We start from the raw sequence: 56,105 nt of genomic DNA on the forward strand, positions 1-56,105 counted from the left end.
CGCGCGCGCCATGCCGCTGGCGGCGCGATCGGCCGCGGCCAGCCGGTCCAGGTCGGCGGGGGTGCCGGTGGCGACCGGCAGGCCCGGCGCGGCGTCCAGGGCGATGCCCTGATGCTGGGCGATGCGGCCGGTGGCGCGAAAGCCCAGCCTTTCGTAAAGCGGCAGCCCCGCCGCCGTGGCGACCAGGCGCATCTCGCGCTCTCCGGCCAGGGCGATCACCGCCTGCATCAGCGCCCGGCCCAGGCCGCGGCCGCGCATCGAGGCATCCACGATGATCATGTTCAGCGTCGCCACCGCGCCGAAGGCCGAGCACAGCGCCGTGCCGACGACCCGATCCCCGTCCAGCGCCACGACGCCCCGCGAGACGGACAGGTTCAGCGCCCAGTCCTCGGGCCGGTGCGGCCAGCCGGCCTGCCGGGACAGCGCCAGGGCCTGCGGCAGATGCGCGGCGGTGAAGCCGGCCAGCGCGGGGGGGATGGTGGTGGCGGTGCTCATGCGGTCATCCTTGTTCGCGCCCATCCTGCCACGCGCCGAAAGGCAGGATCACCGATCTGGCGCGGCCGGACGGCATGTCCTGCGGATCGCATCCGCGCCGCCGCAGAAAATGCCGTCAGGGACATAGCGCCTGCCCCAGCCGGCGGATCATGGCGCAGGCAGCCTGCAATTCGCCCCGTTCCAGGTATTCCTCGGGGCGGTGGGCGCGGGCGATGTCGCCGGGGCCGCAGATGATGGCGGGAATGCCGGCCTGCTGGAAAAGCCCGGCCTCGGTGCCGTAGCTGACGGCGCCCAGCGGCGCCGTGCCCGTCAGCCCGGCCACCAGCCGCGCCAGCGGATGCTCGCCCTCGAGCGCCAGCGCCGGATAGGAGGACAGCCAGTCCACCGCCAGCCCCGCCGCCTCGGCCGCCGCGACCACCGGCTCCAGGATCGCCCCGGGATCGGCGCCGTGGATCGCCCGGGCCTCGATCTGCGCCTCGGCCCGGTCGGGGATGATGTTGACTGCCTGCCCGCCGGCCACGGTGCCGATCTGCAGGCTGGACCAGGGCGGTGCGAAACGCGCGTCCTGCGGCCCCGACCGCAGCGCCTCGGCCTGTAGGGCGGCTGCGTTCAGCGCCGGCAGCAGCGCATGGATCGCGTTCGCCCCCAGGTCGGGGCGCGCGCTGTGGCCCGCCACGCCCGAGGCCAGCAGCCGCAGCGCCGCCTTGCCCTTGTGGGCCAGCACCGGCGCCATGCCCGAGGGCTCGCCGATGATCGCCCCCAGCGGCGGCGCGCACAGATCCGGCAGCGCCGCCAGCAGATGCGGCACGCCGCGGCAGCCCGCCTCCTCGTCATAGGACAGCGCGATGTGGATGGGCACCGACAGCGGCATCGCCGCCAGTTCCGGCGCCACGGCCAGCGCCGCGGCGACGAAGCCCTTCATGTCGCAGGCGCCGCGCCCGACCAGCCGCTCGCCTTCGCGCCGCAGCGCGAAGGGATCGGCCCGCCAGCCCGGCTCGGCCGCCGGCACCACGTCCAGGTGGCCCGACAGCACATAGCCCGGGCGCGCCGCCTCGCCGATGGTGGCGAAAAGGTTCCAGTGGTCGCCCTCGGGCCCGGGGATCAGCGCAGAGGCGATGCCGTGCCCGTGCAGCCAGCCCCGCACGAAGCCGATGACGTCGCCGTTCGGGCCGCCCACGACGCTGGGAAACCCGACCAGCCGCTCCAGAAGATCAATCGGCGAAGACATAGATCTTGCGCACCGTCTCGACGGTCTTCCAGATGCCCCTGAAGCCCGGCTTCATCAGGAAGCTGTCGCCGGCGACGAAGCGGCGCGTCTCGCCGCCCTCCTCGGTCAGCTCGACCACCCCGGACAGGATATGGCAGAATTCCAGCGCCTCGCCCTTGGCCGAGCGCGTGGTGCCGGGGGTGGCTTCCCAGATGCCGGTGCGGATCCTCGTCCAGTTGCCCAGCGGCACCTCGTCCAGCGCCCAGGTCCGGAAGGCGGGGGCGCCCTCGACCAGCTTCTCGGGGGCGGCACCGTCCTCGCGCGGGGGGAAGGCGGGGGCGGTGTCGATGGGGGTCAGCAATGCCATGGGATCTCCTTTCCTTGCTCGCCGCCAGCTTCGCCCGATCCGCGCGGGGCAAGGCACCGTTGTCACGGCGGGGGCGGCATCGCCTGCCGTCCGCCGCGGGAAATTCGCAATGTCCTGCCGTCCACGGCGGCTCTGCCGCATGCGCTGTGGCGGGAGCGGGCCGAAGATGGCCCGGACGGACCAACAGGAGGCCAGCATGGCGCATCGCCCCAAATTCATCACCTTCGACTGCCACGGCACGATGATCCTCTTCGACATGGCCGGCGCCGCCCGCGACCATTACGGCGCGCAGCTGGGCGGGCGGATCGACGGCTTCATCGCCGATTTCGCCGCCTATCGCCTGGACGAGGTGCTGGGCGCCTGGAAACCCTATGCCGAGGTGGTCCACAACGCGCTGGAGCGGACCTGCAGGCGCAACGGCATCGCCTTCGATCCGGCCGTGGCCGCGGCCATCTACGACCGCGTGCCAGGCTGGGGGCCGCATCCCGACGTGCCGGCCGGGCTGCAGCGCATCGCCGGCCATATCCCGCTGGTGGCGCTGACCAATTCCATGAACGCGCAGATCCCGCACAACATCGCCCGGCTGGGCGCGCCCATCGACCATGTCTTCACCGCCGAAAGCGCCGGCGCCTACAAGCCGCAGATGCGCGCCTTCGAATACATGTTCGACCAGCTGGGCTGCGGCCCCGAGGACGTGCTGCATGTCTCCTCGAGCTTCCGCTACGACCTGATGACCGCGCATGACCTGGGGATTCGCAACAAGGTCTGGGTGAACCGCGGCCACGAGCCGGCCAATCCCTATTACGGCTATACCGAGGTCAAGGACATCTCGGGCCTGGCCGAGGTGCTGGGGCTGTGACCAAATACGCATCCTATTGGCTGGACGGCGTGGCGCCCTTTGCCCACGGACAGCAGGGCCCGGTCGAGGGGCGCTTCGACGTGGCGGTGATCGGCGGCGGCTTCACCGGACTGAACGCCGCCCGCAGCCTGGCCAGTGCCGGGGCCAGGGTGGCGCTGCTCGAGGCCGGGACGGTCGGCTCGGGCGCCTCGGGCCGCAACGGCGGGCATCTGAACAATGGCATCGCCCATGGCTATGCCGAGGCCAAGGCGCATCTGGGCACGCACCGTGCCCATGCGCTCTATCGCGCCTATGACCGTTCGATCGACATGATCGAGCAGATCGTGGCCGAGGAAGGCATCGCCTGCGACTTCCGCCGCTCGGGCAAGCTGAAGCTGGCCTCCAAGCCCAGCCATGTCGCGGGCTTGCGCGCGAATTTCGACCTGATCCATGCCGAGGTCGATCCCGACACCCGCTGGCTGGACCGGCAGGACCTGGCGGCCGAGATCGGCTCGGACGGCTTCCACGGCGCGATGCTCTACGAGAAATCGGCGATGATGCACATGGGGCGCTATGCCCAGGGGCTGGCCGCGGCGGCGCATCGCCACGGCGCGGCGATCTGGGAAGCGGCGCCGGTCACCGCGCGCAGCAAGCTGACCGGCGGCTGGCTGCTGCAGACCCCGCGCGGGGCGCTGGCGGCCGGGCGGGTCATCGCCGCGACCGGCGCCTATGGCAGCACGCCGCCGCTGCGGCATTTCCGGCGCCGCATCGTCCCGGTCGGCTCCTTCATCATCGCCACCCGCCCGCTGACCGAAGCGGAAATCGCCGCCACCCTGCCCGGCGACCGCACCTGCGTCACCTCGCTGAACATCGGCAACTATTTCCGGCTGTCGCCCGACCGGCGGCTGATCTTCGGCGGCCGGGCGCGGTTCTCGGCCCGCTCGGATCAGGGCTCGGACGCGAAATCGGGGGCGATCCTGCGCCGTTCGATGGCGGCGATCTTTCCGCATCTGGCGGATGTGCGGATCGACTATTGCTGGGGCGGGCTGGTGGACATGACCAGGGACCGCTTCCCCCGCGCCGGCGAGGCGGACGGCATGATCTATGGCATGGGCTATTCCGGCCATGGCGCGCAGATGTCCACGCTGATCGGCCAGGCGCTGGCCGACATGGCCATGGGGCGGCCCGACAGCAACCCGCTGGCCGGCATGGACTGGCCCGCGATCCCCGCGCATGCCGGCAAACCCTGGTTCCTGCCGCTGGTCGGGCTGTGGTTCGGGCTGAAGGACCGGCTGTCCTGAAGCCCCCTAGCCCAGCGAATGCGCGGCCAGGCCGTAGATCACCGGCCCTTGCGCCGCCCGGCGCTGCCGCCCGAGGCGCATTTCGGTGACGGTGTCGAAGGGTGCCAGCCCGGCCTCGGCCAGGAAGGCCAGGAAGGCCGGGCTGCCCGCCGGCGTGTCGAGCCGGGTGAAGGTTCCGGCATTGGCCGCGATCAGCGGCGCCGCCAGGGCCATGGCCATGCCGTCGTCCTCCGCCACCACCGGACCGATCACCACCCCCTTGCCGAAATCGCGCTGCAGGGCAAAGCCGCGCAGCGCGCCGTCGTGCAGCGCCACCATGCCGGTCGAAAGCGGCAGCAGCGCATCCAGGATCCGCGCCCGCGCCGCACCATAGGCCGCCGCATCCAGCGCCCGCAGCGCCGGCTCGTCCCCGGGCTGCAGGGCGCGGATCCGCAGGCCCGGCACAGGCGCGGCCGCGACCGGGCGGGCGATGCCCTGCTGCTGGTGGATGGTGGCGACCGGCAGGAACCCCGCCGCCGCGTAAAGCCGATAGCCCGAGCGCGTGGCGCTGAGCCGCAGGTCGCGGCCGGCGCAATCGGCCAGCACCCGCTGCAGCAGCCATTTCCCGGCCCCGCGCGCCTGCAGCCGCGGCGCCGTCACCATCATCCCCAGCATGGCGAAATCCTCGCCGACCGGGAAATACATGGCCGAGCCGACCGGGCGGCCGATCTGGTCGGTGGCCAGATAGCCCCGGCCCAGCGACAGGAACAGGTCGAGGTCGCGCGGCCGATGCGGCCACAGCACCCCCACCGTCAGCTCGTGCAGCAATTGCCGCTGCGCCAGGCCCAGCGGCTCGGCGCTGGTCTCGTAGGCGTCGATCCGCAGATGCGGCGCAAGGCTGCGCCCGCCGGTCGCCGGGGCCCCGTCGGCCGGCGCGCTCGCCTTGTTGTCCTCCATGTCGCCTCCCCGCTCCGCCCGCCGTTCCCGGGCAGTATGCCCCGGGGCCGCCGCGATTTGATGCCGTATCGGGCCGGGATGGACGAATATCGTGCCGCGAAACGGCCCCATCCGGCGCGGTTCGGCCTGGGCCGGCACCGCCTCGGGGTCCCGGGCCAGGTCCAGCCGGTTCAGGGCATAGCGCGCCGCCAGATCCTGCATGACGCGGGGGCGCAGGGGATGGACGACCAGAAGGTCGGGCTTGCTCGCAGGCTTCATGCGTCCTCCAGCGGCGGACGCCTGCGCCAGATTAACATCCGGTTAATCGCACCACCAAACCGGCATTTGCCGTTACGGGGATTCTCTGCGACCCTTGCCGCATCAGGGAAAGGGTGCGGGATGAAGACCTCGATTGCCACCGTGTCGATCTCGGGCAGCTTTACCGAAAAGCTCGCCGCGATCCAGCAGGCCGGATTCGACGGGATCGAGATCTTCGAGCAGGATTTCCTCGCCTCGGACTTCACCCCGGCCGAGGTCGGCCGCATGGTCCGCGACCACGGGCTGGAGATCACCCTGTTCCAGCCCTTCCGCGATTTCGAGGGCTTGCCCGAGCCCCTGCGCTCGCGCGCCTTCGCCCGGGCGCAGCGCAAGTTCGACCTGATGGCCGAGCTGGGCACCGACCTGGTGCTCGTCTGCTCCTCGACCCATCCCGAGGCGCTTGGCGGCATCGACCGCGCCGCGGCCGATTTCCGCGAACTGGGCGAGATCGCGGCGCAGCGCGGCATCCGCATCGGCTACGAGGCGCTGTGCTGGGGCCGGCACGTCAACGACCACCGCGACGCCTGGGAGATCGTGCGCCGCGCCGATCACCCGAATGTCGGCCTGATCCTCGACAGCTTCCACACGCTGGGCCGCAAGCTCGACCCGGACAGCATCCGCCGCATTCCCGGCGACCGCATCTTCTTCGTGCAGCTGGCCGACGCGCCGCTGATCGGGATGGACCTGCTCTATTGGTCGCGGCATTTCCGCAACATGCCGGGCGAGGGCGACCTGGACGTCACCGGCTTCACCCGCGCGGTCATGGCCACCGGCTATGACGGGCCGCTGAGCCTGGAAATCTTCAACGACCAGTTCCGCGCCGGTCTGCCGCGCCTGGTGGCCCGCGACGGCCATCGCAGCCTGGTGGCGCTCATGGACCGCGTGCGCCGGGCCGAGCCTTCGCTCTCCGTCGATCTGCCCGCCTTTCCCGCCCCCGCCCCGGTCGAGCGGGTCGAGTTCGTCGAATTCGCCACCTCGGCCCAGGATGCCGGGCCGCTGGAGGCGCTGCTGGCCGCGGCCGGCTTCGTGCAGGCCGGGCGGCACCGCAGCAAGCAGGTGACACTGTGGCGGCAGGGCGGCGTCAACCTGCTGGTCAATGCCGAGCCCGAGGGCTTCGCCCACAGCGCCTGGGTCACGCATGGCACCGGCGTCTCCGAGGTGGCGCTGATGGTCCCCGACGCCCGCGCCGCCTACGACCGCGCCCTGGCGCTGGGGGCCGAGCCGCATGTCGCCCCCCATGCCGCGCAGGAGCTGGAGATCCCCGGCATCCGCGGCGCCGGCAGCAACGTGATCCGACTCCTGGACCGGAAAGGCGATCTGGGCCGGATCTGGCAGGTGGATTTCGCCCTTGACGACCCCGCGCCGCCGGGCGCCGGGCTGGCCGGCATCGACCACCTGGCCCAGACCATGGCCCATGACGAGATGCTCAGCTGGTCGCTGTTCTATACCACCCTGTTCACGGCCGAAAAGGCGCCGATGGTCGATGTGGTCGATCCCGACGGGCTGGTGCGCAGCCAGGCCATCCAGGCCGGCGGGCTGCGCATCACCCTGAACGGTGCCGAGGCGCGGCGCACCCTGGCCGGGCAGTTCCTGCAAGAGACCTTCGGCGCCTCGGTCCAGCACATCGCCTTTGCGACGGACGATATCTTCGCCACCGCCACGGCGATGGCGGCGCGCGGCTTTCCCTTCCTGCGCATCGGCGCCAATTACTACGACGATGTCGAGGCGCGCTTCGGCCTCGACCCCGCCTTCACCGCCCGGTTGCGCGCCCATCACATCATGTATGACGAGGATGCCGGCGGGCAGTTCCTGCAGTTCTATTCGACCGCCCTGCCCGGCGGCCTGTTCCTGGAGATCGTGCAGCGCCACGGCGATTATGCCGGCTATGGCGCGCCGAACGCCCCGTTCCGCATCGCCGCGCAAAAGCGCAGCATGCGGCCCAGGGGCATGCCGAAAGCCTAGCCGCCCAGTTCCGCCAGCGTCCGGCGGATGCCCTCCTCGATCGGCGTCACGGGATGGGCGCCCAGCCAGTCCGGCACCGGGTCCGAGGCCAGTTCCGCCGGAATGCGCAGCGGCGGGCCGTCGATGGTGATGCCGTCCCAGCCGCTCTGCCGGGCAAGCTCGGCGGTGAAGTCTGCCATCCCGCGCGTGTCGCCAGCCATGGTCAGCACCGTCGCGCCCTGCATCGGCCGCAGCATCGCCGCGGCCAGCAGCCGCGCAACGTCATCCACATGCACGAAGCCCACCCGGCCCGAGAAGCGGATCACCGCCGGCTCGCGCCGGACCGAAGCCGCAAGCGCGATGGACGGCCCGGCTGCGATGCCGCTGCTGATCCCCGGCCCGTAGACGATATAGGGCCGCAGCCCCAGGCTGGGCAGGCCGTGATCGGCGGCATGGACCCGCGCCAGCCCCTCGACCGCCAGCTTGGTCACGCCATAGACGGTCATCGGCCGCGGCACCGTGGCGCTGTCCGGGCCGAACACCCCGGCGGTGCTGAGCCAGGCGACCGGCACCCGCAGCCGGCGCGCCAGTTCGAAGACATGCGCCGAGCCCAGCACATTGACCCGCACCGCCCGCGCCGGATCGGCGGCGCAATCCACCGTCATCAGCCCGGCCAGATGCACGATGCCGTCGCAGCCCTCGCCCGCGCGGGCCAGTGAATCGGCATCGGTGACGTCGCCGGCCGCCGCCTCGCAGCCCACCGGCAGCGCGGTGCGGCGGATCGCGGCTTCGAGGTCGAAGAGCCGCGGGACGATGCCCTGCGCCGCCAGCGCCGCCGCCACCCGCAGGCCGATGAAGCCGGTGCCCCCGGTCAGAAGAACGCGGCGCGGCCGCCCTGTATCCTGTGTCATGCTGGTTTCCTCCTGTCCCGCATCATATTGAATGATATTCAATTGTAAAAGTATCTTCCAATTAATTCCTGATTATGGCAGGTTCCACGCGCATCGGGCGAGGAGGAGGGATCGCGCATGACCGCCATGGCTTTCGATCAGGAGGTGGACCTGCTGGTGATCGGCGCCGGCGCCGGCGGCATGACCGCGGCGCTGAGCGGCGCGATTGCCGGCCTGTCGGTGCTGCTTTGCGAAAAGACCGGCATGGTCGGCGGCACCACCGCCACCTCGGGCGGCACCACCTGGGTGCCGGGCACCGAGCTGAGCCACCGGGCCGGGGTGCCCGACAGCACCGAGGATGCCGCCGCCTTCCTCGACCATGTCGTCGGCGACCGTGGCGGCGAGGCGCGGCGCGCCGCCTTCCTGGCCGCGGGCGCCGAGGCCATCGCCGATCTTGAACGTAATTCAGAAGTCTGCTTCGTCGCCGCCGCCGCGCATCCCGACTATCTGGACGGTCCCGGTTCGGCCTATGGCGGCCGGGCGCTGGCGCCGGTGGAGTTCGACGGCCGGCTGCTCGGGGCCGATTTCGACCGGGTGCGGCCGCCGCGCGACGTGTTCATGGGCCTGGGCGGCATGATGGTCGGGCGCGGCGAACTGGGGGCGCTGCTGAACCCCCTCGCCAGTGCCGGCAACCTGGCGACCGCGCTGAAGATCCTGCTGCGCTACGCCCGCGACCGGCTGGGCCATCGGCGCGGCACCCGGCTGCTGATGGGCAATGCGCTGGTGGCGCGGCTGTTTTTCAGCCTGCGCCGGCGCGCGGTGCCGATCTGGTTCGACAGCCCGCTGGTGGACCTCATCCGCGACGGGCGGGCGGTGATCGGCGCGGTGATCGAGACCCCGCAGGGCCGGCGCCGCATCCGAGCGCGGCGCGGCCTGGTGCTGGCGACCGGCGGCATCGGCTGGAACCGCGCCCTGCGCGCCCGGCTGTTCCCGCCGCAGATCGCCGACCTTTCGCAGGCGCCCGAGGGCAATACGGGCGACGGCATCGCCCTGGCGGTCGAGCGCGCCGGCGCGGCGCTGGACGACGGCTGCGACAGCGCCGGGCTGTGGATGCCCTGCTCGCTGCTCGGCCGCCCGGACGGCTCGCAGGCAATCTGGCCGCATATCATCCTCGACCGCGCCAAGCCGGGGCTGATCGCCGTCGGCCGCGACGGCCGCCGCTTCGTGAACGAGGCCGGCAGCTATCACGATTTCTGCATGGGCATGATCCGCGCCGGCCTGTCCGAGGCCTGGCTGGTGGCCGATTCCGCCTTCATCCGCCGCTACGGGCTGGGGCTGGTGCTGCCGGGCGGGCGCGGACTGCGCCGCCTGCTGCGCCAGGGTTATCTGAAACGCGCCGACAGCCTTCCTGCGCTGGCCGCGGCCATCGGCGTCGATCCGCAGGGGCTGGCCGAAAGCGTCGCGGCCAACAACCGCTTCGCGGAAACCGGCTCTGACGCCGATTTCGGCCGCGGCTCGACGGTGGTGAACCGCTTCAACGGCGATCCCGGGGTCCAGCCCAACCCCTGCCTGGGCCCGATCCGGCAGGCGCCCTTCCATGCGCTGCGGGTGGTGCCGGTCGATCTGGCCGGCAGCGGCGGGCTCGACTGCAATGCCGAGGGGCAGGTGCTGGACGGCGAGGGCCGGCCGATCCCGGGGCTTTACGCCTGCGGCAACGACGCCGCCTCGATCTTCCGGGGCACCTATCCCGGGCCCGGCACCACCATCGGCCCGGCCATGGTCTTCGGCTGGACAATCGCCCGGCAGCTGGCGGCGGCCGGCTGAACCGCCCGGGCACCGCCACAGGGACGCGAAATCAAGCCTTTGTCCGGATTCCGCGCCCCGCCCCACCCCATTCCGCCCGGCGCATATTAACATCAGGTTAACCCAACGCGAAAAACGGTCTTTGACGTTATGGCCGGCTTTTGCGACCTTTTGCCACAGACCGCGCATCCGAGGAACCTGCGCGATCCGCTTCAGGGAGGACACCCATGACCGCTTCACCGGCCATCGCGCCCAAGGGCAGGCATCAATCCGGCAAGGCTGCGGCCAGCGGCTGGATCGGCTCTGCGCTGGAATATTACGACTTCTTCATCTATGCCACCGCCGCCTCGCTGGTGTTTCCGCAGATCTTCTTTCCGTCGGAAAACCCGCGCGTCGCCATCGTCGCCTCGCTGGCGACCTATGGCGTGGGCTATGTCGCCCGGCCGATCGGCGCCTTCGTGCTGGGCCATTGGGGCGACACCCATGGCCGCAAGAACGTGCTGATCCTGTGCATGTTCCTGATGGGCATCTCGACCCTGCTGGTCGGGCTTCTGCCGACCTATCAGCAGGTCGGCATGCTGGCCCCGATCCTGCTGGTGATCCTGCGGCTGATCCAGGGCTTTGCCGTGGCGGGCGAGATCTCGGGCGCCAGCTCGATGATCATGGAACACGCGCCCTTCGGCCGGCGCGGCTTCTTCGCCAGCTTCACCCTGCAAGGCGTGCAGGCCGGCCAGATCCTGGCCGCCGCCGTCTTCCTGCCGCTGGCGCATTTCATGCCGGACGCGGCCTTCAACAGCTGGGGCTGGCGCATCCCGTTCCTGCTGAGCTTCGTCGTCATCATCGCCGGCTGGATCATCCGCCGCGAGGTCGAGGAAACCCCCGCCTTCCGCCAGGAGGAGGCCAGCCACGCCACCCCGCGCTCGCCCGTGGTCGAGGCGATCCGCACCACCTGGCCGGACATGATCCGGGTCATCTGCATGTCGCTGATGAACACCATCCCGGTCGTCGCCACCGTCTTCGGCGCCGCCTATGCCGTGCAGGCCGCCTATGGCATCGGCTTCCACAAGGACGTCTATCTGTGGATCCCGGTGATGGGCAACATCATCGCCTGCCTGGTGATCCCGCTGGTCGGCAACCTGTCCGACCGCATCGGCCGCCGCCCGCCGATCATCGTCGGCGCGCTGGGATCGGGCCTTCTGGCCTTCGGCTATCTCTACGCCATCTCGATCCATTCGGTGCCGCTGGCGATCCTGATGTCGCTGCTGATGTGGGGCGTGGTCTATCAGGGCTACAACGCGGTGTTCCCCAGCTTCTACCCCGAGCTGTTCCCGACCCGCACCCGCGTCTCCTCGATGGCGATCTCGCAGAACATTGGCACCACGATCACCGCGCTCCTGCCGGCGCTCTTTGCCACCGTCGCGCCTCCGGGCTCGACCAATGTGCCGATGCTGGTGGGCTCGATCGCCTTCGCCATCTGCTGCATCGCCGCCGCCGCGGCCTGGTCGGCGCGCGAGACCTACCGGATCCGCATCGAGGATCTGGGAAAGCCGGATGCCACGCCGGTGCCCAGGGCGGAATACGACCACCTGCGGGCCGAGGCCGTGGCCAGCCGCTGACCCCCGCCCGAAGGCCCCGGTCCCCCGGGGCCTTCGTTCCTGAAAGGCCATCAAGAAAGGCCCCAAAGAAAGGCAAGGCATGATGATCCGCGGAACCACCCGACTGATCGCGCATCTGGGCTATCCGACCACGACCTTCAAGTCGCCGATGATCTACAACCCCTGGTTCCAGCGCCGCGGCATCGACGCGGTGGTGGTGCCGATGGGCTGCAAGCCCGAGGATTATCCCGCCTTCCTGCGCCTGCTGTTCCGGCTGTCGAACATCCACGGCGCGCTGATCACCATGCCGCACAAGGTCAGCACGCTGGCGCTGGCCGACCGCGTCTCGGTGACCGCCCGCATTGCCGGGGCGGCGAACGGGCTGCGGCTGGCCGCGGACGGCGCGCTCGAGGCCGACATGTTCGACGGCGAGGGCTTCGTGCGCGGCGTGCTGGCCAAGGGCCAGGAGTTGCAGGGCCGCGCGGCGCTGGTGGTGGGCTGCGGCGGCGTCGGCTCGGCCATCGCCGCCTCGCTGGCGAAAGCCGGCGTGGCGCGGCTGGCGCTTTACGACCCTGCAGAGGCCAATGCCCAGGCGCTGGCCGGCCGCATCGCCGCCGCCTATCCCGGCATCGCACTTCAGACCGGCTCGAACGACCCGGCGGGCTTCGACCTGGTGGTGAACGCCTCGCCGCTCGGCATGAACCAGGGCGACCCGCTGCCCATCGACCCCGAACGCATCGACCCCGCCACCTTCGTCGGCGAGGTGGTGCTGAAAGCCGAGATCACGCCCTTCCTTGCCGCCGCCCGCGCCCGCGGCTGCCGCTACCAGGTCGGCACCGACATGCTGTTCGAGCAGATCCCGGCCTATCTGGAGTTCTTCGGCTTCCCCAAGCCCAGCGTCGCCGAGCTGCGCGAAACCGCCGCCATCAGCTATTGACCCCCGCCCGCGCCGGGGCGCGCAACCGCCGCATTGCGCTGCCCGGCCAGGCAGGCCACCCTTGCCGCAGCGCAACCAGCGGAGGGCGGCATGACGCCAGAGCGGATCGAGGCGCGGGCGCCCTGGCATGCCCGCACGGCCGAGGAAACCTGCACGGCGCTGGCGACCGGCCCGGACGGGCTGAGCCATGCCGAGGCCGACCGCCGCCTTGGCCGCCACGGCCCGAACGCCCTGCCCGCCGCCGCCCGCACCCATCCGGCGCTGCGCTTCCTGGCGCAGTTCAGGAATGCGCTGATCGGCTTCCTGCTCTCGGCGGCGCTGGCGGCCATGATGCTGGGCCATGTCGTCGACGGCGCGGTAATCGTCGGCGTGGTGCTGATCAACGCCATCGTCGGCTTCATCCAGGAGGGCAAGGCCGAACGCGCCCTCGACGCGATCCGCGACATGATCGCCCCGCAGGCCACCGTCCTGCGCGCGGGCGAGCGGCGCCGCCTCGACAGCCGCCGGATCGTGCCCGGCGACCTGGTGCTGGTCGAGGCCGGCGACAAGGTGCCCGCCGACCTGCGGCTGCTGCGCGCCCGCGGCCTCAGCGCCGACGAGGCGATCCTGACCGGCGAATCGGTCCCGGCGGACAAGGCCGAGCCCCCGGTCGCGCCCGATGCCGCGCTTGGCGACCGCGCCCCGATCCTCTATTCCGGCACGCTGGTCACCACCGGCCAGGGCATCGGCATCGCGGTGGCCACCGGCGCGCAGACCGAGATCGGCCGCATTTCCGGCATGATCGCCGCCGTGCAGCCCCTGACCACGCCGCTCCTGCGCCAGATCGACGCCTTCGGCACCCGCATCACCTGGTTCTCCATCGCCGGCGCGGCGCTCATCTTCGCCTTCGCCACCCTGCTGCGCGGCCATGGCTGGCTCGAGGCGCTGATGATGGTGGTGGCGCTGGCGGTCGGCGTGGTCCCCGAGGGGCTGCCGGCCGTCATCACCATCACGCTGGCCATCGGTGTCCGCCGCATGGCCGCCCGCAACGCCGTGGTCCGCCGCCTGCCGGCGGTCGAGACGCTGGGCGCCACCTCGGTGATCTGCTCGGACAAGACCGGCACGCTGACCCGCAACGAGATGACCGTGCGCCACCTGGTCACCGCCGCCGGCACCACCGCGGTCTCGGGCCCCGGCTACGCGCCCCAGGGCCGGCTCTCGGCCCCGGATGGCGCCGCGCCCGCCCCCGACCCCGCCCGCGAGGCGCTGGTCCGCGCCGGCCTGCTCTGCAACGATGCCCGGCTGGTGGAAAGCGGCGGGCAATGGACGGTGCTGGGCGACCCGATGGAGGGCGCGCTGCTTGCCGCCGCCGCCCGGGCCGGCCTGCACCCGGAAACCGAGCGCGGGCGCTGGACCCGCCTGGACGAGATCCCCTTCGACGCCCAGCACCGCTTCATGGCGACGCTGCACGAGGATCCGCAGGGCGGCCGGCGCATCTTCGTCAAGGGCGCGCCCGAGCGGCTGCTGGCCATGTGCGCGACCCAGGCAGGGGGCCAGGCGGCGGGCGGAACCACCCTGCCCCTCGAGCCCGGTCCCTGGCAGGCCCGCATCGAGGCCTGCGCCGCGGATGGCGAGCGCGTGCTGGGCTTCGCCACCCGCGCCGCCGACCCCGAAACCGCGAGGCTGGACTTCCCGGCCGTCGAATCCGGCCTGACCTTCCTCGGCCTCGCCGGCTTCATCGACCCGCCGCGGGACGAGGCCGTGGCCGCGGTGGCCGATTGCCGCGCGGCCGGCATCGCCATCAAGATGATCACCGGCGACCACCAGGGCACCGCGGCGGCCATCGCCCGCCAGCTCGCTATCGCCGATGACCCGAAGGTGATCGAGGGCGCCGCGCTGGACGGCATGCCCGACGAGACCCTGCGCCGGGTGGTCGAGGAGGTCAGCGTCTTCGCCCGCGCCACGCCCGAGCACAAGCTGCGCATCGTCGGTGCGCTGCAGGCCAACGGCCATATCGTCGCCATGACCGGCGACGGGGTGAACGACGCGCCGGCGGTCAGGCAGGCCGACATCGGCATCGCCATGGGCCGCAAGGGCACCGAGGCCGCCAAGGAGGCGGCGCAGATGGTGCTGCTCGACGACAATTTCGCCTCGATCGTCGCCGCCGTGCACGAGGGGCGCACCGTCTACGACAACATCCGCAAGGTGATCGGCTGGACGCTGCCCACCAATGGCGGCGAGGTGCTCTGCGTGATCCTGGCGATCCTGCTGGGCGTCACCCTGCCGATGACGCCGGTGCAGATCCTGTGGATCAACATGATCCTGACCGTCACCCTGGGGCTGGTGCTGGCCTTCGAGCCGCCCGAGCCCGAGGTCATGCGCCGCCCGCCCCGGCCGCGCGACGCAGCCATCCTGTCGCGCTTCCTGCTCTGGCGCATCGGCTTCGTCTCGCTGCTGTTCACGCTCGGCGCCTTCGGAATATTCGAATATGCGCGAATACGCGGATATGACTTGCCGGCGGCCCGCACCATGGTGGTCAACGCGCTGGTGGCAATGGAGATCTTCTACCTGTTCAACGTGCGCTACCTGCACCGGACGTCCTTCAGCCTGGTCGGCGCCATGGGCACGCCGGCGGTCCTGGCCGCGGTCTCGGTCGTGGTGCTGGCGCAGCTGCTGTTCACCTACGCGCCCTTCATGCACAGACTGTTCGACAGCGCCCCGGTCGCCCTGCTCGACGGGCTGCTGATCGTGCTGGTCGGCGCGGCAACCATGGCGGTGCTGGAGATCGAGAAGGCCCTGACCCGCCGCCTGTCGCTCTGACGTCCCCGAGGCTCCGAGGCTCCGAGGCTCCGAGGCTCCGAGGCTCCGAGGCTCCGAGGCTCCGAGGCTCCGAGGCTCCGAGGCTCCGAGGCAGCTGCGCCGGATCAAGGCAACCCCAGAAACCGGACCCGGCCGGAGTACCCGGCCCCGCCGCTTACCGGCGCCCCGTCCCCATGCGCGCCCCTCGGGCCGCACCACCTCCGCCTCGGCACCCGGCCCTCCGACCCGCGCGCCTTCACCGCGGCGCAAATCCGCCGCGCCGCCCCGTCCGCACGGCCCGGCCCAAGGCGCGCAACCTCTGCACCGTCTCTGCGCCATCACCCCAGGGAGCCGCCCCGTTCAGCCAAAGCCCTGCCCTCTCCGTTGCCCTGATACCCACGCGACCGCGCCGTCCCGTCCCGAGGCGCACATTGCCCGCGTGCGCTCAGGCAACCGGCTCATTCCCCCCGGCGCAGGGCCTGCCTTCCCGGTTGCCCGATGCCCGGACACGCCATCCGCACCGCGAGACGCGCCCCCACCGGACCCGGCTTTCCGTTTCCCAAATACCCACGCCACCGCGCCATCCGCACCGCCCGGTCCCGAAATGCGCCGCGGCGACATCCCTGCCCAGGGGGAACCCCCACCGTAACCGGCACGCTCCCATCCCTTGCCCGAATACCCATCCGATCCCACCGCAACCCAACACCCGAACCCCGTCGGGCGGCGGTTTCCGCCCTGCCGGGAAGCGGCAAGGAATCCCGCCCCAACCGAGCCATATCCGCAGAATCTGATGGATTTGCGGATCACCTGGGTTCCGCTTTTCCGCCGCATCCGGGACCGCGCCGGTCCGCAAGCGGGCATGGCCCAACATGCCACGTCCCGGCGCGGCGATCAAGCCGGGCCGGGACGCGCGCGGGGTTTCGCGGCGAAACCGTCACTTTTCCAGCAGGGCGCGGATCTCCAGCATCAGGCTCTCCATCAGCGCGTCGTCCAGCAGGCTGCCCTCCAGCCGCAGGATGTGGCCCTTGCCGTCCCTGGCCCGGCGGATCAGGATGCCGCTGGTGGTGCGGATGGTCATGTCGTCGATCCAGCCATAGCCCTCCGGCCTGGAGCGCGGCCGCCCTCCCCGGCTCGGCTCGCGCGGCGCGCTCTCCAGCGCCTGCAGCAGCGGCTCGATCAGGGCCCATTCCTCCTCGGCATCGGCGGGAACCCGCACCGACAGCGCCTGGCGCAGCCGCGCCTCGGCGCCGTTGCGCAGCGCCGCCGACAGCCGCAGCCCGCGCCTTTCGGTCAGCGCCTCGGGAAAGCGCAGCATGTCGCCCAGTTCCTCGAAGATCAGCGCAAAGGACCGCACCTTGGAGCGCTTGGCCTTCGACCCGGTGGCGAACAGCTTGTTCACCGCGTCCTCGGTATTGGCGAAGGCGCCCTGGTTGGCGGCGATCACGGCGATGCGGCCGCGCTCGAAATGGCTCAGCTCCTCGCGGACCTCGTTCTCCTCGACCATGGCCACGAAGGCCTCGTCGGCCTGGGTGCGCGGCCGGATCAGGGCGCGGATGCGGCTGTGCTTCTCGGCCTGGGTCAGCTCGTACAGCGCCCGCACCGCCTGCAGGCGACGATAGCCCGAGAGCAGGCCGTAGCGCGGCCCCTGCCCCTCCGGCGCCTCCATCTCAAAGACCTCGATCGGCAGCCGCAGTCCATGCGCGGCGATCGACAGCCGCAGCTCCTGCATGTCCTCCTCGCTCATCACCATACGGTCGCGGATCATCGCGGCCTCGTCGATCTGCCCGATGGGCAGTTCGACGATCAGCAGCCCCTGCTTCTGCGCCGCATGCAGCCGGGCGGCGTCGGCCTCGGCCCGGGCACGGGCGGCGCGGCTCTCGGTGCTTTCGGCGCTGGTCAGGGCGGCGCTGTCGGCGGCGACCTGGGCAATGGGCGCGATGCCGCGGCCCAGGGCCGGACGCTCGAAGGTTTCGCTGCGAAACTGTTCCTCGATCCGGTCCAGATCGGCGCTGCTCGGGGTCTCCAGCCTTCTGCGCTTAGCCATGCGCCTGCTCCTTCACCTGCGCGGCCCGTTCGGCCTGTTCCATCTGCAGATCGCGCCACCAGGTGCCCAAGATCAGCTCCTTGACCTCGGCCCAGGTGCGGTCGAAGGTCTCGCGGCCGCGCACATAGGTCTCGCGGTTGAACTCGCGGTAATCGGCCTCGTAGATGCCGTTCACCTGCTCGCCGGCCTGGCCGACCATGGCGGTCAGCTCCTGGCGGTAGGTGGTCATGAAATCGCCGAAATAGGCCTGGATGACATTGGCAAGGTCGGTCTGCTGGCCGGCATCGAAGCGGGTGATGATCGCCCGCACCGCATCCCATTCGAAGCGCATCTCGGGCAGGCCGTCGCGGCGGCGGGCGGCGTTCTCGCCTTCCTCGACGCTGGCGAAGGTCGAATAGAGCATGTCGAAGAAGCGCCCGGTCGAATCGAATTCCAGGAACGAGGCGCCCAGCGGCACCAGCAGGATGTCGGCCGCCGCCAGGGCGTTGATGGTCAGGTAGCCAAGTGCCGGCGGGGTATCCAGGATGATGATGTCGTAGCTGTCGACGATGCGGTCGTTGACCAGCGCATTGCCGAGCGCGTCCCAGAGCGGCCAGCCGCGCAGGCCCATGCGCCAGACCGGCACCTGGAACTCGGCCCAGTAGAGGTTCAGCTGCGCGCCGAGCAGGTCGATGTTCGGCCAATGCGTCTTCTGGATCAGGTCCTGGGCGGTGATCTTCAGCGCCTCGGTCAGGGTCTCGTCGAAGGGCAGGGGGGCTTGGCCCGCCGCCGCGCGCACCCGGTTCTCGTCCTGGAGCGCCAGGGCATAGTCCTTGGCCAGCAGCGGGAAGGCCGTGGACCATTCGTCGGCCACCTTGCCACCCATGATCGAGGTCATGCTGCCCTGGCTGTCTAGGTCGATGACCAGCACCTTGTAGCCGTCCAGCGCCGCCGACATGGCCAGATGCGCGGCGGTCGAGGTCTTGCCGACCCCGCCCTTGAAATTCGCCACGGCGATGGTCTTGGCCGGCAGGCCCTGAGGCCGCCAGGGCCGGTATTCCCGGCCGGCCGCGCCCTCGGTCGCGAAATGGTCGCGCAGGCGCAGCACGTCGTCGAGGCTGAACCATTTCGAATTGCCCTCGCCCTGGCCCTGGGGCAGGTCGGGGTTCTTCAGCAGCACGCGGCGGAAATGCGCGGGCGCCACCGGGATCAGGTAGCGGCAGACCTCCCAGGTCGAGAAGCGGCGCAGCCGCTTCCTGCCGTCCGGGGCATAGCCGCGTTCGGCCAGGTCCTGGCGGCCCTTGGCGGCGAAGGCGGCGGCTTTCGCGAATCGGGCGGTGTCGATAGGCTCGGACAGGCGCTCGGCGGCCCGGGCCGGGTTGATGTTGAAATAGGGCGGAAGGGGGTCCTTGCCTGAGGACATGTCGCTACCTCTGCGATGTGCTGCTTCGATGGATGTTTTGGCGAAACTATTACACATCGCCGGGGGCAAGTGAATCACCCACCGGGGGTTCGCCGCGAAAATCCTGAAAAATCAGCAGAAAGCAGCAGCAGAAAGTTTGTGATTCCTTTCAGGTCTTTAGAATCTTTGCGTGATGAAAATCATCATATTTCAATTGGATAAAGGAAATCCGGGACCCGTTTACGGGTCCAAGGGCACCCGTCTGCGGGACGAAGGGCACCCGATTCCGGGATCGCGGGCACCGATTCGCGGGAACAGGGGTTTCCGGCTGCGGTATGGGCCCGGATATGCGGTTTTCGGCCCGGTTTCGCCCGGATATGCCATCTGCGCCTCCTGTAAACGGGTGCCTTTTCGGGCAGCGCGGCGCAAAGGAACCCGTCTACGGGACCGGGCGGCGGCGGCGATGGGGACCCGGATAGCTGTTGTCGGAAGGTACCTTATCCGTCATAATCTGCGGCAATGATAAGAAGGGCAGGGCGATGGATGACATTCCTCGGGACCAGCTTTCGGGCGCGCTGCGCCGGGGGGCGGTCAAGAAACACGTGGCGGCGATCCATGTCTCGGGCAAGCTGACGCTGTTGCAGCGCAAGCTGTCGAACGTGCTGCTGCTCAACGCCTATGACACGCTGACCAGCCGCACGCGCCACCAGATCGACGCGCGGACGCTGTGCCTGATGATCGGCTATAACAGCAACGACATGGACACGCTGAAGCAGTCGCTGCGCGGGCTGGCCGAGACGGTCGCCGAATGGGACATGCTGGACGAGAAGGGCCAGCAGGAATGGGGCGTGTCGAGCCTGCTGAGCTATGCCAAGCTGAAGGGCGGGATCTGCGAATACGCCTATTCCCCGGCCCTGGCGGAAAAGCTGCACGATCCCAAGGTCTTTGCGCTGATCAACCTGAACATCCAGCGCCGCTTTACCAGCGGCCATGCGCTGGCGCTTTACGAGAACTGCTACCGCTTCGTCAGGACCGGCTCGACCGGCTGGTGGCCGCTGGACCTGTTCCGGCGGCTGATGGGGGTGGACGGCAGCGCCTATTACGAGACCTTCAAGCACCTGAACGCCAAGGTCATCAAGCCGGCGGTGGACGAGGTGAACCGCACCAGCAACATCCTGCTGACCCCCGAGACCCGCAAGCAGGGCAGGGTGGTGACCGACATCCGCTTCCGCATCAAGGAGAACCCGCAGCTGGCGATCCTGGACATGGACGATGGCGAGGGGATGCGGCACGGCGCGGTCTATGCCCGGCTGCGCGACCTGGGCGTCAGCGACCGGCTGGCGCGGCAATGGCTTTCGGCGCATGGCGAGGAGCAGGTTCTGGAGAAGCTCGACTATGTCGAGACCCGCAAGAACGTCAAAAGCAAGCTGGGTTATCTGACCGCGGCGCTGGAGGGCAATTTCGGCCCGACACCCGAGCGGGCAGGGGAGGGGGGCGGCCCGAACCCGCGGGCCGAGCGGCTGCGCCGCATCCTCGATGCCGTCAAGGCGCGCACGCCCACCCAGCGCGATGCCGACAAGCGGCTGTTCCTGGCGCAGCTTTCCGATGCGCGCATGCGCGAGGATTTCGAGAAGCACGGCTGGATGTCGCCGCTGAACAGCACCCGCATCGCCGCCTTCTGGGAGGAGATGTCGCCCGGCCTGCTGGAGGGGCTGGAGGAATAGCCCCTGGCGCCCCCGCTACCGGGCCGATCGCGATGCTGCAAACGCAGCATTTATCATACCGATTATGGTATGAATAATGGCGTCAATGTAATTTTATCATCATGTCCCTGGCTTGCTATCGTGCCGGCACGGCCCATGCCGGCAAGGCGCGGGTGACGGGCGGCCATGCCGCCGGGGGGAGGAAGACATGACATTCGCAGCCACCGCCGCATCGGCGATCGTCTGTCCCTGTTCCGCCGGCCCCTGTCCCGTCGGCTGGGCCGGGCGGCCGCCGCCGCATCGTCCATGCCATGAACCGAAGGGTGTTCCATGTTCCTGTCGCAACTGAGACTGACCGATGGCAGCCGCGCCGTGGCGCTGCGCGACGGCGGCGGCGCCCATCTGGTGCCGGGGGCGGAAAGCAGCCGCGACCTGGCGCTGGCCGCCATTGCCGCCGGGCATGGGCTGGCCGAGGAGGCGCGGCGGCGCGGGCAGGGCGCGGCGGTCGATCTGGTCCAGGCCCTGGACGAGGGGCGGATGCTGCTGCCGGTCGATCATCCCGACCCGGCGCATCTGCACCTGACCGGGACGGGGCTGACGCATCTGGGCTCGGCCGCGACGCGGGATGCGATGCATGGCGACCCGGATGCGGGCGAGCTGACCGACAGCATGAAGATGTTCCGCATGGGGCTGGAGGGAGGCAAGCCGCGCCGGGGCGAGATCGGCGTGCAGCCGGAATGGTTCTACAAGGGCAACGGCCATGCCGCGGTGGCGCCGGGGGCGGCGCTGGCCTCGCCCGGCTTCGCGCTGGATGCCGGCGAGGAGCCCGAGATCGCCGGGCTTTATGTCATCGGCCCGGACGGGCGGCCGTTCCGCATGGGCTTCGCGCTGGGCAACGAGTTCTCGGACCATGTGACCGAGCGGGGCAACTACCTGTGGCTGGCGCATTCCAAGCTGCGCCCGGCCAGCTTCGGCCCCGAGATGCTGCTGGGCGCGTTGCCGCAGCATGTCGAGGGCACCAGCCGCATCCTGCGCGACGGCGCGGTGATCTGGGAGAAACCCTTCCTCTCGGGCGAGGCGAACATGAGCCACAGCATCGCCAACCTGGAATATCACCATTTCAAATACGGGCTGTTCCGCCAGCCGGGCGACGTGCATGTGCATTTCTTCGGCACGGCGACGCTGTCCTTTGCCGATGGCATCCATACCCGGCCGGGCGACTGCTTCGAGATCGAGGCGGCGGCGCTGGGCCTGCCGCTGCGCAATCCGCTGGAAGGTGCCGCCGGTGCCGGTTCCGCCATGGTCGAGGTGCTGTGATGGGCAAGACCTTCACCCCCGCCCCCTGGCCGCGCCCGCTGCGCTCGCAGCACTGGTATGGCGGCACCTCGCGCGACACGATCTATCACCGCGGCTGGATGAAGAATCAGGGCTATCCGCACGACCTGTTCGACGGCCGCCCGGTGATCGGCATCCTGAATACCTGGTCCGACCTGACGCCCTGCAACGGCCATCTGCGCGAACTGGCCGAGAAGGTGAAGGCCGGGGTCTGGGAGGCCGGCGGCTTTCCGGTCGAGGTGCCGGTGTTCTCGGCGTCCGAGAACACCTTCCGCCCGACGGCGATGATGTTTCGCAACCTCGCGGCGCTGGCCATCGAGGAAACCATCCGCGGCCAGCCGATGGACGGCGCGGTGCTGCTGGTCGGCTGCGACAAGACCACGCCCAGCCTGCTGATGGCGGCGGCCTCGACCGACATTCCGTCCATCGTCGTCACCGGCGGCCCGATGCTGAACGGCTATTTCCGCGGCGAGCGCGTCGGCTCGGGCACGCATCTGTGGAAATTCAGCGAAGCCGTGAAGGCCGGCGAGATGACGCAGGAGGAGTTCCTGGAGGCCGAGGCGAGCATGTCCCGCTCATCCGGCACCTGCAACACCATGGGCACGGCCTCGACCATGGCCTCGATGGCCGAGGCGCTGGGGATGGCGCTGTCGGGCAATGCCGCGATTCCGGCGGTGGATTCGCGCCGCCGCGTCATGGCGCAGCTGTCGGGCCGGCGCATCGTGCAGATGGTCAAGGACGACCTGAAACCCAGCGACATCCTGACCAAGGCGGCGTTCGAGAACGCGATCCGCACCAATGGCGCCATCGGCGGCTCGACCAACGCGGTGGTGCACCTGCTGGCGCTGGCCGGCCGGGTCGGGGTCGATGTGACGCTGGACGACTGGGACCGCTGCGGCCGTGACGTCAAGACCATCGTGAACCTGATGCCCTCGGGGAAATACCTGATGGAGGAGTTCTTCTATGCCGGCGGGTTGCCGGTGGTCATCAAGCGGCTGGGCGAGGCCGGGCAGCTGCACAAGGACGCGCTGACCGTCAGCGGCGCCACGATCTGGGACGAGGTCAAGGACGTGGTGAACTGGAACGAGGACGTGATCCTGCCCGCCGACCGGCCCCTGACCGACCAGGGCGGCATCGCGGTGCTGCGCGGCAACCTGGCGCCGAATGGCGCGGTGCTGAAGCCCTCGGCCGCCAGCCCGCATCTGATGGTGCATCGCGGCCGGGCGGTCGTCTTCGAGGATATCGACGACTACAAGGCCAGGATCGAGGACGAGGCGCTGGACATCGACGAGACCTGCGTCATGGTGCTGAAGAACTGCGGCCCCAAGGGCTATCCCGGCATGGCCGAGGTCGGCAACATGGGCCTGCCGCCCAAGGTGCTGAGGAAGGGCATCACCGACATGGTGCGGATTTCCGACGCGCGCATGTCGGGCACGGCTTACGGCACCGTGGTCCTGCATACCTCGCCCGAGGCGGCGGCGGGCGGGCCGCTGGCCGTGGTGCGCGACGGTGACATGATCGAACTGGACGTGCCGAACCGCCGGCTGCACCTGGACATTTCCGATGCGGAACTGGCGGCGCGGCTGGCGGCATGGCAGCCGCTGCCCGACCAGCCGGCGAGCGGTTACGCCTGGCTGCATCAGGCGCATGTCATGGGCGCGGATACCGGCGCGGACCTGGATTTCCTGCGCGGCTGCCGCGGCAACCCGGTCGGAAAGGACAGCCACTGATGAAACTCGCGCTCGTCGGCATTGGCAAGATCGCGCTGGACCAGCACGTTCCGGCGCTGGCCTCCAGCCCGGACTGGGAACTGGCCGCGACGGTCAGCCGCCATGGCCGCGCCCCGGGCATCGAGGCTTTCCCGCGCATCGAGGACATGCTCGACGCCCGCCCCGACATCGGCGCGGTCAGCCTGTGCCTGCCGCCCGTGCCCCGTTTCGAGGCGGCGCAGGCGGTGCTGCGCGCGGGGCGTCACCTGATGCTGGAAAAGCCGCCCGGCGCGACCTTGGCCGAGGTGCATATCCTGCGCGACCTGGCGCAGGCGCAGGGGGTGACGCTTTATGCCACCTGGCATTCGCGCATGGCCCATGCCGTTGCCGGTGCCAAGGCCTGGCTGGCGGATCGCGTGATCCACGAGGGCCGCATCACCTGGCGCGAGGACGTGCGCAAGTGGCATCCCGGCCAGGACTGGATCTTCGAGGCCGGCGGCATGGGCGTCTTCGACCCCGGCATCAACGCGCTGTCGATCCTGACCGAGATCCTGCCGATGCCGGTGCATCTGCGCGCCGCCGAGCTGGATTTCCCGGAAAACCGCCAGGCCCCCATCGCCGCGCGGCTGGCGCTGTCGGGCAACATCACCGCCGATTTCGACTTTCGCCAGCAGGGCCCGCAGACCTGGGACATGGAATTCGCGACCGACGCCGGCCGCCTCGCGTTGCGGCTGGGCGGCAATGTGCTGGAGATCGACGGAGTCGAGGCCGGCGGGCAGGCCAGCATCATGGGCGAATATCCGGCGCTTTACGCGCGCATGGCGGAACTGGTGCGCAGGGGCGCCTCCGAGGTGGACCTGTCGCCGATGGTGCTGGTGGCGGACGCCTTTACCCTCGGCAGCCGCAACACCGTGGACGTATTCGAATTCTGAAGGAAGACCGATGGACTGGACACCGCAAGGCAAGCATCTGATCGCGGGCGAATGGCTCGGGGGCGAGGCGACATTCCGCTCGGCCCCCGTGCATGGCCCGGCGCATGGTTTCGCCAGCGGCACGGTCGATCTGGTGGACCGCGCCTGCGCCGCGGCCGAGGAGGCGTTCTGGACCTATGGCTGGACCGCGCGCGCCGAACGCGCGGCTTTCCTCGACGCCATCGCTGACGAGATCGAGGCGCGGGCCGAGGCGATCACCGCCATCGGCACGCAGGAAACCGGCCTGCCCGAGGCCCGGCTGCAAGGCGAGCGTGGCCGCACCGTGGGCCAGTTGCGGCTGTTCGCGGATCATATCCGCAAGGGCGATTACCTGGATCGCCGCCACGACAAGGCGCTGCCGGACCGCCAACCGCCGCGTCCCGACCTGCGGCTGATCCAGCGCCCCATCGGGCCGGTGGCGGTCTTCGGCGCCTCGAACTTTCCGCTGGCGTTTTCGACGGCGGGCGGCGACACCGCCTCGGCCCTGGCGGCGGGCTGCCCGGTGGTGGTCAAGGGCCACCCCGCCCATCCCGGCACCGGCGAGATCGTGGCCGAGGCCATCCATGCCGCCATCCGCGCCACCGGCATGCCCCCCGGCAGTTTCAGCTTCATCCACGGCGACCGGCATGAGGTCGGCGCGGCGCTGGTGCAACACCCGCTGATCCGGGCGGTCGGCTTTACCGGCAGCCTGCGCGGCGGCCGGGCGCTTTACGACCTTTGCGCTGCGCGGCCCGAGCCGATCCCCTTCTTCGGCGAACTGGGCAGCATCAACCCCTGTTTCGTGCTGCCCCATGCGCTGGCGGCGCGCGGCCAGCAGATCGCGCGCGACTGGACCGCCAGCCTGACCATGGGCGCCGGGCAGTTCTGCACCAATCCGGGCCTGCTGGTGCTGCGCGCCGAGGATGCCGAAACCTTCACCGCCGCCGCCACCGACGCGCTGATGGACGCCCCGGAACAGGTCATGCTGACCGAGGGCATCGCCGCCGCCTATCGCGAAGGCGCGGCCCGCATCGCCGCCCATGCCGCGCCGGTGCTGGCCTGCGACAGCCGCGGCCGCAATGCGCGGCCCGGCATCTACCGGACCAGCGCGCGGGACTTCCTGCACAGCCATGCCCTGGGGGAAGAGGTGTTCGGCCCGCTTGGCCTTGTCGTCACCACCAGTTCGGAGGACGAGATGCTGGGCCTTGCCCGCGCGCTGGACGGCCAGCTGACCGCCACCTTGCAGATGGAGGCCGGCGACACCGCGCTGGCCCGCCGGCTGATGCCGGTCCTGGAACGCAAGGCCGGCCGGGTGCTGGCGAACGGCTGGCCCACCGGGGTCGAGGTCGCCGACGCCATGGTGCATGGCGGCCCCTACCCGGCATCGACGAATTTCGGCGCCACCAGCGTCGGCACCCTGGCGATCCGCCGCTTCCTGCGGCCGGTCTGTTTCCAGAACCTGCCCGACGCGCTGCTGCCGGAGGACTTGCGGGGCTGAGAGGACAGCCCCGTAGAAAACGGTCATTGAGGGAGGAAACCATGACCAGATTCCTGATGAGCACTGCCGCCGCGCTGGCGATCTCGGCCACGGCCGCACTGGCCGAGGGCGAAACCGTCGGCTTTTCCCAGATCGGCTCGGAATCCGGCTGGCGCGCGGCCGAGACCACGCTGACCAAGACCCAGGCCGAGGAACGCGGCCTGAAGCTGCAATTCTCGGACGCGCAGCAGAAGCAGGAAAACCAGATCGCCGCGATCCGCTCCTTCATTGCGCAGGGCGTGGACGCGATCCTGCTGGCCCCGGTCGTCGCCACCGGCTGGGATTCGGTGCTGCAAGAGGCCAAGGAGGCCGAGATTCCGGTCGTGCTGCTGGACCGGCAGGTGGACAGCTCGGACGATCTCTACCTGACCGCCGTCGGCTCGAACCTGGTGCATGAGGGCGAGGTCGCCGGCAAATGGCTGGTCGATACCGTCGGCGACAAGGAATGCCGTGTGGTCGAATTGCAGGGCACCACCGGATCCAGCCCCGCCATCGACCGCAAGAAGGGCTTCGAGAACGCGCTGGCCGGGCACGACAACCTGAAGATCGTGCGCAGCCAGACCGGCGATTTCACCCGCGCCCAGGGCAAGGAGGTGATGGAAAGCTTCCTGCAGGCCGAGAACGGCGGCAAGGACATCTGCGCGCTCTATGCCCATAACGACGACATGGCGGTCGGCGCGATCCAGGCCATCAAGGAGGCCGGGCTGAAGCCGGGCTCCGACATCCTGGTCGTGTCCATCGACGGCGTGCCGGACCTGTTCCAGGCCATGGCCAATGGCGAGGCCAATGCCACCGTCGAGCTGACGCCGAACATGGCCGGCCCCGCCTTCGACGCGCTGGAAGCCTATTGGAAGGACGGCACCCAACCGCCGAAATTCATCCAGACCGAGTCGAAGCTTTACACCCAGGCCGACGATCCGGCCGGCGAATACGAGCGCCGCAAGGGCTTGGGCTACTGACGAAAAAGCGGCCGGGCCGTCCATGCGGCGGCCCGCGCCGAGCCGAGGAGGGGCGCGATGCTGCTGACCATCCGGTCTTTGACCAAGACATTCCCGGGAACGAGGGCGCTCGACGCGGTGGATTTCGACCTGGCCGCCGGCGAGGTCCATGCGCTGCTGGGCGAGAACGGCGCCGGCAAGTCCACGCTGATCAAATGCCTGACCGGCGCCTATCGCCGCGACGGCGGCACCATCACCCTGGACGGCGCGACCATCGACCCGCAATCGACCGTCGAGGCGCAGGAGCAGGGCATCGGCACCGTCTATCAGGAGGTGAACCTGCTGCCCAACCTGACCGTGGCGCAGAACCTGATGTTCGGCCGCGAGCCGCGCCGCTGGGGGCTGGTCAACAGCCGCGCCCTGCGGGCCGAGGCGCGCGAGACGCTGCGGCCCTATGGCCTGGACATCGACGTGGACCGCGACCTGGGCAGCTATTCCGTTGCCATCCAGCAGATCGTCGCCATCGCCCGCGCCGTGGCGCTGTCGGGCAAGGTGCTGATCCTGGACGAGCCGACCGCCAGCCTGGATGCGGCCGAGGTGCGCATGGTCTTCGACGTGGTGCGGGGGCTGCGCGAACGCGGCCTGGGCATCGTCTTCGTGTCGCATTTCCTCGACCAGGTGTTCGACCTGACCGACCGCGTGACCGTGCTGCGAAACGGCCGCAAGATCGTCACCGAGCGCACGGCCGAGCTGGACCGGGTGAAGCTGATCGAGCACATGCTGGGCCGCGCGCTGGAGCATGAGGTGGCCGGGCAGGCCGCCCGGACCGCCGCCGCCCGCCCGCCCCTGCTGGAATTCCGCGGCTTCGGCCGGCGCGGCGTGGTCGAGCCTTTCGACCTGACCGTGGGGCAGGGCGAGGTGGTGGGGCTGGCGGGCCTGCTGGGCTCGGGCCGCACGGAAAGCGCCGAGATGATGTTCGGCGTGCGTCCCGCGCAATCGGGCGAGGCCAGCGACGCGCAGTCCCGGCTGGACCTGTCCAGCCCGCGCGCCGCCATCGCCGAAGGGTTCGGCTTCGTCCCGGAAGAGCGCAAGACCGACGGCATCGTCGCCGAACTGTCGATCCGCGAGAACATCATCCTGGGCCTGCAGGCCCGGCGCGGCTGGGCGCGGCCCATCCCGCGCAGCGAGCAAAACCGCATCGCCGATGATTACATCAAGCGGCTCGACATCCGCACCTCGGGCCGGGAAAAGCCCATCGGCGAGCTGTCCGGCGGCAACCAGCAAAAGGCCATCCTTGCCCGTTGGCTGGCGATGAACCCGCGCTTCCTGATCCTGGACGAGCCGACGCGCGGCATCGACGTCGGCGCCCATGCCGAGATCCTGCGCCTGATCCGCGAACTGACCCAGGCCGGCATGTCGATCCTGCTGGTCTCGAGCGAGATCGACGAGCTGGTCGCCAGCGCCGACCGGGTGATCGTGCTGCGCGACCGCCGCCATGTCGCGGAGCTGGACGGGCCGCGCGTGACCGGGGCCGAGATCATGCGCGCCATCGCCGGCGGGGAGGTGGCGGCATGACCCTGCTGAAACGCATTGCCCCGCAACTGGTCGCGCTGGCGCTGCTGGTGGCGCTGGTGACGGTGTTCTATCCGGATTTCCTGAAGATCGGCATCAGCGGCGACCGGCTGGTCGGGCCGATGATCGACGTCTTGAAGCGTGGCGCGCCGGTGGCGCTGCTGGCCACGGGCATGACGCTGGTCATCGCCACGCGCGGCATCGACCTGTCGGTCGGCACCACCATGGCGATCTGCGGCGCGGTCGCTGCCTCGGCCGTGGCCGGCGGCTGGGGGCTGGGTCCGGCGCTGCTGCTGGCGCTGGCCGCCGGTGCGCTCGCGGGGCTGTGGAACGGGCTGCTGGTCGCCGTGGTCGGCATCCAGCCCTTCGTCGCCACGCTGATCCTGATGACCATGGGGCGCGGCATCGCCCAGCTGATCACCGAGGGCCGCATCCTGACCTTCACCGACGCGGGCTTCGCCTTCTTCGGCTCGGGCAGTTTGCTGGGCCTGCCGGTGCCGGCCTGGCTGTGGCTGGCCTGCGGCCTGGGCATGGCGGCGCTGATGCGGCGCACCGCGCTTGGCCTGCTGGTCGAATCCATCGGCATCAACCGCCGCGCCAGCGCCCTGGCCGGGGTGAACGCCACGGTGCTGCTGATCGCGGTCTATGTCGTCTCGGGGCTTTGCGCGGCGTTGGCCGGGATCGTCGTCACCGCCGACATCCGCGGGGCGGACGCCAACAATGCCGGGCTGTGGCTGGAGCTGGACGCCATCCTGGCCGTGGTGATCGGCGGCAATTCCCTGCTGGGCGGGCGGTTCTCCATCATCGCCTCGCTGATCGGGGCGCTGATCATCCAGACCATCGACACCGGCATCCTGCTGGCCGGGTTCCCGTCCGAATACAACCTGGTCATCAAGGCCGTGCTGGTGCTGGTGATCCTGGTGCTGCAATCGCCGCGCATCGCCGGGGAATGGCGGCTGTGGCGCGACAGCCACCGCGCCAGCCGCGAGGCCGCGCTGCAACGAGGAGCCGCGAAATGAACACCCGCGCCCTGCCGCTTTACGCGACCGTCGTGATCTTCCTGCTGGCCTATCTGCTGTGCTGGCTGCAATTCCCGAACATCCTGTCCACGCGGGTGATCGGCAACCTGCTGACCGACAACGCCTATCTGGGCATCGTCGCGGTCGGCATGACGCTGGTGATCCTGTCGGGCGGCATCGACCTGTCGGTGGGCAGCGTCATCGCCTTTTCCGGCGTCTTCATCGCCGTGATCCTGCGCGAGACGCCGCTGCACCCGCTGGTCGTCTTCGCCCTGCTGCTGGCGCTGACCACGGCCTTCGGCGCGGCCATGGGCTTCCTGATCGACCGCCTGGCCATGCCCGCCTTCATCGTCACGCTGGCCGGCATGTTCCTGGCGCGCGGCGCGGCCTATATGCTGTCCATCGACTCGGTGCCGATCGCGCATCCCTTCTACAAGACCCTGCAATCAGCCTATTGGCTGATGCCGGGCAAGGGCCGGCTGACGCTGATCGCCGTCGTCATGCTGCTGACCGTGCTGGCGGGCATGGTCGTCGCCCACAAGACCCGCTTCGGCGCCTCCGTCTATGCGCTTGGCGGCGGCGAGGCGACGGCGCGGCTGATGGGCGTCCGGCAGGGCCGCACCACGATGCTGGTCTATGCCTTTTCCGGGCTGATGGCGGGTCTCTCGGGCATCGTGTTTTCCATCTACACCGGCTCGGGCTATTCGCTGGCGACGGTGGGGACGGAGCTGACCGCCATCGCGGCGGTGGTGATCGGCGGCACATTGCTGACCGGGGGCGCGGGCTACATGTTCGGCACGCTGGTCGGCGTGCTGACCATGGGGCTGATCCAGACCTACATCGTCTTCGACGGCACGCTGTCGAGCTGGTGGACCAAGATCGTCATCGGCGTGCTGCTGCTGGTGTTCATCCTGCTGCAGAAGGGGCTGCTGAGCCTGTCGCAGTCGCGGCTGGCCGCGGGGGGCTGAGGGCGCGGCGCGCAAGGGCGCGCGGTTTTCCGGGCCATGGCCCTTGCGCGCCGCGCCGGTTGCGGACATCAAGCGGGCCAGAGCAACCGGAAGCCGAAACCGCCCGCCATGCACGCGACCGCCGACCCGCGCCCTGCCGTCCAGCTGGAGGATCTCGGCTACGAGGTGGCGGGGCGGGTCATCCTGTCAGGGCTGACGCTGCGCAGCTCGGCGCGGCGCATCGGCGTGGTGGGGCGCAACGGCTCGGGCAAGAGCACGCTGGCGCGGCTGCTGGCCGGGCTGCTGGTGCCAAGCCGTGGCACGCTGCGGGTCGAGGGGATCGAGGTCCATGCCGACCGCAAGGCGGCGCTGGCCACCGTCGGCATCCTGTTCCAGAACCCCGAGCACCAGATCATCTTCCCCCGCGTGCAGGAGGAGATCGCCTTCGGCCTGCGCCAGCAGGGCCGGTCGAAATCCGAGGCCGCGGCCGAGGCGCTGCGCGTGCTGGCGCTGTTCGACAAGGCAGGCTGGAAGGATGCGCCGATCCAGTCGCTGTCGCAGGGCCAGAAGCATCTGGTCTGCATGATGGCGGTGCTGGCGATGCGCCCGCGGCTGCTGATCCTGGACGAGCCCTTCGCCGGCCTCGACATCCCGACGAAGATGCAGCTTGGCCGCTACCTGGACCGCTGCGCCACCCGGCTGCTGCATATTTCGCATGATCCGGCCGACCTGCGCGGCTATGATGAGGTGCATTGGCTGGACCGCGGGCGGCTGGTCGCCTCGGGGGCGGCCGATCTGGTCCTGCCGCGCTTTACCGCGGACATGATCCGTCAGGGTGGTCTGGATGATCTCTCTCAGCTCTCCGATTAGGACGCGCGCGCATCGCTGGCCGGCGGGGGCCAAGCTGGCGGCGCTGTGCCTGGCCTCGACGGCGCTGTTCGCGGTGGATGCGCTGTGGTTCCAGCTTGCCGCGCTGGGCCTGGCGCTGGCGCTATATGCGCTGCCGGGGCTGGTCTTCCTGCGCTCGGGCCTGGGAGCGCTGCGCATCGTGCTGCCCTTCGTGGGATTGGTGCTGGTCTGGCATGCGCTGTCGGGCAGCCCGGCCGAAGGCGTGTTTCTGGCGCTGCGCATGGCGACGGCGGTGGCGCTGGCCAATCTGGTGACCATGACCACCTCGCTCGAGGATCTGACGGATGTGCTGCGCGCGCTGGGCCGGCCGCTGCAACGGCTGGGGCTGCCCATGCACCTGCTGGAGACGGCGATTCCGCTGGTCATCCGCTTCACGCCGGTGCTGATCCAGAAGGCGGGCGCGCTGGTCGAGGCGTGGCGGGCGCGCTCGGCCCGCCGGCCGGGGCCGCAGCTGGTGCTGCCGCTGGCGCTGCTGGCGCTGGACGATGCCGATCATGTCGCCGAGGCGCTGCGGGCGCGCGGCGGACCGCTGTGAGAGAGCTTCGATAGAAAGGTTCGGGGAATGGAAAGAAACCTTGCCCATGTGGCGATGTTCGCGGCGCTGATCGCGGCGCTGGGGCTGGTGCCGGCGATCACGCTGGGCTTCGGCGTGCCGATTTCGGCCCAGACGCTGGGGGTGATGCTGGCGGGCGCGGTGCTGGGCTGGAAGCGCGGCGTCGCCGCCTGCCTGCTGTTCATCCTGCTGGTGGCGCTGGGCCTGCCCTTGCTGGCCGGCGGGCGCGGCGGGCTGGGCGTGTTCATGGCGCCGACCACCGGCTTCCTGCTGGGCTGGATCCCCGCCGCCGCCGTGACCGGCCTGTTCGTCGAGAAATCCGGCATCCGCCATGCGGGCCTTGCCGCCGGCCTGGGCGCGGTGCTGGGGGGCGTGCTGGTGCTTTACGTTTTCGGCATCGCCGGGATGGCCATCGCGCTGAAGAAATCGCTGGCCGAGGCGACGCTGCTGTCGGCGGCCTTCATCCCCGGCGACCTGCTGAAGGCGGTGGTGACCGGCCTGCTGGTGCAGGTTCTGGCGCAGGTGCGGCCGCAAAGCATCGCCTGGCAGCGCCGCGACGGCGCCTCCTGACGCGGATTGGGGCGGGGTATCCGGGCGGCCGGAATCATGCCGCCCGGGCCGGTTTCGGGGAAGCGCGGCTCAGTCCGTCTCGCCCACCGCCTTCCAGACCAGCGCGCCCAGCACCGCGCCGACCAGCGGCGCCACCCAGAACAGCCAGAGCTGCCCCAGCGCCCAGCCATCGGCGAACAGCGCCTGGCTGGTCGAGCGCGCCGGGTTGACCGAGGTATTCGTCACCGGGATCGAGATCAGGTGGATCAGCGTCAGGGTCAGGCCGATGGCCAGCGGCGCGAAGCCGGCCGGCGCCCGGCCATGCGTGGTGCCCAGGATCACGAACAGGAAGATCGCGGTCAGGATGATCTCGATCACCAGGGCCGAGGTCAGGGAATAGCCGCCGGGCGAATGTTCGCCATAGCCGTTGGCCGCGAAGCCGCCCGGCGCGAAGCCGGCCTGGCCGGAGGCGATCAGGTAGAGCGCCGCGGCGGCCAGCACGGCGCCGACCAGTTGCGCGGCGATATAGGGCAGCAGCCGCGCCGCCGGGAAGCGGCCGGCCACGGTCAGCCCGACCGAGACGGCGGGATTGAAATGCCCGCCCGAGATGCCGCCCACGGCATAGGCCATGGTCACCACCGTCAGGCCGAAGGCCAGCGCCACGCCGGCGAAGCCGATGCCCAGGTCGGGAAAGGCGGCGGCCAGGATGGCGCTGCCGCAGCCTCCGAAGACCAGCCAGAATGTGCCAACCGTCTCGGCGGCCAGTTGCTTATGCATGATCAGGAACTCCATTCTTGAAATCGCGGCCGGCGGCCTCGCCAAGCGGTGCCGGAGCCAGGACGAAGTGCAGCGCAAGTCCCGAATTTTGGCAAGAAAATTCGGCTGGCCCCCGCATCGGCGCCGCATCGCCCGCCGCGACGTCGCCAGGCCCGGCCGCCGGAGTTCCCGCGGCGGCCGGGCAGGCGGCTGCCGCTAGGGCTGGAAATCGGCCTGATAGGCGTCGTAGCGGCCGCGGAACTGCTCGAAGACGGCGATGGTGCGGCGGGCGATGCCGGTCCAGCCGAAGACCCGGCGGGCGAAGCGGGCGCCCTCGACCGCCAGCACCTCGCGCAGCCAGGGATACTGCAGCGCCATGTTGATCATGGCGGCGAATTCCTCGGGCCGCTTGGGATCGGCCACCAGCGCGTGGCGGCCGAATTCCACCTGCTCGTGCAGCCCGCCATGGATGGTCATCACCGTGGGGGTGCCGCAGGCCATGGCCTCGACCGCGGTCATGCCGAAGGGCTCGTAGCGCGAGGGCAGGGCGAAAACCCCGGGCGCGCGGTAATGGTCCACCAGCTCCTCGTCGGGGACATAGCCGCGCCAGTCGATGGCATCGGCCACGCCGGCCCGGGCGGCCACCGCCTTCCAGTCGTCGATCAGCGCCAGGTCGGCCTCGGAATTGCCGCCCGCGGCCAGGACCAGCCGTGCCTGGGGCTGCAGCACCTTCAGCGCCGGCAGCGCCTGGATGATCAGGTCATAGCCCTTGTTCTCGGCGGCGCGGCCGACGACATAGACATCGTTCGGCCCGATGTTCAGCCGCGCCCGCGCCGCCGCCACCTTGTCGGGCGGGGCCGGGGTGAAGCGGTTCTCGTCGATGCCGGGCGGGATCATGGTGATATGCTCGCGCGGCAGCGCATATTCGGCCGAGATCAGCTCGACCTGCTGCTCCGATGTGGCGATGATATGGTCGCAATTGCGATAGAGCACGAATTCCTTCTGGATGCGCTCGTCGAAACGGTAGCCGGCCATCTCCTCGGCGGTGGCGCCGCGCATGTCGTGCTTCTTCCACCAGCCCAGCGAATGCGGGGTGTGGATATGCGGGATCTGCAATTCCTCGGCGATCTTCTGGCCGCAGACCCCGGCATCCCAGTAATGGCTGTTGACCACGTCGTAGCGCAGCTCGCGGCGGCGGATGGCGGCCAGGGCGTTGGTGATGAAATCGCCATACCAGTCGTGCATGTCCTCCTTGCGGATGAAGTCCGGGCCGCCGAAGGGGATGCGCCAGATGCGCAGGTTGTCGTTGACGATGTCCTCGGCAGGCTGATCCTCGAAGCGGCGGGTCATCACGTCGACCCGGTAGCCCAGGCGGGCGAAACGCTTGGCGAGTTCCAGCACGAAGACCACCTGGCCGCCGGTATCGGGCTTGCCCAGTTCGGGCGAGCCCGCGACATAGCCATGCAATGAAATCATCAGCAGCGAACCCACGGATTGGGCCATGCTCTCGTCTCCTCTCTTGTTGCGGCCTTCCTGGTGCGGCCCGGGGTCAGCCGGGCAGGATGCCCAGGGCGACAAGCCCCTCGAGGACGCCCGCCGCATGGGGCGCCCGGGCGCGATAGCTCTTGCCCCGGGGCATGGCCTCGATCAGTTCCCGCCGGGCGTTGCCGACGGCAATGGCGCGAAACCCAACGTCGAACAGCGCCAGATCGTTTCCCGAATCGCCGGCCACCACCATGCGCTCGGCCGGAATGCCCAGCCTTTCGGCAAGAAACCGCGCCGCCGTGTCCTTTCCGGCGCCGGGGGCGAGCAGGTCGAGATCGCCTTGCCCGGAAAACACCGCCCGCACCGGCAGGCCGGCCTCGGCCAGCGCCAGCAGCACCCGGTCGCGCGCCGCGGCATCGGGCACCGCGAAGCTGAGCTTGCCGGGCGTCAGGAACTCGGCCGGGTGCGGGGCGAAGCCCATGCCGGCGACCAGGGCGAAGACCGCCTGCGCCGGCCAGTCCCGGAAACGGTCCGACCAGTCCGAAAGCCAGGCGCCGGCGACGCGGATCTCGGTGCCCATGCCGGTGATGATGGCGTCGGGGACGAAATCCGCGGGAAACTCTTGCGTCAGGGTGGCATCGACGCTGGCCGCCGGCCGCGACGAGTTCAGCGCCAGCCGCAGCCGCCCGGGGTGGCGCCGGATCGCCGCCCAGAGCCGTTCCAGCGCCGCGCGGTCGCCGGTCAGCGTGTCGTCGACATCGCTGACCAGAAGCCAGGGCCCATGGCCGGCCGGCTGGTTCATTCGCCGGCCCCGGCGGCGGCCAGCATCTCGGGCGCCTGGGTGGTGGTATAGACCATTTCGGGTGCGTGTTCGCTGACCGGCCGGCTGAGGGTTTCCAGCGTCACCTCGCGCAGGCCCAGCTCCGCGGATTCGGTCCAGAAGCCCACGGCGCCGGACAGGAAGCTGTCATCGACCAGGCACAGCACCACATGGCCGTCGATCGACAGTTCCAGATAGGTGCCATGCGCGACCAGCTCGATGCGCCAGGGCCCGTGCGCCGCGCCGCGGAAGCGCGCCTCCTGCAGCGGCTGGTAGCGGAAGGCGTGCTCGAATTCCGGCGTGGGATTGGCGCCCCAGGCGCGCATCTGCGCGATGCCGTTCATGCAGTCCAGCGACAGGTGATAGCCGTCGCCCTCGTCGCTGGCGCGCAGGATCAGGCCGGTCTTGCCCGGTCCCTCGATGGTCAGCTCGGCCCGCAGGCGGAACTCGTCGTGCTGGCCGGGCAGCAGGAAGGCCTCGAAGCCGCTGCGGCTGCCGATGAACAGCCGCTCGCCGCGGGTCTCGGCCCGGGCGGTTGGATTGCCGCAGAGCAGCCGGCATTCGGCGGCGTTGCCGAAGGCCAGCCGGTCGGTCACCAGCGCGTCGAAGCCGTGGAAGGATTTCAGCCGCAGCCGGCCGTCGGGCAGGGCGACGATCTCCTTGGGGGGCGGCAGCAGGCGCTTGATGAATTCATGGCCGTTGATCAGCAGCTCGGTCTTGCTGAAGAAGCTGAACAGCAGCAGCCGGTCGCCGGCCCGGCAGATGCGGCCGGCATAGTTGCCATGCGGCAGCAGCACGTCGTCGCTGAAATTCTCGTAGGGCCCGTCGATCCCGTCGGCATACCAGTAATGGATCCTGGTATCCTCGCGGATCGAGCCCATCAGGTAATAGCGGCCGTGGAAGCGAAAGAGGTTCGGCACCTCGATATCGTCGTAAAGCCCGGGCCGGTGCAGCGGCGCGCCGAACTCGAAGCGGTCCGACGCGACCTCGCGCGCCAGGCCGACGCAGCCGCGACGGATCACCGGCCCGTCCTTGACCCGCGCCGCCGCCAGCAGCAGCCGGGCGCCGGTTTCCGGCTCGTGGAAGAAGAACGGGTCGCGGAAGCTGACCCAGCAGCGCCCCTCGTCGATGCCGGATTCGTAATGCGGGCCGCCGATCTCCAGCGGGTAGGGGTCGCCGCAGCGCGTCCAGGTATACAGATCCGGGGATCGCGCCATGCCGACCCGCTGGATGCGGCCGAACTCGGCCCGGGTCAGGCCGGTATAGAACATCCGCCACTGGTCCGGCCGCTCGGGGTCGGGGGTGACATGCATGGTCCAGAGCATGTCGTCGTCCCATGCGCCGGGATCGCCGACGAAGAAGGCGTTCTTCACCCGCCGCCAGGACAGCCCGTCCGAACTGACCGCATGGGCGATGAAATCGTGGTTCGGCAGGACGAGGTGGAAGAGATGATAGATGCCCTCGTGAAACACCACGTCGACGTCGCCGATATCCGAGCGCAGGAAGCCGTGCGAAGCATACATGCCCCGAACTTGCCGAAGCCGGGTCCAAAGGTAAACCCGTTTTCTGGCCGGCGGCGGCGGGCCTGGCCGGTTGCATAAGCGGCAGGCCGTGCGGGCCACGCATCGGGCAGCGGGCGGGGGTTTTCGTCCCGGTGGCGGGTCCGGGGGTCGGGGGCCGGGGGGGGTGGCGGTCAGCCCGGCCCGGCCAGGAACCCGGCCAGGGCGGCGTTGAAGGCCGGGGCCGATTCCAGGTTCACGATATGCCGGCCTGGCAGCGACAGGTGCCGGCCGTGCCGGACGCCGGCGGCGATGGCCTGCAGATCGGCGGGCGGGCAGACCGGATCCTCGGCCCCCGAGATCGCCAGCAGCGGCGCGGCGATCCCGGCCAGCCGGTCGCGCAGGTCGGCCCCGGCCAGGGCCGCGCAGCAGCCGGCATAGCCTTCGACCGAGGTGGCGGCGAAACGCGCGAGGATGGTTCCGACCAGTTGCGGCTGCGCGGCGGCGAAGCCGGGGCTGAACCAGCGTTCGGCCGTGGCCTCGACCAGGCCGGCAAGGCCGTTCGCCCGGACCTCGGCCGCGCGGGCCGCCCAGGTCTCGGGGCTGCCGATGCGGGCGGCGGTGGCGCAAAGCACGATGCGGTCCAGCCGGTCGCCGGCGTGCAGCGCCAGCCATTGCCCGACCAGCCCGCCGATGGACAGGCCGCAGAAATGCGTGCGGGCGATCCCCAGCGCATCCAGCAGCGCCAGCGCATCCCGGCCCAGATCGGCAAGCTCATAGGGGCCCGCCGGGGTGCCGGACAGCCCATGGCCGCGCCGGTCATAGCGCAGGATGCGGAAATCCCGCGCCAGGACCGCCGCCTGTGCGTCCCACATCCGCAGGTCGGTGCCCAGCGAGTTGCAGAACATCAGCCAGGGCCGGTCCTCGATCCGGCCGTCGATGCGGTAATGCAGGCGATGCGTGGCCAGGTCGAGATGCGGCATGGCGGGAACCCTTGCTGTGATGGCACCGGCGCCCGGGAACAAGGCCGGGCGCCGGCAGGGATGTGCGGTCAGGTCAGGCAGCGGCGAGGCTGGCCGTCTCGGCCCGCCGGGCGTTGCTGAGCGCAAAGACCAGCATCGCCACCGCCGAGATCGCCGCGGGAATGGCGAAGATCAGGAAATTCTGCTGCAGCGGCAGTTGCCGGGCCAGCAGCGCCCCGCCCAGGGTCGGCCCGACGATGGCGCCGACCCGGCCCACCCCCGAGGCCCAGCCGAGGCCGGTCGAGCGGATCGACAGCGTGTAAAGCTGCGCCACGCTGGCATAGAGCAGGATCTGCGTGCCGATGGTCGTGGCCCCGGCGACGAAGACCAGCGCGAACAGCAGCCCCGAGGCAGGGGTGGCGCCGATCAGGGCGATCGACAGCGCGGCGGCGGCGAAGAAGCCGATCACCACCTTCGGCAGCCCGAAGCGGTCGCCCAGCCAGCCGCCGGCGATGGCCCCGGCCATGCCGCCGAAGTTCAGCGAGAACAGGCTGAGCAGGCTGGCGCGCTCGGCATAGCCGGCCTCTTGCAGCACCTTGGGCAGCCACGAGGACAGCAGGTAGACCAGCAGCAGGCAGCAGAAGAAGGCGATCCACAGCATCAGCGTGCGCAGCGCCTGCTGGTGGCGGAACAGTTCGGCCACCGAGGCCCGGGCGGCCTTGCTTTCGGTAAAGACCAGCGTGTCGCCGGTGGCCAGCGCCTCGGGGGCGATGCGGGCGAAGATGCGCCGCGCCTGGTCCTGCTTGCCCTGCCGGATCAGGAAGCCCAGCGATTCCGGCAGCCGCCACAGGATCAGCGGCAAGAGCAGCAGCGGCAGCGCGGCGACGAAGAACATCGGCTGCCAGCCCAGGCTGGGGATGATCCCGATTCCCAGGCAGGCCGCGACCATGCCGCCGACCGAATAGCCCGAGAACATCAGCGCCACCATGGTGCCGCGCAGCCGCCTGGGGGCATATTCGTTCATCAGCGCCACGGCATTGGGCATCAGCCCGCCGCAGCCCAGCCCGGCGATGAAGCGGAACACCTTGAACTGGCCGGGCGTGTCAGCGAAGCCGGTCAGCAGCGTGGCCGAGGTGAACAGCAGGAAGCTGATGCCGATGCCCTTCTTGCGGCCGATCCGGTCGGCCAGCGGTCCGAAGACCAGCGCGCCGAACATCATCCCGAACAGCGCCCAGGCCTGCAGCGCGCCGGCCTGCGGCTTGGTCAGGCCCCATTCGGCGATCAGCGTCGGCAGCACCGTGCCGGCCACGAACACGTCGTAGCCATCGACGACCAGCAGCGTGCCGCAAAGCGCGACCACCATCCATTGGAAGCGGCCGAACGGGCTTTTGTCTATCGCCTCGCTCACGTCTATGTTGCGCATTTCCTTCCTCCCTGTGTTGTGTTTGTCGAGATCGCGGTCAGCCGGTGTCGCCCCCGGCGACGGGCAGGACCGAGCCGGTGATGTAGGAGGCCTCGTCCGAGGCCAGGAACAGGATCGGCGCGACCTGTTCGTCGATCGTGCCATAGCGTTTCATCAGGCTGGATTGCGTCACCTGCTCGACCACCTCGGCCATCCAGGCCCGTTCGGCGGCCGTGTCGCCCAGGGCATTGCGGGGGATGCGGCGCGGCGGCGCCTCGGTGCCGCCGGGGGCGGTGGCGGTGACGCGGATGTTCTGTCCGGCCAGCTCCATCGCCAGCGACCGGGTGATGGCGTTGACGCCGCCCTTGGCCGCCGAATAGGGCACGCGATGGATGCCGCGGGTCGCATTCGACGAGACATTGACGATGGTGCCGCCGCCGCGCGCCATGAGATGCGGCAGCACCGCCCGGCAGCAATAGAGCGTCGGCATCAGCGAGCGGCGGATCTCGGCGTCGATCTGGCCGGGCTCGAATTCGGCAAAGGGCCGCATGCGGATGGCGCCGCCGACATTGTTGATGAGGATGTCGATGCCGCCATAGACGCGCGCCGCCTCGTTCATCGCCGCCTCGGCGCCGTCCCAGGTTTCCAGGTCGGCGCAGAAGGCCCGGGCGCCGGACTCGGCCGCCACCTCTGCCACGAAATCGGTGCGGTCCACGAACAGCACCCGCCCGCCCTCGGCCGCGGCGCGGCTGGCGACGGCGCGGCCGATGCCCTGCGCCGCGCCGGTGACGACCAGAACCTTGCCGGCGAAGCGGCCGTCGAAGACCCGCCCGCTCATGCGCTGGCCTTCAGGGGCGCGTTGGGGGTGAATTTCTCGTAATGGAAGCTGGCGGGCCGGATGCCATTGTCGTCGAGGTAATGGCGCACCGCATCGACCATGGCCGGCGGGCCGCACAGATAAATGTCGACCTCGCCGGCCGCCAGCATCGCCTCGGGCATGTGCTGCGTGACCCAACCCTTGCGCGGATGCGCCGAATCCGGGTCGGCGACCACGGTGTCATAGCTGAAATTCGGCAGCCGCTCGGCATAGGCCGCCAGCTCGTCCACCAGCACCAGGTCGAGATCGCGGGTCACGCCATAGACCAGATGCACGGGCTGCTGCGCATCGGCGCGGGCCAGCACTTCGAGCATGGACAGGAAGGGCGCAAGCCCGGTGCCGCCGGCCAGGAAAAGCAGCGGACGTTCACCGTCGCGCAGATAGAAGCTGCCCATCGGCCCGGTCAGCTCCAGCCGGTCGCCGGGGGCGGCGCGGTCCAGCCAGGTGCTCATCAGCCCGCCGGGGATCTTCTTGATCAGGAAGCCCAGGTCCGCCTCGCCCGGCGCGCTGCTGAAGGAATAGGAGCGGTTGCCCGCGCTGCCCGGCACGTCGATGTTGACATATTGCCCGGGCAGGAAGGCGGGCGGCTCGCCCTCGACCTGCATTTCCAGCACCACGGCGGCATCGGCCTGCGGCGCGATCCGGGTGACGGTGGCGGCGAATTTCTGCTGGCCGGTCTTGCAGGCGCCGGCGCTGGTCGGCACCGCCAGCACGCAATCGCTGGACGGCACCATCTGGCAGGTCAGCACCAGCCCCTCGGCGGCCTCGTCCTCGGTCAGGGCGTCCTCGATATAGTCCTCGCCCATGTCATAGGCGCCGCTTTCGGCCCGGCACTTGCAGGTGCCGCAGACGCCGTCGGAACAGTCCATCGGCAGGTTGATCTTGTTGCGAAAGGCGGCGTCCAGCACCTTTTCGCCCGGCTTGCAGTCGATGAAGCGGGTAACGCCGTCCTCGAAATTCAATGCGATGCGATAGCACATGCTCGCCTCCTCCTCGCGTTTGTGCTGGGTCGGCGGTCAGACGTGATAGACGTCGATGACCTGCCGGATGTAGTCGTTCTTGAGCACGATCTTCTTGGCCGAGATCGCCAGCCCCCCGTCCGCCTGGCGCAGGGTGACGAAGATGGTGCCGAAAAACTGGTCGGTGACCTTGTAGCGGTGGTTCAGCGTCAGGAAGTTGTAGCGCACGTCCACTTCGTCCCCGCGCTCGGCGATGACCTCGACATTGCTGACCGTGTGGCTGGTGCGCGGCTCGGGCGTGGATGCGCCCGAACGCTCGGTCTTGATGCGGAACACCCGGTCCTCGAGCCCCTCGCGGTTCGGGTAGTAGATCAGCGAGATCTCGGATTGCGGATCCTCGGTGATCTGGTCGTTGTCGTCCCAGGCCGGCATCCAGTAGCTGGCATCGGGTGCATAGCAGGTCAGCCATTCGTCCCATTGCCGGTCGTCGAGCAGCCGGGCCTCGCGGTAGAGAAAGGCGCAGATGGCGTTGTAGTCGAGGCGGGTGGCGGTGTGATCCAGGCTCATGCCGCTTCTCCCTGCTTCTCGGTCGCGAGCGCGCTGCGCATGACCTTGGCCCAATGCTCGTGCTGGCAGACGAACAGCCCCTCATCCTCGCTGCGCTCGCCCGAGATCAGCGGGTTCAGCCCCATGCGGCGGGCGTTCTCGTCGGGACCGTGGATCCACAGCGGCGCGCCGCGCGACATGTCGTTCCACAGCGCCACGGTGCCGGCATAGGCGGTCTGGCAGGCGCGGAATTCTTCCAGATCGTCCGAGGTGCCCATGCCCGAGACGTTGAAGAAATCCTCGTATTGCCGGATGCGGTGGGCGCGGTCCTCGGCGCTTTCCCCCTTGGGGGCGAAGCAGAAGATGGTGACCTCGGTCCTGTCCACGGAAAGCGGGCGCACGACGCGGATCTGGGTGCTGAACTGGTCCATCAGGAACACGTTCGGATAGAGGCAAAGATTGCGGGTCTGGTTGACGATGAAGCCCGCCTTCTCCTCGCCCAGGCGGGCGACGAGGTCGTCGCGGCGGTTCCAGATCGGCCGCACCTCGGGGTTCTTCGTGTTGGTCCACAGCAGGATATGGCCGTTCTCGAAGCCATAGACGCCGGCGACCGATTTCGACCAGCTGTTGGCGTCCACCGCCTTGGTGCCGGTCTCGCTGCGCCGGTCCATGGTGGTGGCGTAGTTCCAATGCACCGAGCTGACGTGGTAGCCGTCGCAGCCGTTCTCCATCTGCAGCTTCCAGTTGCCGTCGTAGATATAGGAGGAATTGCCGCGCAGCACCTCCAGCCCCTCGGGGGCCTGGTCGACGATCTGGTCGATGATGGTGCGGGTCTCGCCCAGATATTCCTCCAGCGGGGCGACATCGGGGTTCAGGCTGCCGAACAGGAAGCCGCGATAGCTGTCGAAGCGCGCCACGCGGGTCAGGTCGTGCGAGCCGTCCGTGTTGAACTGCTCGGGGTATTGCGTGGTCTTGGCGTCCTTGACCTTCAACAGCTTGCCGGTGTTGGAAAAGGTCCAGCCGTGGAAGGGACAGGTGAAGCTGCCCTTGTTGCCCTGCTTGCGGCGGCACAGCATGGCGCCCTTGTGGGCGCAGGCGTTGATGACGGCGTTCAGCGTGCCGGTCTTGTCGCGGGTGATGACGATGGGCTGGCGGCCGATGAAGGTGGTGTAATAGTCGTTCACCTCGGGGATCTGGCTTTCATGCGCCAGATAGACCCAGTTGCCCTCGAAGATGTGCTTCATTTCCAGCGCATAGAGGTCTTCGTTGGTGAAGATGTCGCGGCGGCAGCGGAACAGGCCGGCCTCGCTGTCGTCCTGCACGGCGATGTCCAGCAGGCGGTCCAGGTCCCGGGCCTTGTCGATGATCGCGGACATGATGGCTCCTCCCTCCGGGATGGCGGCGCGCAGGCGGCTGTCCCGGTCGATGTCGGTGATGATTGAAGGGTGGGTTCAGGCTGGGTGCAGGCGCCGGCCGCTGGGGACAGGCGCCCGCCCGGGTCCGTCAGGCGGCGGTGCGCTTGCGGTTCTCGTTGACCTGGTTGTCGACGCCATCGACCAGCGCGGTCAGGTGGATGTCGAATTCGATCTCGGCAAAGGGGCCGTTCAGGTTGTTGGCGTGGATGCTGGCCTCGTCGTCGCGCTCGACGACTTTCGGCACCAGTCCCTCGCGGGTGGCATAGGCGAAATCGTCGTTGATCAGTGGATCGCCCTCGATGTTGATCTGGGTGGTCAGCTTGCGATGGCCGTCGGCGCTGATGAAGAAGTGGATATGCGCCGGGCGCTGGCCGTGGCGGCCAAGCGCGCTCAGCAGCCGCTCGGTCGGGCTGCCGGGCGGCACGCCATAGCCGCTGGGCAGGATGCTCTGGAACTTGTAGCGGCCGTTCTCGTCGGCGATGATGGTGCGGCGCATGTTGAAGGGCGCCTGCTTGCCGGTCGGGTCGAAATGCGAATAGAAGCCGCGGGTGTCGCAATGCCAGATCTCGACCTTGGCGCCGGGCAGCGGCTGGCCGTCGGCGCCGTGCACGACCCCGTGCATGATCAGCGTGTGGCCGTCGGCGTCGGTGCCGTCGTCCAGCCGGGCAAAGCCCACCGATTCCGGGGCGCCGGCGACATAAAGCGGCCCCTCGATGGTGCGGGGCGTCGGGTTGTCGATCCCCAGCGCCGCGTCGATGGCGTCCAGCCGCTCGTCCAGGAAATGGTCCACGCCGAGGCCGGGCGAGATCAGGCCCGCCTGTCCCGCGGCGCCGATGTCGTTCAGCCAGGCCACGCCGGTCCAGTATTCGTCGGGGGTGATGTTCAGATCGTCGATGGCCTTGAACAGGTCCGACATCAGCCGGTGCACGATCTGCTTCATGCGCGCATCGCCGTCGTCATTGGTCAGGCCGCTCAGCACCTTCAGGAAATCCTGCACGTCGGGCCGGTCGAAAATCTTCACAGTCATGGTCTCTCCTCCTGGATTCTCGTGGAAACTGGGACGGGCCGGCTCCTCCGCCGGCGCCGGGGAAGGGCGGTCTAGCGGTCATCCTCGCGGATGGAGGACGGGTGGCGCAGCAGCGGCGTCACCGCGATCTGCATGAAGGGAAACAGCGGCAGGCCGGACAGGATCTCGTGCAGCTCGGCGTTGTCCTGCACCTCGAAGACGCTGAAATTCGCGTATTCGCCGGCCAGCCGCCAGATGTGGCGCCACTTGCCGCTGCGCTGCAATTCCTGGGAATAGGCCTTTTCGCGGGCGAGGATCTCGGCCACCTGCTCGTGCGGCAGGTCGTAGGGGATCTTCACGTCCATCCGAACATGGAACAGCATGGCGGACCTCCTCAGTTGGTCTTGCGACGGAAACCGTCGCGGGCAAAGAAGGCCACGCGGTCCTCGTCCAGTTCGATGCCAAGGCCGGGGCCCGAGGGCACGGTCAGTTCGAAATCGCTGTAATCCAGCGGCGCGCGCAGGATCTCCTCGGTCAGCAGCAAGGGGCCGAACAGCTCGGTGCCCCATTGCAGGTTGGCGAAGGTCGAGAAGGCATGGGCCGAGGCGACAGTGCCGACCGCGCCTTCCAGCATGGTGCCGCCGTAAAGGCCGATCCCGGCCGCATCGGCGATGGCCGCCACGCGCAGGGCGTTGAACGGGCCGCCGCATTGCTCGATCTTGACGGCAAAGACATCGGCGCCGTGGACCCGGGCCAGCTCGAAGGCCGATTCCGGGCCCGAGAGCGATTCATCGGCCATCAGCGCCGTGGGGAAGCGGCGCACCAGCCGCCCCAGAGCCGCCGCCGAAGCCACCGGCTGTTCGACCAGCTCGCAGCCGGCATCGGCCAGCGCCGCCATGCCAAGCGTGGCCTCGGTCTCGCTCCAGGCCATGTTCACATCGACGCGCACTGCGGCACGGTCCCCCAGCGCGCGTTTGATCGCGGCAACATGGGCAACGTCCTCGCGCAGCGCGCGAGCGCCGATCTTCAGCTTGAAGATGCGGTGGCGGCGCCGGTCCAGCATCTCCTCGGCCTCGGCGATGTCGCGGGCGGTGTCGCCCGAGGCCAGCGTCCAGGCAACCGGCAGCCGGTCGCGGCGCCGCCCGCCCAGCAGCTCGCTGACCGGCAGGCCCAGCCGCTTGCCATGGGCATCCAGCAGCGCGGTCTCGACGGCGCTTTTGGCGAAGCGGTTCTCCTTGACCAGCTTGCCGATGCGCGCCATCAGCGCCTGGATGCGGGTCGCGTCCTGGCCCAGCATGGCGGCGGCGACATAGGTGTCGATGGCCAGCTTCATGCTTTCGGGGCTTTCGCCGCCATAGGCCAGCCCGCCGATGGTCGTGCCCTCGCCGATGCCGATCACGCCGTCGCTGCAGCGGATCTTCACCAGCATCAGGGTCTGGCCGTTCATCGTGGCGACCGACAGCTTGTGCGGCCGGATGGTGGGCAGATCGACCAGGATGGTCTCGACCCGGTCGATGACCGGGCTGACGGCGGTGGTCGGGGCGAGGGGTGCGAATGTCTGGTTCATGCCGCCAAGATTGCGGCCCGGCGGTGCGTCCGTCCAACACCGTTTGGGTTTGATACCATGCGCTGAAGGTATTATGCTGTGAATTATCCCGCATATCAGCGGATTGATCCGCTGACGGATACCCAAATCAGGCGCAAGTTTCGCTTGCCGGACAGAAGGGGGGCGCATGGATCTGCGGCAGTTGCGCTATTTCGTGGCCGTGGCGCGCGAGCGGAACTTCACCCGTGCCGCCGAGACGCTGCACATCGCCCAGCCGCCGCTGAGCCGGCAGATCCAGCTGCTGGAGGAGGAGCTGGGCGTGACGCTGATCCTGCGCAAGAGCCGCCCGGTGCAGCTGACCGATGCCGGGCGGCTGTTCTATGAACAGGCGCTGCAGGTGCTGGGCCGCGTCGACCAGATGAAGGACGCCACGCGCCGGGTGGGGCTGAACCAGAACAGCGTGTTCTCGATCGGCTTCGTGGCCTCGACGCTTTACGGGGGGCTGCCCTCGCTGGTCCGCAAGCTGCGCCACCGCGCGCCCGAACTGGATATCCGGCTGCTGGAGATGCTGTCGGTGCAGCAGATCCCCGCCCTGAAGGAGGGGCGTATCGACGTGGGTTTCGGCCGGCTGCGGCACAGCGATCCGAACGTGGTCGGCACGCTTTTGCGCGAGGAGCGGCTGGTCGTCGCCCTGCCGCCCGGCACGCCGCTGGCCGACCAGGACGCGCCCCTGCCGCTGGCGGCGCTGGCCGGCCAGACGCTGATCCTCTATCCCAAGGAGCCGCGGCCCAGCTATGCCGACCATGTCATGCAGCTGCTGCAGGACCAGGAAGTGCGCCCCGCCGAGGTGGTCGAGGTGCGCGAGATCCAGACCGCGCTGGGGCTGGTGGCGGCCGAGGCGGGGCTTTGCGTCATCCCCTCCTCGGCGCGGCAGATGCGCTCGGACCTGGTCTATCGGCCTGTCGAGGGCACGCGCGCAACCTCGCCGGTGATCATGAACCACCGCGCCGGGGACAATTCGCGCATCCTGGCGCTGATCAAGGACCTGATCCGCGAGATGTATGCCGAGGCGCCGCCCTGGCTGCACAGCAACAACATCGCCACGCCGGACATCGCCGACATGGCCGATCCCTTCGCCGCGCCTGGCCGCGGCAGGCCCAAATAGGGCGGCGCGCAGCGGGTTCCGGCGGAATCGCGCCGATGGCTTTCACCCCAAGCTTGTGCAGGCGCGGACCCCCGGGCGTAATCCCGGCATGACGGAAACGCGACGGACCTCTCTGCTTCGGCGTCTGAGGCTGCGCCTCGCGGCCTCGGTCGGGGTCGCGGCCGCAGTGCTGGTCGGCCTGTGGCTGAAGGTCCAGGATGCCCGTGCGCCGCAGGAACCGCCGGCGGTGACCCTTGGGCAGGCGGTCGATCAGGGCCGGACCGAGATCACGCCGCTGTCCCTGTCGCTGGCGCCGCCGGAACGCGCGGGCGAGCCGGGGCGGCTGCTGCTGCGCGCCCGGCTGCTGAACCTGACCGGAGAGTCCCAGTTCGCGGTCTTCGGCTTCCCGCCGCATCCGCCCGAGCTTGCCTCCGGCGGTGTGGTCTGGCCCGAGCCCGAGGTCACGCTGGACCGCGACGGCGAGCTGCTGGCGCAGCTGCATCCGCGCCTGGCCGAGCGGGTGACGCTGGCCTGGCAGCTTCCGCCGGACTGGCAGCCCGGCCCGGTCTCGCTGACCTTCCACCGGCAGATCTTCAAGCTCAGGGACAATCTCTACGGCATGTCGAACTGGCTGCTGTTCCAGCCCGCCGCCCGCATGACCATCATGCCCGAGGGCGCGCCATGATCTGGCCGGGTCGCATTGCCATCGTGCTGGCCGGGGCCGCGCTGCTGGGCGGAATGATGCAGACCGCCCCCGACTACAACAGTGTCGTGCAGCCCTTCCGCCACCATGTCGCGGCGGGCGGGACGGGTGAGGCGCGCAGCTTTCGCGCCCGTTTCACCGGCCTGCGCCTGGCCGACCGCATCGCCTTCCGGCATTTCAGCCGCGACCTGGTGCGCGACAGCGACGGCGTTTTCCTGGTCGCCGAGATCGAGGCCGAGGCCAGGCTGGCCTCGCAGCGCCTCGATGCGGTCTGGCAGGGGGCGAGCGGGCGGCGCTATGCGCTGTCGCGCCGCGCCGAGGGCATTCCGCGCGGGCTGGAAAGCCGCTGGTTCCAGCCCGGCCTGAGCAACCGCGCCGTCGCGGTCTTCGAGCTGCCCGAGGACGAGGTGGCGGGCGGTGCGCTGGTGCTGACGGGCGGTTTCATCGCGGTTTTCGACAGTGCCCTGTATCTGGCACCGCCGGCCCTGCCCGAGCGCCAGCCGATCATCCGGTTCGAACCATGAGACATCTGCTGTGGATCATCCTTGCCGCGGTCCTGCTGCTTGCCAACGTCGTGGTCGCGGGCTGGACCGAGATCACCGACCTGCGCCGCGCCCGCGAATGGCGGGTGGTGCAGGCCGGCGCGGCGGGGGCCGGGCTGCGCGGCGTGCATGTCCGGGTCGATCAGGTCTGGGCGGGCACCGCGCCCGACCTGTCCGAGCGGGCGCTGGTGCTGGTCCGTCTGGCGCTGCGCGGTCCCGAACCGGCGCGGCAGGGCTGGACCGGCTGCGACGTCAGCCTGCGCGATGCGGCGGATCGGGTCTGGCTGCCGCTGATCAGCGCCGATTCCGCGGGTGCCGTCCGGGTGCTTTCCCCCGACGGCGAGGACAACGGGCGCTGCAACCCCGTCCCCCATGACGCGCCGCCGGACGGGCAGGAGTTCCTGTCGGACCAGATTTTCCTGGTGCCTGCCGAATTGCTGAAGGGCGCGCGGCTGCGCGTCTCGGCCTGGGGGACGCGGCCCGAGGCGCTGGAATTCCCGGTCAAGCCGGTTCTGCGCGACCTGCACTAGCGGCGCGGGCCGCCTGCGCCCGCCCGGCCAGTTCCAGCCCGGCGGCGAGGATGCAGAATTGCACGACGCAGACCAGCACCCCGCCCTGCGGCTGGCCGGGCGCGCCGAAAAGCAGGCCCAGCGGATATTGCGCCACCTCCCAGACCGACAGGTCCTGCGGCCCGATCAGCTCGGCCAGCCCGACCCAGGCCCAGCGGCCCGCCCAGTCGGCCAGCCGCCACAGCACCAGCACCGAGACGGTCAGCGCGAAGCCCGCCGACCCGGCCAGCAGCACGCCGTTCGCCACCGCATGCCAGCGCCTGACCAGCCCGGCCCAGAAATGCCCCAGGAAATCGGTCAGCGGCTTCGGCAGCCCCTGCCAGCGGTCCAGCACCTTGCCGGCCGAGCGCCGCGTCTCCTCGGACATCATGTTCAGGTCGTGGCCATAGACGATGGCGCCGAGGTTGAACCAGATCAGCGGCAGCAGCGCATACCAGAACAGCCGGGTCAGCCAGGGCCAGGGCTGGAACACGGGCGGCCAGTCCACCGGGCGGCGCGCGGCATCGACGACCTCGGCCGCGGCCGGCGGGAACAGGTTCTGCCACAGCTCGCCGGGCGAGGGCAGCTGGGCCAGCCACGCGACGAAGCCCTCCTGCCAGCCCGAGATGACGTAAAGGCCCAGCACCGCCCAGCTCGCCTCGCAGGCGACGACCAGCAGCGGCCAGATCCCGGCCTCGCTGCGCTTGTGCATGGCCTTGGCGCCGCGCCGGATCGCCCAGATCAGCAGCACCGCCACCACCACCCAGAGCGTGCTCTGCACCTCCAGCGCGGTGGGTGCGCGCTCGGGCGAGACCTCCGTAAAGTCGATGCGCTCCATCGAGGTGGACAGGAACGCCTTGGAATAGTCGCGCAGCGTGTTCCCGAGCAGGCCCCAGCCGGCATAATAGCCGTAGAACGGGATCAGCACCGCCAGCAGCGCCCCGGCCAGCATGCCGATGCCCGGAGCTTCGGCTGCGTCTTCCCCCGCGGTCGGCGCCTCGCGGCGGCGCCTGGCGCGAAAGCGCAGCACCGGCAGCCCGTCGCGCAGGATGACGAACATGGCGACGAACAATACCAGCTGCAGCAGGATCACCGGCACCAGCGCGATCAGCCCGGCCAGCCGGTCGGCGAAGCCGATCTCGACCGCCAGCATCATCAGCACCCGGCCCACCAGGTCGCCGGCCAGCCAGGTGGCGGCCAGCACCGCGCCGTAGTCCCGAAACAGCCGCGCCGCCAGCAGGACATGCTGGCGCAGGATATGCAGGTCCCCGGTCATGGCCGCAGGATTGCAGGATCGCCCGCGCATCGCAAGCCGGGTCAGGGCTGGGCGTCGTCGGCGTGGCGGCCAAGGCCAAGCCCCATGCCCATGCCTGTCCCGCCGCCCATGCCGCCTCCGCCCCCACCGCCTCCGCCCTTGCCGCCGGATTCGCCGCGCCCGCCCCGGGACGAGCCGCCGGGCTGGCGCGCCGGGCCTTGCAGCGGAATGGTCACGTCGCCGGGCACCGGCGCGAGGTCCAGCGCCTTGCGGATGAAGTCGCGCAGCGATGCCACCAGTTCGGCCGTGTGGATCGGCCGGCCCGCGGCCATCTCGGTGGCGGCCTGGCTGGCCATGCGGACCTGGTCCTCGGTGCCCAGCAGGATGATGTCCGACAGCGCCGCCTCGACCGCGTCGCGGATGCGGCGGGAGCGGTCCGAGCCGGCGGCTTCCTCGGCGCCCGCCTCCTGCGCCCTTTGCCGCAGGTCGCGCAGATGCGTCGGATCGACCAGCAATTCGCCGGTGAATGACCCGCCCAGCACCTTGTAGGCGGCGATCAGGGTGCGCAGGCGCTCGTTGATCTGGCGGTTCATCCGTTGCTGGCGCTGCTGGATGGTCAGCAGCATCAGCACCCGGATGCCCACGCCGATCAGCGTGAACAGCGCCAGGCCCAGCAGCGTCGTCAGGATCCCCTGCCACGAGCTGAAATCGAAATAGCGCATCCTCCACCCCCGCCGTGATGGGCCTTTATCCCATCCCCCGACGGCACGGCGCCAGAGGGATTTGCGCCGGCTAGCCCTGCTTGCGGCGCAATTCCGCCTCGCGGGCGCGCAGCTCGGGGGTCAGCTCGGCGCCGAAATCCTCGGCTTCGAAGATCGGGCGCAGCTCCAGCTCGCCGTCGCGGAACGGGGCCTTTCTCGCCCAGTCCAGCGCTTCCTGCATCGAGGCGACCTGCCAGAGCCAGAAGCCCGCCACCAGCTCCCCGGTTGCGGCGAAGGGTCCGTCGAGAACCTGCGGCGCGTCCGCGCCGAAGCGGATGCGATGGCCGCGGGCGCTGGGATGCAGCCCCTCGCCGGCCAGCATCACGCCGGCCGTGGTCAGTTCCTCGTTGAAGCGGGTCATCTCGTCCAGTTCGGCGGTGGTCGGCATGACGCCGGCCTCGCTCTCCTCGCTGGCCTTGACCAATACCATGACGCGCATGGCGATCTCCTTTCCTCGGGTTGAGCATCGCGTCGGATGCAAGGACCAAGGAACGATCGGCGGGCATGGATTCCGACAGCCGCGCGAAGAAATTTCCGCGCGGCGGCCGGGCGGCTAGATGTGCAGCGCGTGACCCAGGGCGCGCAGGCAGGCCTCGTGCAGCGCTTCGCCGCGGGTCGGGTGGGCGTGGATGGTGCCGGTGATGTCTTCGAGCCTTGCGCCCATCTCCAGCGCCAGCGCGAAGCCGCCCGCCATTTCGGCCACGCCGGCGCCGACGGCCTGGATCCCCAGCACCTCATGCGTGTCGGGCCGGGCGGTGACGCGGATGAAGCCCGCCTCGTCGCCCGCCGTCATCGCCCGGCCGTTGGCTGCGAAGGGGAACAGGCCCGTCACGACGTCCTGGCCCTGGGCCTTGGCCTCGTCGGGGGACAGGCCGACGCTGACGATCTCGGGATCGGTGAAGCAGACCGCCGGGATGGCGCGCTTGTCCCAGACCCGGGGCTGGCCCGCGACCAGTTCCGCCACCATCTCGCCCTGGGCCATGGCGCGATGGGCGAGCATCGGCTCGCCGGTCACGTCGCCGATGGCCAGCACCCCGGTCATCGAGGTGCGGCAGCGCTCGTCGATGCGGATATAGGGGCCGGCCATGTCCAGCCGCAGCCCGTCCAGCCCGGCGCCGGTGGCGCGCGGGCGGCGGCCGACCGTCACCAGCACCTTGTCGGCGGCGATGTCCTCGGCCCCGTCCACGCCGGCGACGCGCAGCGCGCCGCTGTCCGACAGCCCGCCGGCCCGTGCCCCGGTCAGCACGCGGATGCCCAGCTGGGTCAGGCGCTGCGCCACCGGCCGGGTCAGCTCGGCGTCATATTGCGGCAGGATGCGCGGCGCGGCCTCGACCACCGTGACCTGTGAGCCCAGCTTGGCGAAGGCGATGCCCAGTTCCAGCCCGATATAGCCGCCGCCGACCACGGCCAGCCGCTCGGGCACCTCGGTCAGCGCCAGCGCCCCGGTCGAGGAGATCACCTTGCCGCCGAAGGGCAGGGCCGGCACCTCGATCGGCTCCGAGCCGGTGGCGATGACCAGGACCTCGGTGCGGATCTGCACCGGGCCCTCGGGCGTCTCGACCAGCACGGTCTTGCCGTCGCGCACCGTGGCCCGGCCGGTCACCAGCCGCACCTTGGCCTTGCGCAGAAGCGTCGCCACGCCGCCGGTCAGGCGCTCGACGATGCCGTCCTTCCAGGCCATGGTGGCGGCCAGGTCCAGCGTCGCGCCGCCGGCCGAGATGCCCATGGCCGGCGTCGCGGCAAGCTGGGTCAGGCGGTGGAATTCCTCGGCCGCATGGATCAGCGCCTTGGAGGGGATGCAGCCGACGTTGAGGCAGGTGCCCCCCGGCGGCTCGGCATCGACGATGACCGTATCGACGCCCAGCTGCCCGGCGCGGATGGCGCAGACATAGCCGCCGGGGCCGGCGCCGATGACCAGCAGCCTGCATTGGATCTCGCGCATCGCTCAGCCCTCCACGAAGATCAGCGCCGGGGTCTCCAGCAGCTCTTTCAGCCGCGCCACGAAGACGGCGGCGTCCCAGCCGTCGATCACCCGGTGATCGAAGCTGCAGGACAGGTTCATCATCTTGCGCGGCTCGAAGGCCGCGCCGTTCCAGTGGGGTCGCACCGCCAGCCGGTTGACGCCGACGATGGCGACCTCGGGCACGTTCAGGATCGGGGTCGAGGCGATGGCGCCCAAGGGGCCCAGCGAGGTGATGGTGATGGTCGAGCCGCTGAGCTCGTCGCGTTTCGCCGTGCCGTCCTTGGCGGCATTGCCGATGCGGGCGATCTCGGCCGCGGTGGCGCGCAGGTCCAGCGCCTCGGCATGGCGCACGACCGGGACCATCAGGCCCGTGGGCGTCTGCGCGGCGATGCCCAGATGCACCGCGCCGAAGCGGCGGATCAGCCGCGCCTCGGCATCGTAATGCGCGTTCAGGATCGGCTGCTCATGCACGGCGCGCACGATGGCGCGGGCGATGAAGGCCAGGGGGTTCAGCTTCGGCCCCTTGCCATGGGCGTTCATCCGGGCACGCAGCTCTTCCAGCGCCGTGGCGTCCACTTCCTCGACGATGGTGATCTGCGGGATGCTGTTCGCGGCCTCCATGCGCTCGGCGATCTTGCGGCGCAAGCCGATGACGCGGATCTCCTCGACCGTGTTGTCGGGCTGCGGGCCCGAGGGCGCGGGAATGCCGCCCGAGGCGATGAAGGCGTCCAGGTCCTCGTGCCCGATGCGGCCGGCGGGACCCGACCCGCGCACCAGCCGCAGGTCCACCCCGGCCTCGCGCGCCCGCGCCCGGACCGAGGGCGAGGCGATGGGCTTTTCCCCCTCGGGCCGCAGCGGCGCGGCCGAGGCGGCGGCGGGCCTGACCGCCGGTTTCGGGGCCGGCGCTTCGGGTTCCGGTTCGTGCCGGGGCTCGGTTTCGGCCTTCGCCTCCGCCGGTTCGGGATCGGGCGGCGCGGTCTCGGCCTGCCGCGACGATCCCGACGCTTCTGCCGGCGCCGGGGTCTCGGCATCGCTGGCGACGTTGCCCGGCCCGTCCACCTCCAGCCGCACCAGCTCGGCGCCGACGGCGATCACGTCGCCCGGCTGGCCGGCCTGCCAGACCACGGTGCCGGTGACGGGCGAGGGGATTTCCACCGTGGCCTTGTCGGTCATCACCGCGACCATCGGGTCGTCCTCGCGCAGGACGTCGCCGGGCTTGACCAGCCATTCGGCGATCTCGGCCTCGGCAATGCCTTCGCCGATATCGGGCATGCGGATTGCGTGAATACCCATGTCAGGCCACCTCGACCAGTTGACGCAATGCCTCGGCCACCCGCGCGGGGCCGGGGAAATAGCTCCATTCATGGGTGTGCGGATAGGGCGTGTCCCAGCCCGCCACCCGCCGGATCGGCGCTTCCAGATGCCAGAAGCATTCCGCCTGCACCAGCGCCGCCAGTTCCGCACCATAGCCCGAGGTCAGCGTCGCCTCGTGCAGCACCAGGCAGCGGCCGGTCTTGCTGACCGAGGCCGCCACCGTCTCCATGTCGAGCGGCAGCAGGGTGCGCAGGTCGATCACCTCGGCATCGACGCCCGACTCGGCCGCTGCCGCCAGCGCGACATGGACCATGGTGCCATAGGTCAGGATTGTCGCGGCCTGGCCCTGGCGGCGCACCACCGCCTTGCCCAGCGGCACGGTGTAATGCCCCTCGGGCACCTCGCCCAGCTCGTGGGTCTTCCAGGCGGTGACCGGGCGGTCGTGATGGCCGTCGAAGGGGCCGTTGTAGAGCCGCTTCGGTTCCAGGAAGATCACCGGGTCGGGATCCGCGATGGCCGAGAGCAGCAGCCCCTTGGCGTCCCGCGGGTTCGAGGGCACCACGGTCTTGAGCCCCGTGACATGGGTGAACAGCGCCTCGGGCGACTGGCTGTGGGTCTGGCCGCCGAAGATGCCGCCGCCCGTCGGCATGCGCACCACCATCGGGCAGGTGAACTGCCCGGCCGAGCGGTAACGCAGCCGCGCTGCCTCGGACACGATCTGGTCATAGGCGGGATAGACGTAGTCGGCGAACTGGATCTCGACCACCGGCTTCAGCCCATAGGCGGCCATGCCGATGCCGGCGCCGACGATGCCGGATTCGTTGATCGGCGTGTCGAAGCAGCGGGTCTTGCCGTATTTCGCCTGCAGGCCGGCGGTGCAGCGGAAGACGCCGCCGAAATAGCCCACGTCCTCGCCGAACACCACCACGCGGGGGTCGGCGCCCATGGCCACGTCCAGCGCGTCGCGGATGGCCTCGATCATCGTCATGCGTGCCATGTCAGAACCCCGCCTCGTGACGTTGCTTCAGAAGATGCGGCGGCATTTCGGCATAGACGTCCTCGAACATGTCCACCGGGCTCGGGTGCTGGCCGTGATGCAGGGTGCCGATGGCCTCGGCGCGCTTCTGCGCGGCGGTGATCTCGGCCAGGATCTCGGCCTCGGCCTGGGCATGGCGGTCGTCGCTCCAGACGCCCAGCCGGATCAGGTGGTTCTTCAGCCGCAGGATCGGGTCGCCCAGCGGCCAGGCATTGCTTTCTTCGGCCGGGCGATAGGCCGAGGGGTCGTCCGAGGTGGAATGTCCGCCGGCGCGATAGGTGACATATTCGATCATCGTCGGGCCGAGGTTGCGCCGGGCGCGTTCCGTTGCCCATTTCGCCACCGCCAGCACCGCGAGATAGTCGTTGCCGTCCACCCGCAGCGAGGGGATGCCGAAGCCGAGGCCGCGCGCCGCGAAGGTGCCCGAACCGCCCCGCGCGATGCCCTGGAAGGTCGAGATCGCCCACTGGTTGTTGACCACGTTCAGCACCACCGGCGCCTTGTAGGTCGAGGCGAAGACCAGCGCGGCGTGAAAGTCGCTTTCCGCCGTCGAGCCGTCGCCGATCCAGGCCGCCGAGATCTTGCGGTCGCCCGAGATCGCCGAGGCCATGGCCCAGCCCACCGCCTGGATGTATTGCGTCGCAAGGTTGCCCGAAATGGTGAAGAAACCATGCTCGCGCGAGGAATAGCAGACCGGCAACTGGCGGCCGCGCATCGGATCCTCGGCGTTGGAGAACACCTGGTTCATCATCGCGCTGAGCGGATAGCCGGCGGCGATCAGCAGCCCGGCCTGCCGGTAGGTCGGGAAGTTCATGTCGCCCGGCGCGAGCGCGCGCTGGAAGCCGCAGGAAATAGCTTCCTCGCCCAGGTGCTGCATGTAGAAGCTGGTCTTCTGCTGGCGCTGCGCGTTCAGCATCCGCGCGTCATAGATGCGCAGCGTCATCATGTGGCGCAGGCCTTCCAGCAGGTCATCGGGGGTGAAGTCCAGCGCCTCGGCCCAGGGTCCGACCGCCTCGCCCTCGCGGTTCATCACCC

Annotated in this window: 50 protein-coding genes (1 of these 50 running past the window's edge); 23 read left to right on the plus strand and 27 right to left on the minus strand. The window is 69.9% G+C overall.

What is annotated here, in order from left to right; translation table 11 throughout:
* The 3 genes from I9P22_RS04015 to I9P22_RS04025 form a co-directional block, all read right to left on the minus strand.
* Positions 1 to 495: GNAT family N-acetyltransferase (locus tag I9P22_RS04015; protein WP_199258096.1), on the minus strand; the 495-nt coding region annotated here is incomplete at its 3' end.
* A 115-nt stretch (positions 496 to 610) separates the two neighbouring features.
* Complete coding sequence (gene argE / locus I9P22_RS04020) at positions 611 to 1,723, minus strand: acetylornithine deacetylase (protein ID WP_199258097.1); 1,113 nt, start codon at positions 1,721 to 1,723, stop codon at positions 611 to 613.
* On the minus strand, positions 1,707 to 2,069 hold the full coding sequence (locus I9P22_RS04025) for a cupin domain-containing protein (protein WP_199258098.1): 363 nt from the start codon (positions 2,067 to 2,069) through the stop codon (positions 1,707 to 1,709). The genes argE and I9P22_RS04025 overlap by 17 nt, the downstream gene beginning before the upstream one ends.
* A gap of 196 nt (positions 2,070 to 2,265) precedes the next feature.
* Between I9P22_RS04025 and I9P22_RS04030 the strand changes: the two genes are divergently transcribed.
* Both I9P22_RS04030 and I9P22_RS04035 read left to right on the plus strand, forming a co-directional pair.
* Positions 2,266 to 2,928 carry a haloacid dehalogenase type II gene (locus I9P22_RS04030; protein WP_199258099.1) on the plus strand — a complete coding sequence of 221 codons (663 nt, stop codon included), beginning with the start codon at positions 2,266 to 2,268 and terminating at the stop codon, positions 2,926 to 2,928.
* Positions 2,925 to 4,208, plus strand: coding sequence for an NAD(P)/FAD-dependent oxidoreductase (locus I9P22_RS04035; protein WP_199258100.1), 1,284 nt, complete (start codon positions 2,925 to 2,927; stop codon positions 4,206 to 4,208). The genes I9P22_RS04030 and I9P22_RS04035 overlap by 4 nt, the downstream gene beginning before the upstream one ends.
* 6 nt (positions 4,209 to 4,214) lie before the next feature.
* On the opposite strand, the gene I9P22_RS04040 is transcribed toward I9P22_RS04035, so the two are convergent.
* Complete coding sequence (locus I9P22_RS04040; RefSeq protein WP_199258101.1) at positions 4,215 to 5,402, minus strand: GNAT family N-acetyltransferase; 1,188 nt, start codon at positions 5,400 to 5,402, stop codon at positions 4,215 to 4,217.
* 120 nt (positions 5,403 to 5,522) lie between these two features.
* Here I9P22_RS04040 and I9P22_RS04045 point away from each other — a divergent pair, with 120 nt between their 5' ends.
* Positions 5,523 to 7,403, plus strand: a complete 1,881-nt coding sequence (locus I9P22_RS04045) for a bifunctional sugar phosphate isomerase/epimerase/4-hydroxyphenylpyruvate dioxygenase family protein (RefSeq protein WP_199258102.1) — start codon at positions 5,523 to 5,525, stop codon at positions 7,401 to 7,403.
* On the opposite strand, the gene I9P22_RS04050 is transcribed toward I9P22_RS04045, so the two are convergent.
* A complete protein-coding gene (locus I9P22_RS04050) occupies positions 7,400 to 8,293 on the minus strand; it encodes an NAD-dependent epimerase/dehydratase family protein (RefSeq protein ID WP_199258103.1) in 894 nt (297 codons plus the stop codon). The two genes, I9P22_RS04045 and I9P22_RS04050, sit on opposite strands and share 4 nt — an antisense overlap.
* Before the next feature lie 117 nt (positions 8,294 to 8,410).
* Between I9P22_RS04050 and I9P22_RS04055 the strand changes: the two genes are divergently transcribed.
* The 4 genes from I9P22_RS04055 (at position 8,411) to I9P22_RS04070 (ending at position 15,406) form a co-directional block, all read left to right on the plus strand.
* The gene (locus tag I9P22_RS04055; protein ID WP_199258104.1) at positions 8,411 to 10,096 is read left to right on the plus strand and encodes an FAD-binding protein; all 1,686 of its coding nucleotides are present in this window, start codon (positions 8,411 to 8,413) and stop codon (positions 10,094 to 10,096) included.
* Between the two features lie 206 nt (positions 10,097 to 10,302).
* A complete protein-coding gene (locus I9P22_RS04060; RefSeq protein ID WP_199258105.1) occupies positions 10,303 to 11,691 on the plus strand; it encodes an MFS transporter in 1,389 nt (462 codons plus the stop codon).
* An 82-nt stretch (positions 11,692 to 11,773) separates the two neighbouring features.
* A complete protein-coding gene (locus tag I9P22_RS04065) occupies positions 11,774 to 12,607 on the plus strand; it encodes a shikimate dehydrogenase family protein (RefSeq protein ID WP_199258106.1) in 834 nt (277 codons plus the stop codon).
* Positions 12,608 to 12,697: 90 nt separating this feature from the next.
* Positions 12,698 to 15,406 (plus strand): cation-transporting P-type ATPase, encoded by a 2,709-nt coding sequence (locus tag I9P22_RS04070; protein WP_199258107.1) that lies wholly within the window; start codon positions 12,698 to 12,700, stop codon positions 15,404 to 15,406.
* Positions 15,407 to 16,319: 913 nt separating this feature from the next.
* On the opposite strand, the gene I9P22_RS04075 is transcribed toward I9P22_RS04070, so the two are convergent.
* Together I9P22_RS04075 and I9P22_RS04080 are read right to left on the minus strand one after the other, a co-directional pair.
* Positions 16,320 to 17,429, minus strand: coding sequence for a ParB/RepB/Spo0J family partition protein (locus tag I9P22_RS04075; RefSeq protein WP_199258108.1), 1,110 nt, complete (start codon positions 17,427 to 17,429; stop codon positions 16,320 to 16,322).
* On the minus strand, positions 17,422 to 18,831 hold the full coding sequence (locus I9P22_RS04080; protein WP_199258109.1) for an AAA family ATPase: 1,410 nt from the start codon (positions 18,829 to 18,831) through the stop codon (positions 17,422 to 17,424). Before I9P22_RS04080 ends, I9P22_RS04075 begins: the two co-directional genes overlap by 8 nt.
* 518 nt (positions 18,832 to 19,349) lie before the next feature.
* On the opposite strand from I9P22_RS04080, the gene I9P22_RS04085 reads away from it, so the two are divergent.
* From I9P22_RS04085 to I9P22_RS04140, 12 genes are all read left to right on the plus strand, one after another.
* Positions 19,350 to 20,534 carry a replication initiation protein gene (locus tag I9P22_RS04085; protein ID WP_199258110.1) on the plus strand — a complete coding sequence of 395 codons (1,185 nt, stop codon included), beginning with the start codon at positions 19,350 to 19,352 and terminating at the stop codon, positions 20,532 to 20,534.
* A 309-nt stretch (positions 20,535 to 20,843) separates the two neighbouring features.
* Positions 20,844 to 21,830, plus strand: a complete 987-nt coding sequence (araD1, locus tag I9P22_RS04090; protein WP_199258111.1) for an AraD1 family protein — start codon at positions 20,844 to 20,846, stop codon at positions 21,828 to 21,830.
* On the plus strand, positions 21,830 to 23,578 hold the full coding sequence (gene araD, locus I9P22_RS04095) for an L-arabinonate dehydratase (protein WP_199258112.1): 1,749 nt from the start codon (positions 21,830 to 21,832) through the stop codon (positions 23,576 to 23,578). The genes araD1 and araD overlap by 1 nt, the downstream gene beginning before the upstream one ends.
* A complete protein-coding gene (locus I9P22_RS04100) occupies positions 23,578 to 24,489 on the plus strand; it encodes a Gfo/Idh/MocA family protein (protein WP_199258113.1) in 912 nt (303 codons plus the stop codon). The genes araD and I9P22_RS04100 overlap by 1 nt, the downstream gene beginning before the upstream one ends.
* Before the next feature lie 10 nt (positions 24,490 to 24,499).
* On the plus strand, positions 24,500 to 26,005 hold the full coding sequence (locus tag I9P22_RS04105) for an aldehyde dehydrogenase (NADP(+)) (RefSeq protein ID WP_199258114.1): 1,506 nt from the start codon (positions 24,500 to 24,502) through the stop codon (positions 26,003 to 26,005).
* A gap of 41 nt (positions 26,006 to 26,046) precedes the next feature.
* Positions 26,047 to 27,003 (plus strand): galactofuranose ABC transporter, galactofuranose-binding protein YtfQ, encoded by a 957-nt coding sequence (gene ytfQ, locus I9P22_RS04110; RefSeq protein ID WP_199258115.1) that lies wholly within the window; start codon positions 26,047 to 26,049, stop codon positions 27,001 to 27,003.
* 57 nt (positions 27,004 to 27,060) lie between these two features.
* On the plus strand, positions 27,061 to 28,557 hold the full coding sequence (locus I9P22_RS04115; RefSeq protein ID WP_199258116.1) for a sugar ABC transporter ATP-binding protein: 1,497 nt from the start codon (positions 27,061 to 27,063) through the stop codon (positions 28,555 to 28,557).
* Positions 28,554 to 29,573 carry an ABC transporter permease gene (locus I9P22_RS04120; protein WP_199258117.1) on the plus strand — a complete coding sequence of 340 codons (1,020 nt, stop codon included), beginning with the start codon at positions 28,554 to 28,556 and terminating at the stop codon, positions 29,571 to 29,573. Before I9P22_RS04115 ends, I9P22_RS04120 begins: the two co-directional genes overlap by 4 nt.
* Positions 29,570 to 30,541: a galactofuranose ABC transporter, permease protein YjfF gene (gene yjfF / locus I9P22_RS04125; protein WP_199258118.1), complete on the plus strand. Its 972-nt coding sequence runs from the start codon at positions 29,570 to 29,572 to the stop codon at positions 30,539 to 30,541. The genes I9P22_RS04120 and yjfF overlap by 4 nt, the downstream gene beginning before the upstream one ends.
* A gap of 108 nt (positions 30,542 to 30,649) precedes the next feature.
* Positions 30,650 to 31,390, plus strand: a complete 741-nt coding sequence (locus tag I9P22_RS04130) for an energy-coupling factor ABC transporter ATP-binding protein (RefSeq protein WP_199258119.1) — start codon at positions 30,650 to 30,652, stop codon at positions 31,388 to 31,390.
* Positions 31,365 to 31,964, plus strand: a complete 600-nt coding sequence (locus I9P22_RS04135) for an energy-coupling factor transporter transmembrane component T family protein (RefSeq protein ID WP_199258120.1) — start codon at positions 31,365 to 31,367, stop codon at positions 31,962 to 31,964. The genes I9P22_RS04130 and I9P22_RS04135 overlap by 26 nt, the downstream gene beginning before the upstream one ends.
* A 27-nt stretch (positions 31,965 to 31,991) precedes the next feature.
* Positions 31,992 to 32,552, plus strand: coding sequence for a biotin transporter BioY (locus I9P22_RS04140; protein ID WP_199258121.1), 561 nt, complete (start codon positions 31,992 to 31,994; stop codon positions 32,550 to 32,552).
* Positions 32,553 to 32,621: 69 nt separating this feature from the next.
* Here the strand turns inward: I9P22_RS04140 and aqpZ are convergent, their stop codons facing one another.
* The 13 genes from aqpZ to I9P22_RS04205 all read right to left on the minus strand — a co-directional run bounded on the left by aqpZ (position 32,622) and on the right by I9P22_RS04205 (position 45,825).
* Positions 32,622 to 33,308 carry an aquaporin Z gene (aqpZ, locus tag I9P22_RS04145; protein WP_199258122.1) on the minus strand — a complete coding sequence of 229 codons (687 nt, stop codon included), beginning with the start codon at positions 33,306 to 33,308 and terminating at the stop codon, positions 32,622 to 32,624.
* 195 nt (positions 33,309 to 33,503) lie between these two features.
* A complete protein-coding gene (locus I9P22_RS04150; protein WP_199258123.1) occupies positions 33,504 to 34,790 on the minus strand; it encodes a glycosyltransferase in 1,287 nt (428 codons plus the stop codon).
* A 46-nt stretch (positions 34,791 to 34,836) separates the two neighbouring features.
* Entirely contained in the window at positions 34,837 to 35,574 is a 738-nt protein-coding gene (locus I9P22_RS04155) for an HAD family hydrolase (protein ID WP_199258124.1), read from the minus strand.
* On the minus strand, positions 35,571 to 37,115 hold the full coding sequence (locus I9P22_RS04160; protein ID WP_199258125.1) for a glycoside hydrolase family protein: 1,545 nt from the start codon (positions 37,113 to 37,115) through the stop codon (positions 35,571 to 35,573). The genes I9P22_RS04155 and I9P22_RS04160 overlap by 4 nt, the downstream gene beginning before the upstream one ends.
* A 170-nt stretch (positions 37,116 to 37,285) precedes the next feature.
* The gene (pcaD, locus tag I9P22_RS04165) at positions 37,286 to 38,074 is read right to left on the minus strand and encodes a 3-oxoadipate enol-lactonase (protein ID WP_199258126.1); all 789 of its coding nucleotides are present in this window, start codon (positions 38,072 to 38,074) and stop codon (positions 37,286 to 37,288) included.
* A gap of 73 nt (positions 38,075 to 38,147) precedes the next feature.
* Positions 38,148 to 39,476 carry an MFS transporter gene (locus tag I9P22_RS04170; protein WP_199258127.1) on the minus strand — a complete coding sequence of 443 codons (1,329 nt, stop codon included), beginning with the start codon at positions 39,474 to 39,476 and terminating at the stop codon, positions 38,148 to 38,150.
* A gap of 37 nt (positions 39,477 to 39,513) precedes the next feature.
* Complete coding sequence (gene benD / locus I9P22_RS04175; protein ID WP_199258128.1) at positions 39,514 to 40,293, minus strand: benzoate diol dehydrogenase BenD; 780 nt, start codon at positions 40,291 to 40,293, stop codon at positions 39,514 to 39,516.
* Complete coding sequence (gene benC, locus I9P22_RS04180; RefSeq protein WP_199258129.1) at positions 40,290 to 41,312, minus strand: benzoate 1,2-dioxygenase electron transfer component BenC; 1,023 nt, start codon at positions 41,310 to 41,312, stop codon at positions 40,290 to 40,292. Before benC ends, benD begins: the two co-directional genes overlap by 4 nt.
* A 36-nt stretch (positions 41,313 to 41,348) precedes the next feature.
* Entirely contained in the window at positions 41,349 to 41,858 is a 510-nt protein-coding gene (gene benB, locus I9P22_RS04185) for a benzoate 1,2-dioxygenase small subunit (protein ID WP_199258130.1), read from the minus strand.
* Positions 41,855 to 43,213: a Rieske 2Fe-2S domain-containing protein gene (locus I9P22_RS04190; protein WP_199258131.1), complete on the minus strand. Its 1,359-nt coding sequence runs from the start codon at positions 43,211 to 43,213 to the stop codon at positions 41,855 to 41,857. Before I9P22_RS04190 ends, benB begins: the two co-directional genes overlap by 4 nt.
* A gap of 127 nt (positions 43,214 to 43,340) precedes the next feature.
* Positions 43,341 to 44,279: a catechol 1,2-dioxygenase gene (gene catA, locus I9P22_RS04195; protein WP_199258132.1), complete on the minus strand. Its 939-nt coding sequence runs from the start codon at positions 44,277 to 44,279 to the stop codon at positions 43,341 to 43,343.
* Between the two features lie 71 nt (positions 44,280 to 44,350).
* Entirely contained in the window at positions 44,351 to 44,641 is a 291-nt protein-coding gene (catC, locus tag I9P22_RS04200; protein WP_199258133.1) for a muconolactone Delta-isomerase, read from the minus strand.
* An 11-nt stretch (positions 44,642 to 44,652) separates the two neighbouring features.
* On the minus strand, positions 44,653 to 45,825 hold the full coding sequence (locus I9P22_RS04205; protein ID WP_199258134.1) for a muconate/chloromuconate family cycloisomerase: 1,173 nt from the start codon (positions 45,823 to 45,825) through the stop codon (positions 44,653 to 44,655).
* 166 nt (positions 45,826 to 45,991) lie between these two features.
* Between I9P22_RS04205 and I9P22_RS04210 the strand changes: the two genes are divergently transcribed.
* The 4 genes from I9P22_RS04210 (at position 45,992) to I9P22_RS04225 (ending at position 48,723) form a co-directional block, all read left to right on the plus strand.
* Positions 45,992 to 46,969 carry a LysR family transcriptional regulator gene (locus I9P22_RS04210; protein WP_199258135.1) on the plus strand — a complete coding sequence of 326 codons (978 nt, stop codon included), beginning with the start codon at positions 45,992 to 45,994 and terminating at the stop codon, positions 46,967 to 46,969.
* Between the two features lie 88 nt (positions 46,970 to 47,057).
* On the plus strand, positions 47,058 to 47,633 hold the full coding sequence (locus I9P22_RS04215) for a hypothetical protein (protein ID WP_199258136.1): 576 nt from the start codon (positions 47,058 to 47,060) through the stop codon (positions 47,631 to 47,633).
* A complete protein-coding gene (locus I9P22_RS04220) occupies positions 47,630 to 48,175 on the plus strand; it encodes a hypothetical protein (RefSeq protein WP_199258137.1) in 546 nt (181 codons plus the stop codon). Before I9P22_RS04215 ends, I9P22_RS04220 begins: the two co-directional genes overlap by 4 nt.
* Complete coding sequence (locus I9P22_RS04225) at positions 48,172 to 48,723, plus strand: hypothetical protein (RefSeq protein WP_199258138.1); 552 nt, start codon at positions 48,172 to 48,174, stop codon at positions 48,721 to 48,723. The genes I9P22_RS04220 and I9P22_RS04225 overlap by 4 nt, the downstream gene beginning before the upstream one ends.
* Here I9P22_RS04225 and I9P22_RS04230 read toward each other — a convergent pair.
* The 7 genes from I9P22_RS04230 to I9P22_RS04260 all read right to left on the minus strand — a co-directional run.
* A complete protein-coding gene (locus tag I9P22_RS04230) occupies positions 48,695 to 50,017 on the minus strand; it encodes a hypothetical protein (protein WP_233253201.1) in 1,323 nt (440 codons plus the stop codon). The genes I9P22_RS04225 and I9P22_RS04230 overlap by 29 nt on opposite strands.
* Positions 50,018 to 50,058: 41 nt before the next feature.
* Positions 50,059 to 50,718 (minus strand): hypothetical protein, encoded by a 660-nt coding sequence (locus I9P22_RS04235; protein ID WP_199258140.1) that lies wholly within the window; start codon positions 50,716 to 50,718, stop codon positions 50,059 to 50,061.
* 70 nt (positions 50,719 to 50,788) lie between these two features.
* Positions 50,789 to 51,196, minus strand: coding sequence for a YciI family protein (locus tag I9P22_RS04240; RefSeq protein WP_199258141.1), 408 nt, complete (start codon positions 51,194 to 51,196; stop codon positions 50,789 to 50,791).
* Positions 51,197 to 51,310: 114 nt separating this feature from the next.
* Complete coding sequence (gene lpdA / locus I9P22_RS04245; protein WP_199258142.1) at positions 51,311 to 52,699, minus strand: dihydrolipoyl dehydrogenase; 1,389 nt, start codon at positions 52,697 to 52,699, stop codon at positions 51,311 to 51,313.
* Positions 52,700 to 52,702: 3 nt separating this feature from the next.
* Positions 52,703 to 54,013 (minus strand): dihydrolipoamide acetyltransferase family protein, encoded by a 1,311-nt coding sequence (locus I9P22_RS04250; RefSeq protein WP_199258143.1) that lies wholly within the window; start codon positions 54,011 to 54,013, stop codon positions 52,703 to 52,705.
* A gap of 1 nt (position 54,014) precedes the next feature.
* A complete protein-coding gene (locus I9P22_RS04255; RefSeq protein ID WP_199258144.1) occupies positions 54,015 to 55,031 on the minus strand; it encodes an alpha-ketoacid dehydrogenase subunit beta in 1,017 nt (338 codons plus the stop codon).
* A gap of 1 nt (position 55,032) precedes the next feature.
* Positions 55,033 to 56,105 carry the 3' portion of a 3-methyl-2-oxobutanoate dehydrogenase (2-methylpropanoyl-transferring) subunit alpha gene (locus I9P22_RS04260; RefSeq protein WP_199258145.1) on the minus strand. 175 nt of this gene lie beyond the right edge of the window, so the window shows 1,073 of its 1,248 coding nt (coding positions 176–1,248); its start codon lies off the right edge, out of view — the gene reads right to left on this strand; the stop codon is at positions 55,033 to 55,035.

Source organism: Paracoccus binzhouensis (assembly GCF_016446475.1).
Taxonomy (GTDB): Bacteria; Pseudomonadota; Alphaproteobacteria; order Rhodobacterales; family Rhodobacteraceae; genus Paracoccus; species Paracoccus binzhouensis.

Excerpts from the sequence above, each read along its gene's own strand:
- argE (WP_199258097.1), bottom strand. The coding sequence starts at position 1,723 with ATGTCTTCGCCGATTGATCTTCTGGAGCGGCTGGTCGGGTTTCCCAGC.
- I9P22_RS04025 (WP_199258098.1), bottom strand. The coding sequence starts at position 2,069 with ATGGCATTGCTGACCCCCATCGACACCGCCCCCGCCTTCCCCCCGCGC.
- I9P22_RS04030 (WP_199258099.1), top strand. The coding sequence starts at position 2,266 with ATGGCGCATCGCCCCAAATTCATCACCTTCGACTGCCACGGCACGATG.
- I9P22_RS04040 (WP_199258101.1), bottom strand. The coding sequence starts at position 5,402 with ATGAAGCCTGCGAGCAAGCCCGACCTTCTGGTCGTCCATCCCCTGCGC.
- I9P22_RS04045 (WP_199258102.1), top strand. The coding sequence starts at position 5,523 with ATGAAGACCTCGATTGCCACCGTGTCGATCTCGGGCAGCTTTACCGAA.
- I9P22_RS04050 (WP_199258103.1), bottom strand. The coding sequence starts at position 8,293 with ATGACACAGGATACAGGGCGGCCGCGCCGCGTTCTTCTGACCGGGGGC.
- I9P22_RS04055 (WP_199258104.1), top strand. The coding sequence starts at position 8,411 with ATGACCGCCATGGCTTTCGATCAGGAGGTGGACCTGCTGGTGATCGGC.
- I9P22_RS04060 (WP_199258105.1), top strand. The coding sequence starts at position 10,303 with ATGACCGCTTCACCGGCCATCGCGCCCAAGGGCAGGCATCAATCCGGC.
- I9P22_RS04065 (WP_199258106.1), top strand. The coding sequence starts at position 11,774 with ATGATCCGCGGAACCACCCGACTGATCGCGCATCTGGGCTATCCGACC.
- I9P22_RS04070 (WP_199258107.1), top strand. The coding sequence starts at position 12,698 with ATGACGCCAGAGCGGATCGAGGCGCGGGCGCCCTGGCATGCCCGCACG.
- I9P22_RS04075 (WP_199258108.1), bottom strand. The coding sequence starts at position 17,429 with ATGGCTAAGCGCAGAAGGCTGGAGACCCCGAGCAGCGCCGATCTGGAC.
- I9P22_RS04080 (WP_199258109.1), bottom strand. The coding sequence starts at position 18,831 with ATGTCCTCAGGCAAGGACCCCCTTCCGCCCTATTTCAACATCAACCCG.
- I9P22_RS04085 (WP_199258110.1), top strand. The coding sequence starts at position 19,350 with ATGGATGACATTCCTCGGGACCAGCTTTCGGGCGCGCTGCGCCGGGGG.
- araD1 (WP_199258111.1), top strand. The coding sequence starts at position 20,844 with ATGTTCCTGTCGCAACTGAGACTGACCGATGGCAGCCGCGCCGTGGCG.
- araD (WP_199258112.1), top strand. The coding sequence starts at position 21,830 with ATGGGCAAGACCTTCACCCCCGCCCCCTGGCCGCGCCCGCTGCGCTCG.
- I9P22_RS04100 (WP_199258113.1), top strand. The coding sequence starts at position 23,578 with ATGAAACTCGCGCTCGTCGGCATTGGCAAGATCGCGCTGGACCAGCAC.
- I9P22_RS04105 (WP_199258114.1), top strand. The coding sequence starts at position 24,500 with ATGGACTGGACACCGCAAGGCAAGCATCTGATCGCGGGCGAATGGCTC.
- ytfQ (WP_199258115.1), top strand. The coding sequence starts at position 26,047 with ATGACCAGATTCCTGATGAGCACTGCCGCCGCGCTGGCGATCTCGGCC.
- I9P22_RS04115 (WP_199258116.1), top strand. The coding sequence starts at position 27,061 with ATGCTGCTGACCATCCGGTCTTTGACCAAGACATTCCCGGGAACGAGG.
- I9P22_RS04120 (WP_199258117.1), top strand. The coding sequence starts at position 28,554 with ATGACCCTGCTGAAACGCATTGCCCCGCAACTGGTCGCGCTGGCGCTG.
- yjfF (WP_199258118.1), top strand. The coding sequence starts at position 29,570 with ATGAACACCCGCGCCCTGCCGCTTTACGCGACCGTCGTGATCTTCCTG.
- I9P22_RS04130 (WP_199258119.1), top strand. The coding sequence starts at position 30,650 with ATGCACGCGACCGCCGACCCGCGCCCTGCCGTCCAGCTGGAGGATCTC.
- I9P22_RS04135 (WP_199258120.1), top strand. The coding sequence starts at position 31,365 with ATGATCTCTCTCAGCTCTCCGATTAGGACGCGCGCGCATCGCTGGCCG.
- I9P22_RS04140 (WP_199258121.1), top strand. The coding sequence starts at position 31,992 with ATGGAAAGAAACCTTGCCCATGTGGCGATGTTCGCGGCGCTGATCGCG.
- aqpZ (WP_199258122.1), bottom strand. The coding sequence starts at position 33,308 with ATGCATAAGCAACTGGCCGCCGAGACGGTTGGCACATTCTGGCTGGTC.
- I9P22_RS04150 (WP_199258123.1), bottom strand. The coding sequence starts at position 34,790 with ATGGCCCAATCCGTGGGTTCGCTGCTGATGATTTCATTGCATGGCTAT.
- I9P22_RS04155 (WP_199258124.1), bottom strand. The coding sequence starts at position 35,574 with ATGAACCAGCCGGCCGGCCATGGGCCCTGGCTTCTGGTCAGCGATGTC.
- I9P22_RS04160 (WP_199258125.1), bottom strand. The coding sequence starts at position 37,115 with ATGTATGCTTCGCACGGCTTCCTGCGCTCGGATATCGGCGACGTCGAC.
- pcaD (WP_199258126.1), bottom strand. The coding sequence starts at position 38,074 with ATGCCGCATCTCGACCTGGCCACGCATCGCCTGCATTACCGCATCGAC.
- I9P22_RS04170 (WP_199258127.1), bottom strand. The coding sequence starts at position 39,476 with ATGCGCAACATAGACGTGAGCGAGGCGATAGACAAAAGCCCGTTCGGC.
- benD (WP_199258128.1), bottom strand. The coding sequence starts at position 40,293 with ATGAGCGGGCGGGTCTTCGACGGCCGCTTCGCCGGCAAGGTTCTGGTC.
- benC (WP_199258129.1), bottom strand. The coding sequence starts at position 41,312 with ATGTGCTATCGCATCGCATTGAATTTCGAGGACGGCGTTACCCGCTTC.
- benB (WP_199258130.1), bottom strand. The coding sequence starts at position 41,858 with ATGAGCCTGGATCACACCGCCACCCGCCTCGACTACAACGCCATCTGC.
- I9P22_RS04190 (WP_199258131.1), bottom strand. The coding sequence starts at position 43,213 with ATGTCCGCGATCATCGACAAGGCCCGGGACCTGGACCGCCTGCTGGAC.
- catA (WP_199258132.1), bottom strand. The coding sequence starts at position 44,279 with ATGACTGTGAAGATTTTCGACCGGCCCGACGTGCAGGATTTCCTGAAG.
- catC (WP_199258133.1), bottom strand. The coding sequence starts at position 44,641 with ATGCTGTTCCATGTTCGGATGGACGTGAAGATCCCCTACGACCTGCCG.
- I9P22_RS04205 (WP_199258134.1), bottom strand. The coding sequence starts at position 45,825 with ATGAACCAGACATTCGCACCCCTCGCCCCGACCACCGCCGTCAGCCCG.
- I9P22_RS04210 (WP_199258135.1), top strand. The coding sequence starts at position 45,992 with ATGGATCTGCGGCAGTTGCGCTATTTCGTGGCCGTGGCGCGCGAGCGG.
- I9P22_RS04215 (WP_199258136.1), top strand. The coding sequence starts at position 47,058 with ATGACGGAAACGCGACGGACCTCTCTGCTTCGGCGTCTGAGGCTGCGC.
- I9P22_RS04220 (WP_199258137.1), top strand. The coding sequence starts at position 47,630 with ATGATCTGGCCGGGTCGCATTGCCATCGTGCTGGCCGGGGCCGCGCTG.
- I9P22_RS04225 (WP_199258138.1), top strand. The coding sequence starts at position 48,172 with ATGAGACATCTGCTGTGGATCATCCTTGCCGCGGTCCTGCTGCTTGCC.
- I9P22_RS04230 (WP_233253201.1), bottom strand. The coding sequence starts at position 50,017 with ATGACCGGGGACCTGCATATCCTGCGCCAGCATGTCCTGCTGGCGGCG.
- I9P22_RS04235 (WP_199258140.1), bottom strand. The coding sequence starts at position 50,718 with ATGCGCTATTTCGATTTCAGCTCGTGGCAGGGGATCCTGACGACGCTG.
- I9P22_RS04240 (WP_199258141.1), bottom strand. The coding sequence starts at position 51,196 with ATGCGCGTCATGGTATTGGTCAAGGCCAGCGAGGAGAGCGAGGCCGGC.
- lpdA (WP_199258142.1), bottom strand. The coding sequence starts at position 52,699 with ATGCGCGAGATCCAATGCAGGCTGCTGGTCATCGGCGCCGGCCCCGGC.
- I9P22_RS04250 (WP_199258143.1), bottom strand. The coding sequence starts at position 54,013 with ATGGGTATTCACGCAATCCGCATGCCCGATATCGGCGAAGGCATTGCC.
- I9P22_RS04255 (WP_199258144.1), bottom strand. The coding sequence starts at position 55,031 with ATGGCACGCATGACGATGATCGAGGCCATCCGCGACGCGCTGGACGTG.